The sequence below is a fragment of the Streptomyces sp. CNH287 genome, from assembly GCF_000424825.1.
In genome coordinates, this window is sequence record NZ_AUKQ01000011.1 from 115,344 (window position 1) to 171,477 (window position 56,134).

Genomic DNA, 56,134 nt, shown 5'->3' on the forward strand with positions numbered 1-56,134 from the left:
TGGTCGCGGACCAGGACCAGCTCGCCGGTCCGCTCGTCGAAGACCGCGAACGCGAACATGCCGCGCAGCCGGGGCAGGCAGTCGGTGCCCCAGCGCCGCCAGGCCTCCAGCAGGACCTCGGTGTCGGAGGTGCCGCGGAAGCGCACCCCGGCGCCGGCCAGTTCGGCCCGCAGTTCGGGCGCGTTGTACAGCTCGCCGTTGTAGGTCAGGGCGAGGCCGTCCGAGACCATCGGCTGCGCGCCGGTTGCGGACAGGTCGATGACGGCCAGCCGCCGGTGCCCCAGGTGCACTTCGCCGTCACCGGCGGGGTGGGTGTACCGGCCGGCCCCGTCCGGGCCGCGGTGGGCCAGAACGTCGGTGAGCCGGTCGGTGACGGCCTTCCCGTCCGGCCATCGGTAGGTGCCCGCGATGCCACACATGCTCTACCGCACCTCCTGGTCGCTGTACGGGACCCGTGCGGCCCGCATCGACGGCTGCCCGGCGCGCGGGCGTCCCGTCCCGTTCCGCCGGGCCGGTCCCTCGTGGCGGCCGCGCAGCGCGGTGTGCAGCCCGTCCCACAGCGTGCCGTCGGTCCGGTCACGCGGATCGGGGTCGAGGAGCACCACGCCGATCACCGGGATGCGCTGGTCCGCGAGCTGCCGCGCCACGGTGTGCAGCCACGCCGCGCTGCCGTGCCCGGCACGTACGACCAGCACCGTCTGGCCGCCGAGGTGGCCCAGGTCGGTCCACGCCGTGCCGGGCGCCACCGAGCCGACGCCGAGCCGGCGCGTTCGGTGCGGCACGGACGCCGCCTCCTCGCCCCCGACCACGGCCGGATCGCCAGGCCTCTGGCGGCTGTTCGCGAGCTGCGGGCCGGGCAGTCCGTCGACGACGACCACTGGCTCCCCCTCCGTCGTCAGTGCCCTGGCGAGGTCCAGGGCGATCACGGCCGTGCCGCGCGCACAGCCCAGTTCCAGCAGCGACACCGGTTCCGCGGAGCCCCGTACGGTGCGGGCCAGGGTCGCGGTGAGCCGCTCCCGCGCCGCCCGGCTCCGCCGCGGACGCCACCTTCCGGTGGACCGGCGCGGCGCGCGGCGCAGCTCGGCGATGACCGAGGCGCCCAGGTTCGCCGCGATGTCTCTGCGCAGCACGGGGCGGTCCGCCACCACCGTGGCGACCGCGGCCAGCGCGAGCCCGAGGAAGAGGCCGAGGGCGAGCCCGATCACGGCCTTGGCGGCTGCGGCCCCGGGCAGGGAGTGCGGCACCGCGCGCGGGGCGTCCACGATCTTCGTGCCCGCGACGACCCGGGGAGTGCCGGTGCGCGCCTCCGCGGCGCGCTGGTCGAAGTCGGCGATCCGCGAGTTGAGTTCGGCCCGGCGCGCGAAGAGCGACTCGGTGCTCGCCGAGGCTTCCGGGTCGCTCCCCGGCGACCCGCCCCCGATCGCCTCGTTGACCTCCGCCAGCTCGTCCCGCATGCGGTCACGCTGGTCGAGCAGGGCCTCGGACTCGGCCTTGGCCCTCTCCCGCATCCGCCGCACATGGTCGGCGACGAACGCCTCGGCCAGTGCCCCGGCCCGGGCCACCGCTTGCGCCTCGCTCTCGCCGCTCACCTCGATGCGCAGCAGGTTGTTGGTCAGTCCCGAACCCCGGTAGTCGTGCAGGAAGTTCTCGGGGTCCTCGGGCGACTTCAGTGCCCGCAGGGCCTCGCGGGCGATCCGCGTGGTCCCCAGCAGTTCGACGTCGGTGCGGATGAGCGTGCCGGTGTCGTTGGGCTGGTCCTCCTGATGTGCGACCAGCACCTTGGTCATCGCGGTCGGCGGCGGCGGCAGCAGGACCGCCACCGCCACGCCGGCCAGCAGCCCCAGCAGCGCCGCGGAGCACCACAGGCGGCGGCGCCTGCGCACCGACACCACCAGCGCGCGCAGGTCCAGCAGGGGTACGGAGGCCGGCTGCTCCGACGGCTCCGGCGTCTCGCGCGTCGTCACGCGGAGCCTCCTCTCGCGTCGCCGCCCACCGCGAGAGCGGCCAGGGGTGCGTCGTCCGTTGTACGGCCGGCCGCCCGCCCGGGACGGGAGCGGACCGGGTCGGCGACGACGACGCCGACGACCTCGTGCCCGCCGTCCGCGCACGCCTCGGCGATCGCGGCCAGCTCCTCCACGGTGCAGCTGCCCGGGCTCAGCACCACCAGGGCGCCCGACTCGGTGTCGCGGTCCGGCACCATCGGCCGGATCACCGAAACCTCCACCACCCGCAGCTGCGGGCAGCTCTCGCCCGAGGCGCCTGGATCGCTCCCGGCCTCCGCGGCGAGCCGACCGGCGGCCCGGCGGGCACTCCCGTCGCCGTCCGGTACGACGACCAGCACCCGCCGTGCGGCCGGCAGCTGGTCCCGCAGGCGCGCGCACACCCGCCGGTAGCGGGTCCGCACGCCGTCCTCGCCGCCGGACGCCCGCGGGGCCGGCAGGTCCCACCGGGTGTCGACGCCCAGCAGGCGGCGCATCCGCGCCCGCGCGCCCGGGTCCTGCGGCCCGTCCGCGCTGCGCCCGCCCTGCACCTCGACGCTGCCCAGCGGCTCCGCGCCCAGTGCCTCGGCGATCTCCGCCTCGGTACGCGGCCTGCGGTTCACGCGTGCGGCGGCGAGATGCGCGATGACCGCGCACAGGAGGAAGAGCAGCGCCCCGGCGGCGACCAGCTGCGTCCGCGTCGGCGGCGCCTCGCCGTCCGGCCGGGCCGCCGGTCCCATGACGACCATGCCCGCCTTGCCGGCCGCCGGGTCGGCCTGGTCCAGCTTCTTCATGGCGTCCCGCAGCGCGGTGCGCAGCTTCTCCAGCTCGGTGCGGACCTGCACACTCTCCACGGTCCGCCCCGGATCGGCCGCGGCGGCCAGGTCGGTGATGCGGCGGTCGGTCTGCAGCACCTTCTGCCGCAGCGTCTCGGGGCCGGCCGCCGTGTCGGGGTCGGCTTCGCCGCCCGCGACCCGGGCGGCGAAGTCGACGAACTGCCGGGCCACCTGGTCGGCCAACTGCTGTGCGCGCTCCGGGGTCCGGGCCGTACCCGAGATCTTGAGGATGTTCCCGTCGGCGGCTGCGGCGCTCACCTGCTCGCGCAGTTCGGCGCCGTCGACGCCGGACCAGCGGAGCGTGGCGGCAGCCCGGTCGACCACCACCGAACTGGTCGCGATCTCCGCCTGGGTCACCAGCTCGCGCTCCTCCCACTGCCCCGGCAGCAGTACCGATGCCGACGCGGTGTAGCGCGGCGGAAACAGCAGTGAGGCGCCGTAGCCGACGAGGGCGCCCAGCACGGCGAGGACGGCGAGAAGCCGCCGCCGACGGCGGAGGATGCGCCCGATCGTGACCAGGCGTATCGGATCATCGCTCAACGGTGCTGCCTCTTCCCCGTCCGGTCCTGGCCGCCCGGCGACACCGGAGCGCGGCCCCGGCCGGCGGCGGCGTAGGCGGCGAGCAGCGCGCGCTGGGAGTTCCGCCAGGCGAGCTGCCCGCTGATCCGCTCCTGGCCGATCGCGCCCCTGCGGGCCCGCTCGTCCGGATCGTCCAGCAGGAGCGCGATGAGCCGGGCGTACGCGGCCTCGTCGTTGGCGGGCGCGTAGAGGGCGGCGTCACCGGCGGAGACGCGCGCCTCCCGGAGGTCGAACGAGACGATCGGGCGGCCCATGGCCATGTACTCCAGGACCTTGTTCATGGTCGACACGTCGTTGAGCGGATTGCGCGGGTCGGGGGAGAGGCACACGTCCGCCGTGGAGAGGTAGCGCACCAGATCGGCGTCCGGGACGCGCCCGGTGAACTGCACCTGCTCGGAGAGTCCGAGCCGCCCGGACAGCGCCACCATCGCCTCGAAGGCGTCGCCGGAGCCGACGAACACCGCGTGCCAGTCGGTCCGCCCCAGCTCGTCACGCAGCTTCGCCAGGGCCCGCAGGGCGTAGTCGACGCCGTCCTGGGGGCCCATGACGCCGAGGTAGCACAGCAGATGGGGCTTGCCGCGCTTCAACTCCGGCTCGGGCTGCACCGGTTGGAACCGGTCGGTCTGCGGGGCGCTGCGCACCACGAAGACGTCCGCCGGCCGCAGGCCGCCCCGGCGCACCGCGACGTCGCGGTAGCTCTCGTTCGTGGCGAGCACGACGTCGGCGGCACGGTAGGTCAGCCGCTCCAGCGCGCACACGGCGCGGTAGAGCAGGTCCTCGCCCCGGCCGAACCGCGAGAGGTACAGCTCCGGTACCAGGTCGTGCTGGTCGAAGACGAACCGCGCGCCGCGCCGCTTGAGCCACAGCGCGGGCAGGAACAGCAGGTCGGGCGGGTTGCAGGCGTGGACCACGTCGACCGGGCCGACCCGGCGGGCCAGCCGGGCCGTATGCCACAGCGCCGATCCGTACTCCCTCAGGTAGCCGGCCGGGCCTCCGGTGGCCGCGCGCAGCGGGTAGCGGTGGATGCGCACCCCGTCGATCTCCGCCTCCGGTTCGGTGTCCCGCCTGCCTCCCCGGGGGCAGATGACGTCCACCCTCCAGCCCGCGTCGCGCAGCGTCGTGCACTCCTGCCACACCCGCCGGTCGAAGGGCACCGACAGGTTCTCCACCAGGATCAGCGCGCGCCGCCCCGGCCGGCCACGGCCTTCTGTCTCGTCGAACGACGTGTCACCAGGCAAGGCCCACGTACCCTTGTTCGGTCCGGCGCGCTTCGGCGTCGGGAAGACGGATGAGGTCGATGAGCACCGGGCCGTCGCCGTGGGGGAGCGCCGAGAGCACGGCCGGGTCCCGGGTCCCCACCAGGCACACCTCGGCGTGCTCGAGCACCTCGCCGACGGAGTCCGCGAGCAGTTGCGCGAGATGGGGCAGCCGGGTCTCGATGTACTCGCGGTTCGCGCCGAGTAACCGGGAGAGGCTCACGTTGGCGTCGTAGATCCGCAGGTCGTAGCCCTTGCCGAAGAGCCTCTCGGCCAGCTCGACCAGGGGGCTCTCGCGGAGGTCGTCGGTCCCGGGTTTGAAGGACAGCCCGAACAGGCCCGCCCGGCGTTTGCCGGTGCGCTCCACCAGCTCCACCGCGCGTTCCAGATGTGCGGAGTTGGAGGGCAGCACGTGGGCGAGTATGGGCACCGAGACGTCGGCCTGCCGCGCCGCGTGGACCAGGCTGCGCAGGTCCTTGGGCAGGCAGGAGCCGCCGAAGGCGAAGCCGGGCCGCAGGTAGGCGGGGCTGATGTTCAGCTTGCGGTCGGCCAGGAAGACGTCCATGACCTGGTGCGAGTCCACCCCGAGCGCGTGGCACACCGCGCCCAGCTCGTTCGCGAAGCCGATCTTGAGACCGTGGAACGCGTTGTCCGCGTACTTGATCGCCTCGGCCGTCGGGACGGGCACCCGGAAGACCTCGCCGGGCAGGCCTGTGCACAGGGCCGCCACCGCGTCGCCGCTCGCCGGGTCGATCTCGCCGATGACGGTCTTGGGCGGGTCGAAGAAGTCCCGCACGCTCGTGCCCTCGCGTAGGAACTCCGGGTTGACCGCGACTCCGAAGTCCACCCCGGCGGTGCCGCCGACGTACTTCTCCAGGATCGGCACCAGCAGGTTCAGGCAGGTGCCCGGGAGCATGGTGCTGCGGAAGACGACGGTGTGCCGCCCGCTCTGTCCGGCCTGCCCGCCCTGTCCGGCCAGCTCGGCCCGTTCGGCCAGCACGGCGCCGATCTGCTCGGTGACCCGCTCCAGATACGTGGTGCACAGGCTGCCGTTGGGCGCCGACGGCGTGCCCACGCAGACCAGCGACACCTCGCTGTTCAGGACCGCCTCGCGGACGTCGCAGGTGGCGCGCAGCGCGCCGCTGCGCACGACCCCGGCGACGAGCTCGCCGATCCGCTCCTCGACCAGCGGGGCCTTGCCCTTGTTGACCAGGTCGACCTTCGCCTGGTTCACGTCCACGCCGATGACCTCGTGACCCATGTCGGCCAGGCACGCGGCCGAAACGCAGCCCACGTAGCCGAGCCCGAAAACGCTGACCCTCATGACCCGTTGCTCCCCTCAGGCAGGCGCTCCCGGCCTGCGGTCCGCGCGTCGGCGCGACGGCCCCCGCGCATCAGTAGGCCCCCTGTGCGCGGAGGACCGCACGCAGCGTTTTCCACAAGATCACCGTGTCCAGGGCGAGCGACCAGTCCTCCACGTACCGCAGGTCCAGCCGCACCGCCTCCTCCCACAGCAGGTCGCTGCGTCCGCTGATCTGCCACAGGCCGGTGAGCCCGGGTTTGACCAGCAGCCGCCGCCGGATGTCCGGACCGTAGGCGGCGGACTCCTCCGGCAGCGGAGGGCGCGGGCCCACGAGCGACATCGAGCCGGCGAGCACGTTGAAGAGCTGCGGGAGTTCGTCGATCGAGTAACGGCGCAGCACCGCCCCCAGCCGGGTCACCCGCGGATCGCGGCGGATCTTGAACAGCAGCCCGGCGCCCTCGTCGCGGTCGGCCAGCCCGGCACGTGCCCGGTCGGCTCCGGCGACCATGGTGCGGAACTTGAGGATGGTGAACTCGCGGCCGTCCTTGCCGACCCTGCGCTGGCGGTAGAACGCCCCGCCCGGACTGTCCAGCGGCACGAGCAGCCCGACGAGCACGAGCAGTGGCGCGAACAGGATCAGCAGGATCACCGCCCCCAGCTTGTCGACGACCTCCTTGACCGCACGGCGGCCCCCGGTGAAGGCCGGCATGCTGACCCGCAGCAGCGGGATGCCGAGTACGGCGTCGACGTGCAGGCGCGGGCCTGCCACCTCCATCAGCACCGGGGCCACGACCATCTCGGCGTCGCTGCCCTCCAGGTTCCACGCCAGCCGCCGCAGCCGCTCCGGCGACCAGTGCGGGTCCGGTGTGACCGCGACGACGCGGTAGCCGTCGCGGCGCACGTGGTCGGCGACGTCCGTCAGCCGGCCGACGACCGGCACCCCGTCCAGCAGGCCGCCGTCGAGCCCGGGGCCGTCCGTCGTGCACACCGCGTCCACGCGCCAGCCGAGGTGCGGGGACTTGCGGGTCCGCGATATCAGGTCCCGCACGGTCTCCACGCTTCCGGCGGCGAGCACCGGGCGCAGGCACCGCCCCTCCTTCCGCTGCTTGTGCAGCGAGAGGCGCAGCAGATACCGCGCGGTCATGGTGATGAGCGCGATCGCGGGGATCGCGACGAAGATCCAGAGTTTGATGTTGCGCGAGGTGAGGGCGATTCCGCCGAGCGCCAGTACGACGGTCGCCGCGAACAGCGAGCGCCCCAGGCGGCGGAATTCCTCAGCGCCTTGGCCGAGTACGGCCGGGGCCCACGCCCGGCTCACCGCAAGCGCTCCCAGTACGAGCAGCTCGGTGCCGAATGCGAGAATTCCCCACTTCTCGTGCCAGTTGGCCGCGTCCCGGGTTCCGAAGAAGCTGCCGATCAGCGCCACAATGAAAGCGGTTACCACGGTATCGCTGGCGATCACGGTACGGCGGTAACGCCGTTCCCAGCCGATCGCGGGCTGGTTGACTGCCCCGTTCACCGGGCGCTCGCGCGCCGACGGAAACGGGCCGACTAATCCCCCCTGCTGCACAGAACCCCCTCAGGCCAGCGGTGGTTTTCGGCATGCTTGCTCGACACCGCTCCTCCCCCCGGGAGGACTCAGCCCCCCACGCATGAAATCCCGGCTATTTCAGCGATACTTGAACAACCCACCCTGGTGGCGGCAGACTTGCATTTCCGGCCAGGTTCTCTCAAGGCGTGCCGGAACCCGTCGAAGCCCCTGGGTGCTCCCCACACCCAGAACTCCCTCTCGGGCTCCAAGAATTGATCACGTCCCCACGTCTGGTGTCGGGGAGCGCGACTGATGGCATTCCGCAGTGCCGGACTTGTAGATCGACTGTTGCCCGCCTCGCGTCCGAACTGCCGAAGCAGGGTCAATCTAGAGCATCGGAGCCGGTATGTGGAGGGGATGTGTGTAATGAGTGTGCAAGCTTTGAGATTTTCTCCATCGACCGGTCACGTCTGCGAAGTGAGTTCGTCCGAAAATTTCAGACAGGCGTGCGATACATTGCGCGCCATGGCTGAACTCGACCCCTGCCTGGGCGGTTCTCGGCCGCGTGCCGGGCTGGGGCACGCGTTGCCCGAGGCGTCCGGGCTCCGGCCGGCGCGGTGGTGCTGGTGCCGCGTCAGGCAAGGTTCGCCCCGCTCGCCGTCCTGGCACGGCCATCCGCTGCGTTGCCCGATCGACCGAGTAGCCCACTACGAGGCCGATCCGGCGCCTTGCGCCTGACCGCACCAGCACGCCTCGCTACCGGGCAAACCTTGCCTGACGCGGCACTAGCGGCGGGAAGTCACCCTTCCCGCTGGGCGGCCATCACGTGGTCGCGGGCGCCTTCGACGTGCGCGGTGATCACCTGGCGCAGCGCCGGGGCGTCACGGTCGCGCAACGCGTCGACCATCCGCTGGTGTTCGTCGTCGATGCGCTCCAGGTCGTGGCCCGAGCGCACCCAGCGCCGGCTGTAGGGCTCGACCAGGTGCAGCAGCTGGTCGACGAAGCGCAGGGTGAGCCGCCGTTCGGAGAGGGCGTAGACGCGCCGGTGGAACTCGTAGTTGAGGGGGGCACGGCTCGCGGCGTCGGCGCCTTGGCGGCGCATCTCGTCGGCCAGTTCCTGGAGTTCGTCGATGTCCCGGTCGCGGCAGCCGCGCACGATCTCGTCGGCCAGGTGCGGCTCCAACTGGAGGCGTAGGGCGAAGAGTTCGCCGATCTCGCCCTGGCTCAGCTCGGCGACGAGCATGCCGCGCTGCGGCTGCACTTCGATCAGGCCCTCGGCGGCCAGCGTGTGCAGCGCCTCGCGCAGGGGGATGCGGCTGACCTTCAGCTCGGTCGCGAGCTTCTCCTGCACCAGGCGGGTGCCCGGGAGCAGTCCTCCGTCGCGGATGGAGGCGCGCAGCCGCTCGGCGATGACGCCGGCGCTGTTGCTCGTGCTGCTGGAGTTCCGGGCGGGTCGGGTCACCGCGTCACTGTACCTCTTGTGTATCTGCGCAGCGACTGTATACATTCGCGTCGCCTTCCATTCGCAGCGAATGTATACAGACGCTGCGAGCATCGTGTTCGCGCCACCAGAAAGGGCTGCCGGATGTCACGTGCCATCGACGTCGCCGTCATCGGGGGAGGACTGCTCGGGCTCGCCACCGCCCGGGCCCTGCTGCGTGCCCGGCCGGGTCTGTCCGTCACGGTCCTGGAGAAGGAGTCCGACTGGGGCGCCCACCAGTCCGGGCACAACAGCAACGTCATCCACAGCGGCCTGTACTACGCGCCCGGCTCGCTCAAGGCCCGGCTGGCCCGGGCCGGCGGCGAGGAGATGATCCGGTACTGCCAGGAGCACGAGGTGCCCGTCAAGCGCACCGGAAAGCTCGTGGTGGCCACCTCGGCGGCCCAGCTCCCCGGCCTGGACGCGCTCGCGGAGCGCGGCCGGGCGAACGGCGTCACGGTTGCGCGGCTGAGCCGCGCGGAGTTCGCCGAGCGGGAACCGCATGTCACCGGAGTGGCCGCGCTGTCGGTCGCCGACACCGCGATGACCGATTTCGGCCAGGTGTGCCGCGCCCTGGCGGCCGAACTGACGGGCCTCGGCGCCGACCTGCGCACCTGCTCGCCCGCCCTCTCCTTCACCACCGCCGGGGACCGGACCGTGATCCGCACCCCCGGTGCGGAACTCAGGGCCAAGTCGCTGGTCAACTGCGCGGGCCTGCACAGCGACAAGATCGCGCTGGCGGCCGGTGACCGCCCGACGGTACGGATCATGCCCTTCCGCGGCGAGTACGCCGAGATCAGACCGGACCGCCGGTGGCTGGTCAACAACCCCGTCTACCCGGTGCCCGACCCCGAACTGCCCTTCCTGGGCGTGCACATCACCCCCATGCTCGACGGCTCGGTCCATGTGGGCCCCAACGCCGTGCCCGCGCTGGCCCGCCAGGGGTACCGCTGGCGCGACGTGGACCCCCGCATGGTCGGTGAGCTGCTGCGGGACCCGGCCCTGCGCGGTCTCGCGCGGCGCTTCTGGCGGCACGGGGTCACCGAGATCAGCCGGTCGCTGCTGTGGCCGCTCTTCGTCCGCGACGTTCGCCGCCTGGTTCCGGAGATCGGGAGCAGGGACATGCGGCGGCACGGCAGCGGCGTACGCGCGCAAGCGGTCACGGCGGACGGGCGGCTCGTCGACGACTTCGTCATCAGCCGCACTCCGCGCGCCGTCCACGTACTCAACGCGCCGTCACCCGCGGCCACCTCGAGTCTCCGTATCGGCAGCCGGATCGCCGGCGACGTCCTCGAACAGCTCGGCCACGGGGAGTCCGCCCGGACCGCGCGCGAAGAGTCCCCCGCAGCCTGACGGCTCCCCGCACGACGCGGGCCCCCGCCCGCCTCTCCCCCCTGCCCCCACTCTTTCGAACAGTGATCGAGGACAGTTCATGGCGAACGCCCCGCACACAGACGTGCAGGACCCCGGACCACCACCCGCACTCGCCCGCCGCCGTGTCGCCACCGCCACCATCGTGGGCTCCGCGCTGGAGTGGTACGACTTCTACCTCTACGCCTCCATGGCCGCGCTGGTCTTCGGCAAGATCTTCTTCCCGGACACCGACGACGCGGCCGGCACCATGGCCGCCTTCGCGACCTTCGCGGCCGGGTTCCTGGCCCGCCCGCTGGGCGGCATCATGTTTGGCCACCTCGCCGACCGCATCGGCCGGCGGAACGTACTGATCATCACCTTCGTCCTGATGGGCGTCTCCACCGGGCTGATCGGGCTGCTGCCCAGCTACGACAGCATCGGCGTCGCGGCACCCGTCGCCCTGGTGGTCCTGCGCATCCTGCAGGGGCTGGGTTCGGGTGCCGAGTACAGCAGCGCGGCGGTGGTCGCCTACGAGCACGCCGACGAGAACCGGCGCGGCCGGCAGGGCGCCTGGCCGGCCCTGGGCCTCAACCTCGGACTGCTGCTGTCGTCGCTGACCGTCACGCTGCTCACCAGCCTGGACGAGCAGACGCTCCTCGACTGGGCCTGGCGCGTCCCGTTCGTCGCGAGCTTCGCCCTCGCGGGTGTGGGCCTGTGGGTGCGGCGCCGCGTCCCCGAATCACCGGACTTCCACCGGAACAAGAAGAAGCAGCAGGAGCAGGAAGCGGAGCAGGGCGCCGCCCCGCAGATGCCGTTCGTCACCCTGCTGCGCAAGCAGCGGCGCGGTCTCCTCGTCGTCCTGGCCGTCTCACTGGGCTACAACGCCCTCAGCTACATCTTCAAGACCTTCTCGCTGGCCTACCTCTCGGACTTCCAGGACGTCTCGGCCAGCGTCGGCGCGTTCGGCGTCACCCTGGCCAGCGCCACCGCCATCGTCACCGTGCCGATTTTCGGCTGGGCCAGCGACCGCTTCGGCAGCCGCAGGGTGCTCGCGGGCGGCGGCATCGCCTCGGCGCTCTTCGCCTTTCCGTTCTTCGTCCTGCTCGACACGCAGAACTCCGTCGTGATCTGGCTGTGCCTGATCATCGCGACGGGTGTGCTGGCGCCGTCCATGTTCGCGCCGCAAGGCGCCTTCCTCTCCCGCCAGTTCCCGCCGGACGTGCGGGTCAGCGGAGTCGGCACCGGACGGGAGATCGGAGCCGCCCTCTCGGGCGGACTCGCCCCGCTGGCGGCCCTGGCCATCGTCGGCGCCAGCGCGACCCACGCGACCTGGGGTGTCTCCCTGATTCTCGTCGCCGGAGCCGTCGTGGTCGTCCTCGGCAGCGCTTTCGACCGGGGCGCGCGCCCGGCCGCCGCCGTACCGCCGGACCACGGCAGCGGCCAAGACCCCGCCCTGGCCTCGGACCGGAAGCCGGACCGGGACGGTGTCCGGGTGGGCCAGGCCGACTGACGTCCGGGCCCGGACGACGCAAGCCGCGGCGCGCGCCGGCGCCGGACCGAACGCGGTCCGGGCCGGGGCGCGCCGTACCGCTGTGCGCACGCCCGGCAGGACGACCGGCCACCGTGCCGGGAAGTCGAACGCGGGAACCCGTCGTGCCCCGGAGAGCAGCAGGCAGCACCGAGCACGCCGCCGCCGAACGTCTCGCACAGCTCCGCCTCGCCCTCCGCCGCCGGTACGTACGAGGGGGGTTGGGCGGCGCGCCCGTGCGTCGGCGATCCTGTTCCGGGCGCGGGCGGGTGCCGCGCCGCGTCTGCTGAGACCTCGCTGGGGGAGCCGGAGCATGGACACATCCACCTCACGTGGCCCTGGGGTCCGTGCGGTCTTCGGAGCCGCGCCGGCCGCGGCGCTGCTCGCCACCGCGGGCTGGGGGCTCGTCGGCCTGATGACCGAGAACTTCGGGAGCGACTGCGCCTACCACTTCGGGGAGACCGGGCAGCGGGCCGAGTGGTGTCACCGGGTCAACGACCGGGCGGCGGCCTGGTTTCCCCGGCTGGTGCCCCTCGCCTGGGCCGGCGCGGTGCTCAGCGCCCTCCCGGGGCACCGGATGTCCGCCGTGCGGCGGGTCGGTGCGGGTCTCGCCGCGGTGTGCCTGACCGCCGCCGTGGTGCTCGGGGCCCACGCCGTGGCCGTCGCGACTCCCTGACGGCTCGTCCCGCCGGTCAGCCCTGGGTGATGTCGGCGCGGACGATCACGCCGTCCTCCACCGTGTAGGTCCCCTGGTACACCTGCACCGAGCCGTCGTCCTGCGTCGCGTAGAGGACGGCGCTGACCTGGTCGGAGCCCACGGCGTCCACCGCGCTGAGGTCGATGACCGCCGTGGTGCCGTAACCGGCCACCCACTTCTCGTACGAGGTGCCGGCGATGTTCTTGCCGCCGAGGTCCCAGGCCGCGCTGAAGGCCCCGTCGTTGATGTCCTGGTAGAACGCCTCCACGACGGCCGTCGCGCTTCGGGGCGAGGGCGTCGGCGACGCGTCCGGCGCGCTGGGGGAGGGGGCCTCGCCCGGCTGCTCCGACGGGTCCGCCCCTTCCGGGGGCGGCGCGTCCGACGGGGCGGCGTCGGCCCTGTCCTGGGGCGGCGAGGGCGCGGCGGACGCGTCGGCGGTGGAGGGGGAGGGCGAGTCGGAGGAGGACGTCAGCAGCGCGTAGGAGGTCACGCCGCCCGCGACGATCAGCAGTACCAGCACCCACACCAGCAACTGCGTACGCGCGCTGGAGCCCGTACGGTCGCGGGTGTCCGGCGGCGGCGCGGCGAACTGGTGGAGGAAGGAAGGCTCCGGGGGCGGGCCGGGCGGCGGCGGAGGCCCCGCGTCCGGCTCCGTGGCGGGCAGGGCCGCACCGCAGCCGATGCAGAACAGCGCGCCCGGGACGGTGCCCTCCGCACAGCCGGGGCACGTAGTCGAATCCCTCATCGCTCCCCCCGAGCACGAGACGGCGCCGCGTCCGGCAGGCGCGCGAACACGGATGGACACAGGCTCCGCCGGAGCCACCGGGCCGGGACGAGGCGGGGCCCGACGGGCGACCGCCCGCGCTCCGGCGGGGTCAGGGTAGCCGCTCCGCGCGGTGCGGCGGCCCGACTTCCGCGAACGGCCGCGTTCCGCGCGGTCAGTAGTACTGGACGAGGCAGAACTCGTGCTCCTCGGGATCGGTCATGACCACGACCACCCCCTCCTCGTAGTCGTGCCGTTCGCCGGAGGACCGGCCGCCCAGGGCGAGGACCTGGGCGATGCCCTGGTCGATGTCGTCCACCTCCACGTCGAGATGGAGCCGCACCTTGCCCCGCTTCGGTTCGGGCACGGGCTGGAAGACCAGACGGGGCTGCGGGTCATCGGGGTGGCCGAGGTAGACCCAGCCGGGTTCCGACTGCCCCGGGGGGCGGTCGAGCAGCCGGCTCCAGAAGGCCGCCACCAGTTCCACGTCGACGCAGTCGACGGTCACTCCGCTCCAGCGGTTCGGCATGCTGTCAGCAACTCCTGTGTGCTCGCTGAGGTCGGGGCGGACGTGACGCGACGCGTCGCGGGGGCGCGCGTGCAGACCCTACAGGGAGGCGATTCCCGCGGTCCCCGCGTCTTCCGGTCCGGCATGTGTGCCACAACGAGGCGCAGCGGTGGCCCCAGCGGTGGCCGCGGGGGCGGGGCGCCACCGCGCCCCGCCCCCGCGGGAAGTGGGTCAGCCCTTGCCGAGCAGCTTGTTCATCTGGGTGATCTCGCTGTTCTGTGCGCGGATCACCTCGTCGGCGAGCGTCTTGGCGGGGCCGTACCTCCCCTCCTTCTTCTCGGTCTCCGCCATCTCGACGGCGCCCTTGTGGTGTTCGATCATCATGGTCAGGAACTGGGTGTCGAACTGCCTGCCCGAGGACTTCCGCAGCTCGTCCATCTGCTTCTCGTCCATCATCCCGGGCATCTCGGAGCCGTCGCCGCCGTGGCCCGTGCTGCCGTGGCCCATCTCCGAGTGGTCCATGTCTGAGGTGCCCTCCGGGACCTTCTCGCCCCAGGACTTCAGCCATCCGGACATCGTCTCGATCTCCGGGCCCTGTGCCTGGTCGATCTTCTCGGCGAGGTCCTTGACCTCGCCGGACGAGGCGCGGCTCGCGGCCAGGTCCGCCATCTCCACCGCCTGGCGGTGGTGGGGGATCATGCCCTTGGCGAAGGCCACGTCCGCCTTGTTGTGATTCTCCGCCTTCTCACCCTTCTTCGGCGAGGCCGACGGGGACGAGGCGCTGTGGGACCCGCCGTGGGCGCCGGAGGACTTGTCGTCCTCGCTGCCGCAGGCGGTCGCGGTCAGCGCGGCGGTCGCCAGGACGGCGGTCATGGCCGTGCGGCGGACGAGAGAACGCATCGTGGTCATCGCGTGGTGCTCCTGTGTGGTGCGGATCAGAACATGCCGGTGCGTGCGCGGGCCACCTCCCGGTGAGGAAGGGCCCGTGTGCGGGGGCGGCGTCTATATCCGCAGGAGCTGGAGTTCGGCGAGGGAAGGCGGGGCGCGCCCGCCGGCCGGCTCGTAGCGGGCCGGAGTCTGCGGCCGAGGAGGCAGGTCCGTCGGCGGCAGTGGGGAGAGTGCCGGGGCCGGCACCGTCGGGGCGGCGGGCGTTCCGGCGGCCGTGCACATCTCGTCCGCGTGCGCGCTGTGACGCGCCGGGGCGCCGCCGTGGCAGGCCCGTTCCGGCGTCGGGTCGCTGACGGCCCGGGTGCCGGTGGCCGCCTCGTGCGAGGCCGCGGACGCGGTCCGGTGATGCGCACCGCCACCGCCGGGCGGGCCGGCGGCACCCAGTCCGTGCATGCCGAGCAGCCCTGCCAGCAGCAGCACGACGAGCGCGGCTTGGCCCAGCAGTACCCGCTGCTGGGCCAAGCCGCGCTCGTCGTGGTTCACGGTGCCCATCGTAGGCGCCGCCGGAAGCCGCGAGCGTCAGGGGCGGGGTGGCCGGGGTGGCCGGCGGTCGGCCCGCTGCCCCGCCTCGTCCGGACGCGTGTCCGCAGGCGCGGGCGCGCCTTCGGTGGAACATTGGGTGTGCAGGTGGCCGGCCAGGGCACACGGAAGGCCCACCGACCCGAGTCCGAGTGGGGAGAACTGGCCATGACGATTCCGCACGGGCTTCCTGGGAAGAACGAGTCGTTCTGGATGGAGAGCACCACCGCCCCCCGGTACGCACCGCTCGACGAGGACGTCGAGGCCGACGTCGTGGTCGTGGGCGGCGGCATCGCCGGGCTGAGTACCGCGTGGGAGCTGGCGCGGGCGGGCCGCGGCGTCGTCGTACTGGAGGCCGACCGCATCGCCTCCGGTGTCTCCGGCTACACCACCGCCAAGGTGTCCGCCCTGCACTCCCTGGTGTACGACCGCCTGCTGCGGGCCCGAGGAGCGGAGGCGGCCCGCCTGTACGCGAGGTCCCAGCAGGGCGCGGTGGAGCGGGTGGCGAAGATCGTCGAGGAGTTGCGGATCTCCTGCGACTTCGAGCGTGCGAGCGCCTACTCCTACGCGGCCGGTCCCGCGTCGGGCGCGGCCGTGGCGGCCGAGGCGCGCGCCGCCGCAGAAGCGGGCCTGGCGGTCGTCCACGTCGCCGAGACGGACCTGCCCTTCGCGACCGGGAGCGCGGTCCGCCTGGACGGCCAGGCGCAGTTCCACCCGCGCAAGTACCTCCTGGCGCTGGCCGAGGACCTGCTGCTCCACGGCGGCCGCGTCTTCGAGCGCAGCCGCGTCACCGGCCTCTTTGAAGGCGCGCCGTGCCGGGTGACCACCGAGTCGGGTCGGGTGGTGACGGCGCGGGACGTCGTCATCGCCACGCACTACCCCGTCTTCGACCGCGCGCTGCTCTTCCCCCGCCTGACACCCCGCCGGGAACTGGTGGTGGCCGCGCCCCTCCCCGCGCACCAGGCACCTGCGGGCATGTACATCACCGAGGACGAGGGAAAGCGCTCGGTGCGCACGGCGCCGCTCGGCGACGGCCGGCGCCTCCTGATCGTCACGGGAGAGAGCTTCACGCCGGGCACCGGTGACCCGCGTGCGGCGTTTCTCCGGCTGGACACCTGGATGCACGAGCGGTTTCCCGTCGGCCCCGCGGCCTATCGGTGGGCGGCCCAGGAAAACGACCCCATCGACGTCGTCCCCTTCGTCGGCCCGCTCCACGCCGGCGCTCGCCATACGTACGTGGCCACCGGCTTCGGCGGCTGGGGCATGACCGGCGGCGTACTGGCAGGCGGGCTGCTGGCCTCCCTCGTCACCGGCGCCGGGGACCCGCCGCCGTGGGCCGGCCTCTACGATCCGCGGCGGCTGGCGGGCACCCTGCGTGAGGCGCCCGCCCTGTTGCGCACGCAGGCGGAGGTGGCCAGGCACTTCGTCGGCGACCGGCTGCGCACCACTCACCTCGACAGCGTCGAGCAGGTCCCCCCGGGCGGGGGCGCGGTGGTGCGCGTCGGCGGCCGACGCGCCGCCGTCCACCGCGAGCAGGACGGCACCGTCCACATGGTGTCCGCCCGCTGCACGCATCTGGGCTGTCTGGTGGCCTTCAACGAGGGGGAGACCGCGTGGGAGTGCCCCTGCCACGGGTCCCGCTTCGGCGTTGACGGCGAGGTGCTCCAGGGCCCGGCGGTACGCCCGCTGGAGCGGCTGGACCCGCCCGAAGGCTGAGCGCGGGCGGGCACCCGGTGCGTCAGGTCCGGATGGCGCATCGCGGGTGTCCGGCGACACGGTGCGGGGTAGCCGTGGTCACGGGTGCGGCCCTTGCCCGCACCGACTGTCTTGCCCCGTCCGCCCAGGGCCTGTCCCGCGTCTTCGCTCTCTCTCGCACCGGGAGGCCGCACCCGTGGACCACTCGAAAGCACCCGTCCTCGACGCTCTGACGGCGTACCAGGCTCAGCGCCAGCTGCCGTTCACACCGCCCGGCCACAAGCAGGGACGCGGCGCCGACCCGCGGGTCCGCGCAGTGCTGGGCGACGCGCTCTTCGGCGCGGACGTGCTCGCGGTGTCCGGGCTGGACGACCGGACGATGTCGCAGGGGGTGCTGGCACGGGCCGAGGAGCTGATGGCCGACGCCGTGGGCGCCGAGCACACCTTCTTCTCCACCTGCGGCAGCTCCCTCTCGGTGAAGGCGGCCATGCTGTCGGTCGCCGGGCCGCACGAGAAGCTACTGGTCGGACGGGACGTGCACAAGGCAGTGGTCTCCGGCCTCATCCTCGCGGGCATCCGCCCCGTCTGGGTCGACCCCCGGTGGGACCCCGACCTGCACCTCGCCCACCCGCCCGGCCCCGAGGCCTACCGGGCCGCGCTCGACGCCCACCCCGACGCGTGCGGCGCGCTGGTCACGAGTCCTACCCCCTACGGCACCTGCGCCGATCTCGGCGCCCTCGCACGGCTGTGCCACGACCGGGGGCTGCCCCTGATCGTGGACGAGGCCTGGGGTGCGCACCTGCCCTTCCATCCCGGCCTCCCCACCTGGGCGATGGACGCCGGGGCGGACGTGTGTGTGACCTCGGTCCACAAGATGGGTTCCGGCCTCGAACAGGGATCGGTCTTCCACCTGCGGGGTGACCTGGTGACCGCGCGGACACTGGCCTCCCGCGCCGACCTGCTGGGCACCACCAGCCCCTCGGTGCTCGTCTACGCGGCCCTGGACGGATGGCGCCGCCAGATGGTGGAACACGGCGCCGGGCTGATGACGGCGGCCCTCGCGACGGCCCACCGGGTGCGGAAGTCCATCGGGGACCTCGACGGCCTGCGCGTCCACGGCCGCGACGACTTCTGCGGACCGGGCCGCGCCTTCGAACTGGACCCCCTCCAGATCTTCGTGGACGTGAGTGCGCTCGGGCTGAGCGGTTACGACGCCGCCGACTGGATGCGCCGGCACCACCGCGTCAACCTGCACACCGCCGACCACCGCCGCGTCAACGCGCAGCTCACCCACGCCGACGACGAGGAGACCACGGAGCGGCTGCTGGACGGCCTGCGCGACCTGGTGGCCCACGCCGACCGGCTGCCGCGCGCCCCGCACGTCCGCGTCCCCGATCCGAACGGCCTCCGCCTCGAGCAGGTCACGCTGCCGCGGGACGCCTTCTTCGGCGAGGTCGAGCAGGTCCCCGCCGACCGCGCGGTCGGCAGGATCTGCGCCGAGACGCTCACGCCCTACCCGCCGGGAATCCCCGCCGCCCTGCCCGGCGAACGGCTCGACCAGGCGGTGGTGGACTACCTGCGTACGGGGGCCCGCGCGGGAATGCTCATCCCCGACGCCGCGGACCAGGACGTCGAGACCGTCCGCGTCTCGGTGCACGGCGCGGGCGCCGACTGAACCGGGCGCGGGGCCTGGGGCCTCTCGCTGGGATCATGCTGGGCTCGCGGCGTACGGCACAGGGTGCGGAGCGACGACGTCGAGGTCACCCTGCGTCCGCCCGCCGTCGCCGCGCTGGGGCCGTACCGGTGTGCGGACTTCCTCAACAGATGACGAGGGCAGGCTTGCCGCGCCGCACCGCCACGCGGCCGTGCGGGGCGGCGCTCAGGAGGGGACGGGCTCCAGGGCAGCGCCCTCGAAGGGGGGATAGCTCTCGCCGCCCGTACGCTCCGCCGCGTCGATGTAGCGCACGAGCGTGTCACGGGACTGCGCGATCCTGCTCATCTGGTCGTCCAGGCGCCGCAGCCGTGAGCGCATCGCGGTCAGCAGCTCGGGGCACCCGAGCAGCTCGGGCTCCTCGCCGACCGCGCAGGGCAGCAGGTACGCGATGTCCTCGGAGGAGAGGCCGGCGCCCAGCAGGTGCCGGATCTGCTTGACCCGCAGCACGGCGCTCTCGTCGTACTCGCGGTAGCCGTTGGTGGCGCGGTGCGCCTCCAGCAGGCCGTGGGACTCGTAGTAGCGCAGCTGGTGGGCATTGACGCCCGTCCGGCGACCCAGTTCTCCGATCCGCATCGAAACCTCGCTTGACCTTCATACCGGCATCAACGTTGACGATCCTGCCATGGATGACAACAACGAAACACCTGTGACAGTCCTCGGACTCGGCCTGATGGGCCAGGCGCTCGCCGGCGCCTTCCTCGAGGCAGGGCACCCCACGACCGTGTGGAACCGTACGGCCGCAAAGGCCGAGCAGCTGGTGGCCTCGGGCGCGGCACTGGCGCCGACGGCCGGCGACGCGCTCAGGGCGGGCTCCCTGGCGGTGATCTGCCTCACGGACTACCAGGCCGTACACGAACTCCTCGGCGCGAGCGAGGCCGAGCTGGACGGCGTGACGCTGGTCAACCTGACCTCCGGAGACTCGGCCCAGGCCCGGGAGTCGGCTCGCTGGGCCGAGCAGCGCGGCGCCCGCTACCTGGACGGCGCCCTCATGGCCATCCCCTCGGGGATCGGGACCGCGGAGGCGGTGATCCTGCTCAGCGGGCCGCAGGAGGATTTCGCGGCGCACGAGCCGGCGCTCGGCGCGCTCGGCACCGTCACCTACCTGGGGGCGGACCACGGGCTGGCGTCGCTCTACGACGTGGGCGGCCTGGCCATGATGTGGAGCGTCCTGAACGCCTGGCTCCAGGGCACCGCCCTGCTGCGGACCGCAGGCGTCGACGCCGCCGCGTACGCGCCGTTCGCGCGGCAGATCGCCGCCGAGGTGGCCAACTGGCTGCCCGGGTACGCCGAGCAGATCGACAGCGGCTCCTTCCCCGCCGAGGTGTCGGCCCTGGAGACCGACGTACGGGCGATGGGGCACCTGATCGAGGAGAGCGAGGCGGTGGGGGTCAACGCCGAACTGCCCAGGCTGATCAAGGCGATGGCCGACCGCGCGGTCGCCGCCGGCCACGGGAAGGAGCAGTACCCGGTGCTGATCGAGGAGTTCGGCAAGCCTGGTCCCGGCTGACCGGCCGGCCGTCACCGGGCCCGCGGAGGTGCCGGGCGGCTGGAACACGGTCCTGCCGTGTCCAGCCGCCCGGCGGGGACGCCGGACTCAGCCGCTGGCGACGGCCGGCTCGTCGTCGGAGACGGCGCCCGGGGTCTTCCGTCCCGTGCCGAGCCGCAGGAGCAGCGACGCCCCCGTGAGGGCCACGCCGAACCAGACGACGCTGGTGACCCCCGCGTGGTCGGCGAACAGGCCGCCGAAGAGGGCGCCGAGGGCGATGGAGGTGTTGTAGGCCATGGTGTTGAGCGACATCGCGGCCTCGAAGGTCTCGGGTGCGGCGGCCAGCGTCATGTTGACCTGGCACAGCTGCACGGCACCGAAGGAGAGTCCCCAGAGCACCAGCGCGACGGTGGAACCGGCCCGCCCGTCGCCGATCGACAGCAGCAGCAGGAGGGACGCCACGAGCCCCGCGCAGCCGACGACGAAGCTGCCCCGCAGACTCTTGCCCACCGTGTATCCGGCGATGAAGTTGCCGATCGCCCCGCCGACACCGAACACGATCAGCACCACGGTGATGAAGAGGGAGGTGGCGGAGGTGTTCTCCTCCAGGAAGGGACGTACGAAGGTGTACGCCCCGAAGTGCCCGAGCACGAAGAACACGACGATGAACAGCACCAGGCGCAACTGCACGTTCCTGAGCGGGAGTCCGAAGACCTCGCGGACCGGGACCGCGTTAGCCGAGGGCAGCGAGGGGACGGTCAGCGTGACCGCGAGGAACACCAGGACGCTGAGCCCGGCCCACAGGAGAAACGTGGTGCGCCAGTCGGTGAGGCTCTCCAGGACGGTGCCCAGCGGTATGCCCACGACCGTGGCGATGGATATGCCGGACATCACGACCGCCGCCGCCCGGCTCGCGTGGCGCTCCGGCACCAGGCGCATCGCCATGCTCACGCCGATGGCCCAGAACACGCCGCTGGCGAAGCCCATGACGAGCCGGGTGGTCAGGATCACCGCGTAGTTCGGCGAGACCGCGGTGACCAGGTTTCCCAGGGCCAGCACCGCCAGCAGCGCGGACAGCAGCACGCGCCGGTTGACCCGCCTGGTCCAGGCCACGATGAACGGTACGCCGAGCCCGGCCGAGACACCCTGCACGGTCACCATCAGCCCGGCGACACCCACGGATATGCCCAGGCTCGTGCTCAGCGGAGTCAGCAGGCCGATGGGCATCAGCTCCGTGGTGAGAAAGACGAACAGGCTGGCTGTGATGGCGGCGACGCCCAGCCATGCCCTCGTGGTGGAGGGCGCGTTTTCCTTCAGTGTGGTCACTTCTTCTCTCCGGTTGTTTCTCAGGACACTCGGGAAACTCAGGACACTCGGGACGGCCCGGAGGCGGTCGGTTCCCGGGCGGGCCGCGGTTCGGCCGCGGCGCGCGGCTGCGCGAGCAGCGCGGCGGCGATGATCACCACGACTCCGGCGAGCTGTGCGGGGGAGAGCCGCTCGTGCAGGAACAGGAAGCCGAGCAGGGTCGCGACGATCGGGCTGCCCAGGGCGAGGAAGGAGACCGCCGGCGCGGGCAGCATCGCTATCCCGCGGAACCAGATCGCGTAACTGAGGACGGCACCCAGCGAGGTGAGATAGCCGAAGCCGAGGAGATGGGTTCCCGTGAGCGTGGCCGGCAGCCCCTCCAGCGCCAGCGTGAAGGGCAGCAGCACGAGCCCGCCCGCCAGAAGCTGCCAGCCGGTGAAGGCCAGCAGGCCCACGCCCGCCGGGCGGCCCCAGCGCTTCGTCAGCGTGATGCCGCCGGCCATGCAGCCCGCCGCGCCCAGCGCCGCCGCCACACCGGTGGAGTCCAGCGCCAACGGCCCCCGGAGCACGAGCAGGGCCACGCCGCCTGCGCCGAGGCCGCAGGCCAGCAGCTGCGTGAGCCGGACGCGGTCGCCGAGGAAGACCGCCGCCAGCACCAGCACGAACATCGGCTGCACCGAGGAGATCATCGCCGCCACCCCGCCCGGCAGCCGGTAGGCCGCGACGAAGAGCAGGAAGAGGAACGCGCCGATGTTGAGCGTTCCCAGGGCCAGTGAGCGCCACAGCCAGACCCCCCTGGGCAGCGTGCGCGCGAAGGCCAGCAGGACCAGGCCCGCGGGCAGCGCCCGTACGGTGGCGGCCAGCAGCGGGCGGTCCGGTGGCAGCCACTCGGTCGTCACCAGGTAGGTGCTGCCCCAGATCGCCGGGGCCAGCGCGGTCACCGCCGTGGTGCGCAGGGGCCGGCCGCCGCCCGTGCCGCTCACGCCGCCCCTCCCCAGGCGCCCCGGCGCGCGGGGCCGGATGCCCCGGCGCCCGGCAGCAGCCGCCCCGTCACGTTCCGCCGCCTGGTGCCGTGGCCGCCCCGCGCGTCAGCCGAAGACGGGTGCACGGTCGCGGCTGCGCTTGAGTTCGAAGAAGCCGTCGGTGCCGGCCGCGGCGAGTACGGCGTCCCAGAGGCGGCCTGCGGCCTCACCGCGCGGGGCCGGCGAGATCACCGGCCCGAAGAACGCGAGGAGTTCGCCGTCGGGGCCGGGCACGTGGAGGACGGGCGTGCCGGTGTCGCCGCCGACGGCGTCCGTGCCCGCGTGGTGACTGGCGCGCAGCGCCTGGTCGTGGGCGGTCGTCTCCGCCGCTTCGGCCAGGTCCGCGGGCAGTCCGGCGTCGGCGAGGGCGGCACAGACCATGTCCCGTCCCAGGCCGGCCCCGTGGTGGTGGATGCGGGTGCCCATGGCGGTGTAGAGCGCACGGAGGACCCGGGGGCCGTACCGCTGCTCGGCCGCGACGCAGACGCGCACCGGGCCCCAGCCCTCGGCCATGGCCTGCCGGTACTCCTTGGGCACCTCCCGCCCCTCGTTGAGCACCGAGAGGCTCATCACGGGGAAGCGCGCTTCCACGGCGCGCACCCCTTCCACCTCCAGCAGCCAGCGGGAGGTGATCCACGCCCACGGGCAGCGCGGATCGAACCACAGTGTGGCGACGGCGGGGGCCTGCGGCGGCCCCGGTGACCTGGCATTCATGACGTGCTCGCCTTCCGGCAGGGGATCGGTTCACCGCCGGAGGTGTGCGCGGCGAACCGGCGCGCGAGGCGCCCTTCGCGCCTCCGGGCTCGGCGTACTCCCGAGTCTCACCTGGTCGCGATCAATGAGTCCAACACATGCTTGTCACCTCATCCATCGTGATTCACGATGGATGCATGGAACTCCAGCAGATGCGCTACGTCCTCGCCGTCGCTGAGACGAACAGCTTCACGCGGGCCGCCGAGCGCTGCCTGGTGGTCCAGTCGGCCCTGAGCCACCAAGTGGCCCGGCTGGAGCGGGAGCTGGGCGCGAAGCTCTTCGAGCGCACCAGCCGCCGGGTGCGGCTGACACCGGCCGGTGCGGCGTTCCTCCCGGCGGCCCGGCAGTGCCTGGACGCGGCGGAGCGTGCCGCCGCCGAGGTCGCCGCGGCCGTCGGCGAGGTACGCGGGCGGCTCGCCGTGGGCCTGATTCCCACCGTCGCCGCCGTCGACATCCCCGGTGCCCTGCGCGAATTCCGCGCCAGGTACCCGCACGTGCGCGTCAGCCTGCGCGTGGGCGCGAGCGACGAACTGGCCGAACAGGTCCGCGAGGGTGCCGTCGAGGTGGCCTTCCTCGGGCTGCCGACCACCTCGCGACCGCACGGGGTCAGCGCCCGCGCGCTCGCCCGCGACCGGCTCGTCGCCGTGGTGGCCCCCGGCCATCCGCTGGCCGGGCAGTCGGCCGTCGGCCTGCGCAGGCTCTCCCGCGAGGTGTTCGTGGACCTCCCGGCCCACACGGCCGGACGCGCCCAGTCCGACCAGGCGTTCGCGGCCGCCGGGCTCACCCGCGACGTCGCCTTCGAGGTGACCACCGCGGACTTCACGGCCCGGCTCGTCGAGCAGGGCCTGGGCGTCGCCCTGCTCCCCGCCGCCTACGTGCCGCAGCTCACCGGCGTCACCACCCTGGAGGTCACCGACGCGCCCGCCCGCGTCGAGTACGTCATCTGGAGCGGCGCCGGGCCCACGCCCGCGGCCGCCGCCTTCCTCGCCATACTCGGCATCCCCGCCGCCCCCGACCCGGACGGGCACGGGCGCGGCACGTGAGGAACCGCCCGCGCCCGGTGGGCACTTGCGGCCGTCCCGGCACAGGATCTGGTCCGCCGCCCCCGTCCTCGCCGTCCGGCGGACCGAGGCGCGTCCCTTCCCGGTCCGCCTCCGGCGGTCGCCGGGGCACTTCGCGTCCGGTGGGCCGGGTGCTCAGCCGCCCTCGCGCGGCGGCACGCCGGCCCGGCAGCAGCGCACGAAGTCCCGTACGACGGAGCGGGTGTCGTCGGCGGGTGCCCAGGCGACGCCCATCCGGCTGGGGTCCACGCCGCTGACGGGACGGTAGACGACGCCGGGGCGGGCGTGGAAGCGGGCGCTGGAGGCCGGGGCGAGGGCGACGCCGTAGCCGTTCGCGATCGCGCTGAGCCACTCGTCCGGCTGGTCGGTCACGGCGCCGATGCGGACCGGAGTGCCCTCGCGCGCGTCGGCGGCCAGCCAGTAGTCCCGCCAGGGGCCGGTCTCGGCCGGTGCGGCCACGAAGGGCTCGTCCCACAGCTCGCGGAAGGGAATCACCTCGCGGGCGGCGAGCGGGTGCCCGGCGGGCAGCGCCACCCAGCGGGGTTCGGTGAAGAGGACCTCCACCCGCAGGGCGTCCTGGCCGGGGAAGGGCAGGCGCAGCAGGGCGCAGTCCACGTCGCCGTCGGCGAGCCCGGCGGTCGGGTCCGACCAGGCGGCCTGCCTCATCTCGACCCGCCAGCCGGGCCGCCGCCGGGTGAAGGCGGCGATGATCTGCTGGGTGGCCTCGTTCGCGGCGCTGGCCAGGAAGCCGACTCGCAGCACCCGGGCGGCCTGGCTGGCCGAGGTCCGCGTCTCCCGCAGCACGCGGTCCCAGTCGGCCAGCAGCCCCGGCGCCCGCTCGGCCAGTGCCCGGCCCGGTTCGGTCAGGGCCATCCCGGCCCGGGAGCGGGTGAACAGCCGCACCCCCAGCTGTGCCTCCAACTGCTTGACCTGCTTGGTCAGCGCGGGCTGTGAGACGAACAGCCGCTCCGCCGCGCGGCTGAGCGTCCCTTCCTGGGCCACGGCGACGAAGTACCGCAGCAGCCGGGTGTCCACATCCATGCCCTCAGGTTATAGACGCAGGTATTGGACGCCACCGGGGCGGCCCGGTGAGGCTGGAGGGAGCGGGCGGCAGCGCCCGGTACCGACCGCCTGACGGGCCGAACAGAAGGTGTCACGTGTTCCTCGCATACCTGGTCGTCACCCTCGTCGTGATCGCGGCGAGCGCCGTGGAGGCCGTCGCCAACTTCGCGCGGGCGAAGTTCGTCCTCGCCAACTCCGCCGAGGTGGGCGTCCCGCACTCCTGGCTCCCGATGCTCGGAGCCCTCAAGGGCGCGGGAGCGGTCGGGCTGCTGCTGGGGCTGCTGGGCGCGCCACTCCTCGGCATCGCTGCCGCGACCGGCCTGGTCCTCTTCCTCATCGGCGCCGTCCTGGTCCACGTCCGGGCCCGCGTCTTCTACAACATCGGCTACCCGGTTGGCTATCTGGCGCTCTCGGCCGCGGCGCTCGTGCTCGCCGTCGCGAACTGATCAATCCTCGCCCGCGCCTGGCTCTGCGGCGACCGGTGTGTACGCGGCCAGGACCGTCCGGGAGAGGAAGTGCGGGGCGTCCGCCGCACCCAGGCGGCCCTGGGCCACGTCGGCCGCCGCGCCCTTCAGCACATGGTGCAGCACACCGGCCAGCCAGTGTGCAGGGAGGTCCGTACGGAAGACACCTTCCGCCTGGCCGCGGCCGATCAGTTCTGCGACGCGCTGCGCGGGGTGCGCGTGGAGTTCCTGGACCCGGCCGGGCGGCAGGGTGGCCTGGGCCGCTTCGAGTACGGCGCCCGACTGGGCGATCAGCAGCCAGCTCGACTCGATCAGCGCGCGCAGCGCCTCCCGCGGGTCGCCCGAGAGGTCCAGCCGTTCGAGCACCTCGTCGCCCTGGTGGAGAAGGCGGGTCAGGGCGGCCTCGACCAGGGCGTCCCGCGACGGGAAGTGTCCGTAGAGGGTCACCCGGCCCACCTCCGCCGCCCGGGCGATCTCGATCACGCTTGCGTCGGCGTTCCGGCTGAGACATGCGACCGCCGCGTCAAGGATTTTTTCCACGTTGTGCCGGGCGTCGGCCCTGCGGGCCGGTTCGGCCGCTGGACGGGACATGCGACTCCTCAAGTAAGACAGTCATGTTCGAGTTATAGTATCGTCTCCATAACTCGAACACCTATGTATGACTTGATACGGGGAGTGGAAAACATGGCTGAACCCATGACCTCGACCAGTCCGGTCCACAGTCCGGACCCACGGCGCTGGCGGATTCTCGGACTCGTCGGCGTCGCCCAGCTGATGCTGATCCTGGACGTCACCGTGGTGGCGATCGCACTGCCCCACATGGGCGCGGATCTGGGGCTGGGGCGCGAGACACTCACCTGGGTGGTCAGCGGCTACACGCTGGCCTTCGGCGGCCTGCTCCTTCTCGGGGGCCGCGCCGCCGATCTGTTCGGCGCCCGCCGCCTCCTGTTCGCGGGGCTGCTGCTGTTCGCCGCCGCCTCACTGGTCGCGGGCCTGGCGTCCTCGGGGCCCTTGCTCGTCGGCGGCCGGATCGCACAGGGGTGCGCGGCGGCCATCCTCTCGCCTGCCGCGCTCTCCTTGGTGGTGACCCTGTTCGAGGGCGAGGAACGCAACAAGGCGCTCGGGATCTGGTCGGCGCTGGGCGGCAGCGGCGCCGCCCTCGGGGTGCTGCTCGGCGGGCTGCTCACGGCCGGTCCGGGGTGGCCCTGGGTCTTCTACGTCAACGTCCCGGTGGGGCTCGCGCTGTTGCTCACCCTCCGCACCCAACTCCCGCCGCAGCCTGGCCCCGTCCGGCGCGGCCGGCTCGACCTGGCGGGCGCGGCGTTGGTGACCGCGGCCACCGCAACCCTGACCTACGCCCTCATCAGGGCCGGAGAGCACGGCTGGGCCAGTGCGTCGACCGCGGGGCTCGTCGCGCTTGCGGTGGCCCTCTATGCGGCCTTCGCCGTCCGCCAGCGCCTCGCCGCGCGCCCGTTGATGGACCTGCGGCTGCTGATCCGCCGTCCGGTGGCGACCGGAGCACTGCTGATCCTCGTGGCCACGGCCCTGATGATCATGGTCTTCTTCCTGGGCACGTTCTACCTCCAGGACTACCGCGGCTACGGCGCGCTGACCACCGGCCTCCTCTTCCTTCCCGTGGCACTCGCGACCATGATCGGTGCGAACGCCGCCGGGCGCGTCATCGGCCGGCTGGGTCCTCGGTTGCTCGGAGTGCTCGGACTCCTGCTCTCCGCCGTCGGCATGGCGGTCCCCGCACTCTGGGGCGGGACCGCGGCCCTGGTCATCGGCGTCGGACTCGCCGCCTCCGGCACCGGAGCGGTGTTCGTCGTCGCCTCCGCCACGGCGCTGGGGCAGATCGCACCGCAGGAAGCGGGTCTGGCCTCCGGGATCGTCAGCACCTTCCACGAGTTCGGCGCCTCTCTCGGGGCGGCCGTGGTGTCCAGCATGGCCGCCGCGAGCATCGCCGGAACCGACGCCGCGGGCTTCTCCCGCGGTTTCGCCACGGGCGCGGCCGTCGCCGCGGCAGCCGCCGTGCTGGCGTTCTTCGCCACGCCGAACCCGCGCTCGCAGCCCGGGGAGTGATGGATCGCGGTCGCCGCCGAACCGAGCCGCGCGGCGGGCAGTTCGCCGCGCCGGACGACTGCGACGTCCCCGGCAGCACCGGGGCGGGGGCAGGTGAGGGCCGTGGGAGGCGGGAGGGCGCGGTCCGGGCCCGGCCGGTCGTGCACGCCCGCGCCGGGAACGGCCCCGCGCCGCACGCGAGTCGGCAGGACGCTGCCGCCGGCGCTGTCCCGCCGTCCTGCCGTCCTGCCGTCCCGTGTCAGGGCCAGGTGTAGAACCCGCGCCCCGACTTGCGGCCCAGCTCGCCCCGGGCGACCTTCTCGCGCAGCAGCCGCGGCGGGGCGAAGCGCTCCCCGAGCGTCGCCTGCAGGTGCTCGGCGATGGCCAGGCGTACGTCGAGGCCGACCAGGTCGGTCAGCCGCAGCGGCCCGGTGGGGTGCCGGTATCCCAGGCACATGGCGTCGTCGATGGCCTCCGGTTCGGCGACTCCCTCCTCGACCATCCGGATCGCCTCCAGGCCCAGGGCGACCCCGAGCCGGCTGCTGGCGAAGCCCGGGGAGTCGCGGACGACCACGTCCTTCTTGCCGAGCGCGGACGCCCACTCCCGGGCCGCCGCCACCGTCCCCGGCGCCGTCTGCGGTGCCACGACGATCTCGACCAGCGCGGAGACCGGCACGGGGTTGAAGAAGTGCATGCCCACGAAGCGTTCCGGGCGGGCGAGCGCGGCTGCGAGTTCGGTGACGGAGAGGGAGCTGGTGTTGGTGGCCAGCACCGCGCCCTCGCCCACCGCCGCCTCGGCCGCCGCCAGCACGCGCGCCTTGAGAGCGGCGTCCTCGGGAACGGCCTCCACGACCAGACCGGCGTGGCCGGGCAGTTGGTCCACCGAGCCGGCCACCGTGACCCGCGCGAGCACCCGCTCGGCGGGCTCGGCGAGCCTGCCGCGTCCGGCGGCCCGGTCCAGCCCGGTGGCGACGCGGTCCAGGGCGGCGGCCCCGGCGGCCTCGCCGCGCTCCACGAGCGTCACCGAAGCGCCGGCGGCGGCGAAGCTCTGCGCGATCCCGGCGCCCATCCGGCCACCGCCGATCACTCCGACGACTGCGGGCACCCCGATGACGGCGGGCACTGGGGCGGCGGCGGGCTCCCGCGGGGCGCTCACACCCGCTCCAGCAGCATCGCGGCGCCCTGCCCCACGCCCACGCACAGCGTGGCCAGGCCGCGCCGGGCCTGCTCGCGCTCCAGCCGCCCCAGCAGCGTCAGCACGATGCGGGCGCCGGAGCAGCCCAGCGGATGACCGAGGGCGAGGGCGCCACCGTCGGTGTTGACCCGGCGCTCGTCCAGCCCCAGGCGGCGGATCACCGCCAACGCCTGTGCGGCGAACGCCTCGTTCAGCTCGACGGCGTCCAGGTCGCCGACCTGCCAGCCCGCGCGGGCCAGCACCTTCTGCGTGGCCGGGACCGGGCCGAGCCCCATCAGGTGCGGCTGTACGCCCGCGGCGGCGGAGGTGACGACGCGGGCGCGCGGCGTGAGCCCGTACCGCTCGACCGCCGCCTCGCTCGCCACCACCAGGGCGGCGGCGCCGTCGGAGAGCGGCGAGGCGGAGCCCGCGGTGACGACGCCGCCGTCGCGGAAGAGCGTGCGCAGCCCGGCGAGCCGCTCCAGGGTGGTGGAGGGGCGCGGGCCCTCGTCCCGGTCCACCAGCCCGTCCCCGACGGGTACGGGCGCGATCTCCCGGTCGAAGTGCCCGGCCTGCTGAGCGGCGACGGCCCGCTGGTGGCTGCGCAGGGCGAACGCGTCGGAGTGGGCGCGGGTGATGCCGTCGAGCGCTGCCACCTCCTCCGCGGTCTCGCCCATCGAGAGCGTCACCTTCACCGCCTCCGGTCCCGCCCCGGCGGGCACCGCCCGGTCGGCGGCGGCGAAGCGCGGATTGGTGAACCGCCAGCCCAGCGCGGTGTCCCGCACCTCGCCCGGTCTGGCCCAGGGGGTGCCGGGCTTCTCCATGACCCACGGGGCCCGGGTCATGGACTCCACGCCGCCGGCCACCACCACGTCGGCCTCGCCCGACCGGATCGCCTGCGCGGCCGAGGCGAGGGCGGTCAGGCCCGAGGCGCACAGCCGGTTGACCGTGTAGCCGGGCACGGTGTGCGGAAGACCGGCGAGCAGTACGGCCATCCGGGCCACGTCGCGGTTGTCCTCGCCGGCCTGGTTGGCGGCGCCGAGGATCACCTCGTCCACGGCCTCGCCCGGGATTCCGGCACGGCGGACGGCCTCGCCGGTCACCAGCGCGGCCAGGTCGTCGGGCCGGACGGTGGCCAGCGCGCCGCCGTACCGGCCCTGCGGGGTGCGGGCGCCCTCGATCAGATAGACGGTGTCGGGCATGGGTGCCCTCCTGTTCCACGGGACCGTCCGGAACGCTAACCGAATGTTCGGTTGGTACACAAGGCGGCGGAAAGCCCGCACTTCAGCGACCCGGCGGCGGAACTTGACGCTGGTCAAATCTTTAACTTAGGGTCCCCTTAGTAAGCGCTTCGGCGCCGCGCCAACCCCTGTGTCGACTCCGTGCCGCGGCACGTCGAGTCGGGGCGGGCGACCCCAGTACCGGACAAGAGGTTCTTTCATGCTGCCCATTTCCACCCGACCGGGCCGCCGTGCCCTCACGGCGTCCGCACTCACCGCGGCGCTGTGCCTCGTACTCGGCGCGTGCGGCAAGGACGACGAGAAGTCCTCCGACTCCGGCCCGGCCAAGGGCGGCGGCGCGTTCCCCGTCAGCATCAAGAGCGCGCTGGGCACCGCCGAGATCACCGAGCAGCCCGAGCGGGTCGTCACCCTGGGCCAGGGCTCGGCGGAGACCGCCATCGCCCTCGGCCACACGCCCGTGGGCGTGGAGGAGTACGAGTGGGGCAGCGACAAGACCGGCTATCTGCCCTGGGTCCACGAGGCGGTCAAGAAGAAGGGCGACGAACTGCCCGAGCAGTTCACCGGTGGTGAGGAACTCGACATCGAGGCCATCACCGCACTCGAACCGGACGTCATCCTCGCGCCGTGGTCCGGCATCACCCAGAAGCAGTACGACATCCTCAAGGACATCGCGCCCACGGTCGCCTACCCCGACAAGGCGTGGAGCACCAACTGGGACCAGCAGATCGACATCATCGCCAAGGCCCTCGGCAAGCCCGAGGACGGCACGAAGCTGACCGCGAAGATCAAGAAGCAGCTCGCCGCCGCGGCCAAGTCCCGGCCCCAGTACGCGAAGCACTCCTTCTCCTACATCTACAACACCGGCCCCGGCACACTCGGCGTCTTCCGCTCCGAGGAGCAGCGGGTCGAGATGGTCTCCTCGCTCGGCCTGAAGGTCGACCCCGTCGTGGACACCTTCAAGGAGACCGAGGGCACCGACTCCTCGCTGATCGGCCTGGAGAACGGCAACAAGCTGAACAAGAGCGACCTGATCTTCACCTTCTACAGCGACAAGAAGTCCCGCAAGCAGATCGAGGGGCAGAAGCTGTACAAGGCGATACCGGCCATCGAGAAGGGGGCCGTGGTCGCCTCCCGCGACAACCCGTTCGTCACGGCCTCCTCGATGCTCAACCCGCTGACCGTGCCCTGGAGCATCGAGCGCTACCTGCCGATGATCGACGACGCCCTCGCCAAGGCCGAGAAGCAGGACGCTGACCAGACCGGATGACCACTTCCGTACGCCGCCGCCCGGTTGGCGCCGCCGCCTCGCGCACCGGCGCCGCCCGGGCGGCGCTCTGCCTTGCCGGGGCCCTCGTGCTGCTGGTCCTGGCGGCCTTCGCGAGCGTCATGTTCGGCAACCTGAACACCTCGTTCGGCGACGTCCTGGACGTCCTCGCCGGTGACGGCGACGCCTACGTGACCACCGTCGTCGAGAGCCGCTACCCGCGCACGGTGCTCGGCATCCTCGCCGGTGTCTGCCTCGCGGTGGCGGGCACGCTCATGCAGGGCGTCACCCGCAACCCGCTGGCCGACCCCGGGCTCCTGGGCATCAACGCCGGGGCCTCCGCGAGCATCGTCGCCGGGACCGCCTTCTTCGGCGCCTCCGGACAGTCCGACACCATCTGGTGGGCGCTGCCCGGCGCGCTGCTGGCCGGGCTGCTCGTCCACGTCGTCGGTGCGGCGGGCGCCAGTACCTCCCTGGTACGGCTCGTGCTGGCGGGGGCCGTGCTGACGGCCGTGCTGACCGCCTTCATCCAGGCCGTCACCCTCAGCCGTCCGCAGGTGTTCGACAGCTACCGCTACTGGGTGGTCGGCGCCCTCGGCGGCCGGGGGTACGACGTCCTGTGGCCCGTGCTGCCCTTCGCCGCCGTCGGACTCGTCGTCGCGCTGCTGCTGGGCCCCGCGCTCAACACGCTGGCGCTCGGCGACGAGGCGTCCGCCTCGCTGGGCACCAGCCCCGCGCTCGTACGGGGCGGCGGCTTCCTGACGGCGACGGTGCTCAGCGCCGCCGCCACCGCGGCGGTCGGCCCCATCGCGTTCGTCGGGCTGGCGGTCCCGCACATCGTGCGGGCGCTGGCCGGGGTGGACTTCCGTACGCAGATCCTGCTCTCGGCCATGACCGGTCCGGCGCTGCTGCTCTTCGCCGACGTGCTGGGCCGGGTGGTGATGCGCCCGCAGGAACTGATGGTCGGCGTCGTGACGGCGTTCGTGGGCGCGCCCGCGCTGCTGTACGCCGTGCGCCGGATGAAGGGGACCGCATGACCGTCAGCCACCCCGCGGAGCAGACCGGCCGCACCTCTCCCGCCCCTTCCGCCGGTTCCTCTGGCCCGCCCGGCCCGCCGAAAGGGCATCTGCGGCTGGGGCGGTGGCTCGTGCTGCCCGTCGAGCGCAGCGCCGTCGTCGCGTCGCTGTGCGCCTTCGCCGCCCTCCTGCTGGCCGCCGTCGCCACCCTGACGCTCGGCCGCCTCGGCCTGCGCCTCGCCGACCTGCCCACCGCGCTGCTGGGCGGCGCGGAGGGCAAGGACGCCTTCGTCCTGGACCGGCTGCGCGGCCCGCGCCTGGTCACGGGCATCGCCACCGGTGCCGCCTTCGGCCTCTCCGGCGCCCTCTTCCAGTCCGTCACCCGCAACCCGCTCGCCAGCCCCGACGTGATCGGGCTGAGCGGCGGCGCGGGCGCGGGCGCGGCGGCCACCGCGCTGCTGCTGCCCGCCCTCCCGGTGTGGACGGGGGCGCTGCTCGGCGCGATCCTGGCGATGTGCCTGGTCTACGTCTCCACCGGCACCGGGTTCCGCAACCCGGGCCGCCTGGTCGTCGCGGGCATCGGGGTCGCGGCCCTGGCCACCGCGCTCACCCAGTACGTCGTCTACGTCGTCGAGCGCGACAAGGCCAACGTGCTGACCGCCTACCTCAACGGCAGCCTCGCCGCCCGCTCCTGGTCCGACGCGACCACCATCTGGTGCGTGCTGCTGGTCGCGGGCCCGCTGGCCGGGCTGCTCGCCCGCCGCCTCACCCTCACCGAGATGGGCGACGAGATCTCGGCGGCGCTCGGCAGCGACCCGGGACGCACCCGCAGCGTGGCCGTCGTCCTGTCGGTCGTGCTGGCGGCGGGCGCGGTGAGCGTGGCGGGGCCCATCGCGTTCATCGCGCTGACCGCGCCGCAGATCGCCCGCCGGATCACCCGCGGGGCCGGGCCACGGCTGCTGCTCTCCGCCCTGATGGGGGCCCTGCTGCTGGTCCTGGCGGACCTCGCCTCGCAGCAGCTGACCCTCTTCGAGGACTTGCCCGCGGGCATCTACACCATGGCCTTCGGCGGCGTCTACCTGGGCTATCTGCTGACACGCGAATGGAGAAGGGGAAGCCTGTGACAACCGAAGCGGCTACGCACACCCGAGGTGGGCCGCCCGCGGCGGCGGGGCTCGGCGCGCGGAAGGTCACGCTCTCCTACGGCGGCGCTCCGGTGGTCTCGGACGTCAGCCTGGAGATCCCGCACGGCGGGCTGACCGTCATCGTCGGCCCCAACGGCTGCGGGAAGTCCACCCTGCTCAAGTCCTTCGCCCGGGTGCTGAAGCCCCGCAGCGGGCACGTCACGCTGCACGGCACCGACGTGCGCACCCTGCGCGGCAGGGAGTTCGCCCGGCAGGTCGCGCTGCTGCCGCAGAGCCCGCTCGCCCCCGAGGGGATCTCCGTGCGCGGGCTGGTGGCGCGGGGCCGCCACCCGCACCACACCCTGCTGCGCCAGTGGTCCCCGGACGACGACCGCGCCATCTCCCTCGCGCTGGAGCGCGCCGGCCTGACCGAACTGGCCGAGGCCCAGGCCGGAGCGCTCTCCGGCGGGCAGCGGCAGCGCGCCTGGATCGCGATGGTGCTGGCCCAGGACACCGGCCTGATCCTCCTCGACGAGCCCACCACGTTCCTGGACATCGCCCACCAGTACGACCTGCTGGAGCTGTGCGCCGAGCTGAACCGGGAGGGCCGTACCATCGTCGCCGTCCTGCACGACCTCAACCAGGCGGCGCGCTTCGCCACCCACCTCGTCGTCATGGACGCGGGCCGGATCGTCGCCGAGGGGCCGCCGGAGCAGGTGCTGACGGCCGAACTGGTCGCGGAGGTCTTCCAGCTGGCCTCCGACATCGTGCCCGACCCCCGGACCGGTACGCCCATGGTCATCCCGCACGAGCGCCGCCCGGCGGACGGCTGAACCGGGGCGACGGCTGAGCGGGGCCGGGCGGGCCGCCGGTTCAGCCCAGGCTCAGGTGCACCGGCCCCCCGCCGGGGGAGACCCGGCGCAGGACGGAGGCCGGCACCCGGAAGACGCGCCCGGGCGCCGCGGGCCATGCCAGCGTGCGCCGGGCCAGCACCGCGCCGTCCTGACGTACCGTCACCCGCGGGAAGCGGGCGAACTCGTCGGTCCACAGCAGCAGCCGCCCGCGTGGCGGCGCGGGGTCGCCGGGGCGCACGAGCTGGGGGGAGACCCAGCGGAAGGGGGCGTCCGCCACGAGGGGCACGCCCTTCGGCGGCCGGGAGGGGGCGTCCAGCCAGGCGAGCACCCGGTCGGCCACATGGCGGCCGTCCAGCGCGGCGACGTCCGCCGTGTCGACGGGGTGCAGCAGGTTGCCGACGGCGAAGACACCGGGGCGGCTGGTGCGCAGAGCCGTGTCGGTCGAGGGTCCCAGGGTGCCCTCGTCCAGGTCGAGGCCGCCGCTGCGGACGAGTTCGTGGTCGGGAATCCAGTCGCCGGTGAAGACGAGGGTGTCGCAGGCGACCGTGCTCCGCACGCCGGTGTCCAGGTTCTCGATCTCCACCGCCTGGAGCCGCCCCTTGCCGATCACACGGCTCACCCGGGTGCGGTGGGCGACCGGGACGCGCAGCAGCGTCCGGCCGACCGCGTTGAAGGCGGCGTACGACTCGGTGCGCGGGTACCGGCTGACCATCAGCGCCGTGGCGCAGCCCGCCTCGCGCAGCGTGACCACCGCGGACCAGCTGACGAGTTCGCCGCCCACGACGACCGCACGCCTGCCGGTCTCACCGCCGTGCAGGTGCACGAGGTTCTGCAACTGGCCGGTGGTGTAGACGCCGTGCGGCCGGTCGCCCGGAACGCGCCGCGCCGCGCGCGGCCTCTCCCGCGCACCGGTGGCCAGCACGATCGCCCGGCTCTCGACGCGCAGCCGCCCCTGCGGGCTGGTGACGTCCACGGCGTGGTCACCGGCCCAGCCGGTCACCATGGCCCGGGTGCGCACGGTCGCGCCGGCGGCGGTGGCCTGCCGCACCAGGCGCCGGGCGTACGCCGGTCCGGTCAGCACGCGCGCCTGGTCGCGCAGGCCGTACCCGGTGTGGTCGCTGTGCCGGGGGATGCCCCCGGCCTCCTCCTCCCGGTCGAGTACGAGGACCTCGCCGGGGACGCGCGGCGCCAGTTCGGCCGCCGCGGTGAGTCCGGCCGGGCCGCCTCCGATGATCAGGACGTCGGGCTTGAGGACGGTGGGCGCGGTGGTCATGCGGGTCATCGGGTCTCTTCCTCGGGCCGCGGCGCGGTGCCGGGGCGGTGCGGGGTGCGGGTGTCGGGCGCCGTGCCGGGTGCGGCGCTGTCCGGCGCGCCGTGCGGGGCGCGGTGCGTGGCCATCAGGCGCTCGACGGCGGCACCGCAGAAGAAGCCCTGGCAGCGGCCGTTCTGCGCGCGGGTGCGCCGGCGCAGCCCTTCGAGGTTGCGGGCGGGCAGCGTCGCCCGGCAGGCGTCGCGGATCTCCCCGGCGGTGACGCGTTCGCAGAAGCAGACGATCGTGCCGTACTCGGGGTCGTCCGCGATGCGCCCGGCGTCCTGGTACGGGCGCGGCCCCGCCTCGCCGAGGTCGGGCATCCGGGGCGGCGCGGGCAGGCCCGTACGCGGGGGGAGTTCCAGACCGGACTCCGCCAGCAGTTCGCCGACGTACTCGGCGATGGCGATGCCCGCGGTCAGCCCGGTCGAGCGGATGCCGCCCGCGACCACGTAGCGCTGTTCGGGGGTGGCCTCGATGAGGTAGTCGGTGCGGTCGATCGCGGCGCGCAGCCCGGCGTAGGAGGCGGTGACCTCCTCGCGCAGCAGGCGGGGCATGAGCCGTTCGCCCTTGGACAGCAGGAAGTCGAAGCCCTCCTCGGACGTCCCCGTCGCCGTGCGGTCGCCCAGATCCTCGGAGGTGGGGCCCAGCATGACGTTGCCGTAGATGGTGGGCGAGACGAGCACGCCCTTGCCGCGTGAGCTGGGCACCGGCAGTACGATCCGGTCCACCAGCGGACGGGCGAGCTTGTCGAAGACGAACAGCTCGCCGCGGCGCGGGGTGACGGTGAACCGGCTGTGACCGAACATGCCGTCGATGAGGTCCGCGCCCAGGCCGGCGGCGTTGACGGTCCAGCGGGTGCGCACCGGGCCGCCCGAGGTGGTCAGGGTGGTCACCTCCCGCTCCACCCGCACGGCGGTGACCGCGTGCTGGAGCAGGACCTGGGTACCGCGCCGCTTCGCGTCGGTGGCCAGGGCGAGGTTGGTGGTCCAGGTGCAGATGATGGACTCGTCGGGGACGGTGAGCCCGCCGAGCGCGCCGTCACCGAGGTCGGGGACCTGCCGGTAGACCTCGTCGGCGCTGACGAGGCGGCAGTGCGGGTAGCCGTTGCGCTCGGCCTTCTCCTTGAGCCCGGGCAGGGCCTCGAACTCCTCGTCGGTCCAGGCGACCAGCACGGCGCCGGTGCGCTCGACGGGGATGCCGGTGGCCTCGGCGTAGCGCGACAGCAGTTCGTAGCCGCGGCGGACCAGCCGGGACTCCAGGGTGCCGGGCGTGGCGTCGAAACCGGTGTGCAGGATGGCGGTGTTGGCCTTGCTGGTGCCGTCGCCGACGTCGTCGCGGGCTTCGATTAGGGCGACCGACAGGTCGTGGCCGGACAGCTCGCGGGCGATCGCTGCCCCGACGATGCCGCCGCCGAGGACGGCGACGTCGTAGACGTGCGCCGCCGGGCCGGGCGGTGCCTGCTGGGGCTGTTCCTGTGCACGGGGTGTCTGGTCGGACACGTCAGTTCTCCTTGGTGGTGGAGGTCATGGCGGCGGTCCAGCGGGCGCGGAACTCCGCGGCCCGGTCCGCCGGCCAGCGCGGCTCGTACACCGTGGCCGGCCGCCAGCGGCCGACGGCGTCCGCCAGGCTCAGCGAGGGGTCCAGCGCCCGGCGGGCCAGCGCGGCGGCACCGAGCGGGGTGGCGTGCGCGGACGGATAGACGTCCACCGGGATCTGGGCCACGTCCGCCTGGGTCTGCATCAGGGCGGCCGACCGGGTGAGTCCGCCGTCGACGCGCAGCCGCTCCAGCGGTCCGCCCAGGTCGCTCGCGACGCTCTCGCACAGCTGGGCGACCTGGGCGGCGATGCCCTGGAGCACCGCGAGTACGAGGTGTTCGCGGCGCGTGGAGAGGGTCAGACCGGTGAACGCCGCCGTCGCCTCGGGCCGCCACCACGGAGCCGCCAGCCCCGCGAACGCCGGTACGCACAGCACCCCGGCGGCGTGGGCCGCGGGGGTGGAGCCGCCGGGGGCGCCTGCCACCAGGGCGTCGAGGTCGGCCGCCGAACGGATCAGCCCCATCTCCTGGAGCCAGCGGACGGCCGAGGCGACGGTGTAGACCTGCCCGTCCACGCAGTACGCCGTCTCGCCGCCGGCCCGCCAGGCCACCGAGGAGCTGAGCCCGGCGGGCGAACGCACCGCCCGCGTACCGGTGTTGGCCAGCAGGAACGCGCCCGTGCCGTAGGTGCACTTCGCGGTGCCCGCGGTCAGGCAGCCCTCGGCGAGCAGCGCGGCCTGCTGGTCGACCACCAGGCCCCCCACGGGCACCTCACCGCCGAAGGCGCGGGTGGTGCCCACGATCTCGTCGCAGGCCGCGACGCGCGGCAGCCTCTCCGCGCCCAGGCCGAAGAGGCCGAGCAGCTCCGGGTCCCACTCCACGGTGTCCAGGTCGAGCAGCAGGGAACGGCTGGCGGTGGCCGCGTCGGTGACGAACTCGCCGGTCAGCCGGTGCACGAGCCAGGTGTCGGTGGTGGTCACCACCCCCCGCCCGGTGACGTGGCGGCGCAGCCAGGCCATCTTGGGCGCGGAGAAGTAGGGGTCGAGCACGAGGCCGGTCCGCTCGGCGACCCACGGCCCGTGTCCGGAGAGTCCGGCGCAGATCTCCTCGGCCCGGCGGTCCTGCCACACGACGGCGCGCGACAGCGGCGCGCCGGTGGCCGGGTCCCAGGCCAGGACGGTCTCGCCCTGGTTGGCCAGCGCGACGCAGTCGACGGGACGGCCGGCGGCGGCGACGGCGCGGCGGCCGGTGCTGAGCACCGAGTCGAGCAGCTCCTGCGGGTCCTGCTCCACCCCGCCGCCGTCGAGATAGGCCGGCCGCAGCGGTTCCTCGACGATCGCGACCGTGCCCTCGTCCGCGTCGACCACGATCGCCTTGGTGCCCGAGGTGCCCTGGTCGATCGCCAGCACCGCCGTCATCGCGCACCGTCCTCGGCCGCGTCGTCCGCTCCGCCGGAGCGCTCCGCATCGTCCGCGTCGAGGGCGCGGTCGATGTCGGCCATCTCGGGCATGGACAGGCCGGAGACGCCGCGGCGCAGCAGCAGGCCGGTGAAGTAGACCGCGCCGATGCCGAAGAGGACGAGCACGTAGAGCCAGGGCGCGCGGAAGGACTCGTCGCGGAAGATGAGCAGCTCGTACGCGAGCCAGACGGAGGCGACGACCAGGACCGGCACCTCCCAGCGCCCCAGCGAGAACCCCTGGGTCGGCGGCAGCGAACGGCGCTTGGCGATGTACATGATCACCGTGCCCGCGTAGATGACCGCCGGCAGCAGCGTGGCGGCCGAGAACAGCTCGAAGAGCGCGTCGGTCGAGCCGGAGAAGCTGGCCAGTACCAGCTGGGCGACGACCAGCATGAACAGCGAGGCGTTCAGCGGCGTGCCGCGCCCGCGGTGGATGCGGCGCAGCACCTGCCAGCCGGGGAACCGCTCGTCCCGCGACATGGCCCAGACCAGCCGGGTGCCGCTGAGGGTGATGACCAGTCCGCAGGAGAAGATCGAGATCACGACCAGCACGAGCAGTATCTTGCCCAGCACCGAGCCGAGTACGGCGGTGATGATGGCGGCCACCGGGGTCGCCGACCCCGCCAGCTTCTCCGGGTCGTCGGCGAGCGCGGTGATCGCGACCAGGAAGAGGAAGCCGAGGACGCCCAGCGAGATCACCGCCTGGACCATCGCCTTGGGGATCACCCGCGCGGGCTCCCGGGTCTCCTCGGCGAGGTTGGCGGCGGACTCGAAGCCGACGATGGTGAAGGCGCCCAGCAGGAAGGCGAGCGCGAACGGCCCGGCGTGTGTGGCGCTGCCCAGCGCGTAGTAGCCGTCGGAGGAGGCGGGGGCCGCGCTGAAGAGGGTCGCGAAGTCGAGCTTGCCGGTGACCGCGCCGACGACGAAGAGCAGCACCGTCAGCGAGATCATGCCGATGAGCTGGACGGTGACGGCGACGGTGTTGATCCGGTGCGTCGCGCGGGTGGAGACCGCCACCAGTATCGACTGGAGCAGGACGACCAGGGCGGTGATGAACCAGGCGTTCTGGTTGGTCCCCTGGTAGCGGAACAGTTCGGGGAGGATGGTCGAGGCGATGGTGTAGTCGACCGCGACGACCACGACGCCCAGGAACGCGAACGAGATCCACCCCATGATCCAGCCCCAGACGGGGCCGACGATGCGCGAGACCCACTGGTAGGCGTACCCGCTGATGGGGATGCGGGCCGCGAGCGCGCCGAAGACGAGCGCGACGGACAGCTGGCCGATCACGGTCAGGGGCCAGGCCCAGATGCCGCGCGGGCCGGAGGTGCTGAGCACGGCGCCGTACGCCGTGAAGATGCCGGTGGCGATGGACACGAAACCGAAGGCGATGGAGAAGGACGCGTACCAGCCCAGGTTGCGGGTCATCTTCTGCTGCTCTGAGCCACCGGGGGACGACGAGCCACCAAGGGAGGACGCGGCCGGGACGGGGGCGCCGGGCTCTGCTCGGGTCATGGACATACTTCCTTGATCGGACTGGCGGCCGGTCGCCGGGACGGGGCCAGTGGAAGGAAACAGCTGCGGAGGCTGAAGGGGGCAGAGAGGCGGCGCGTGCCGCCCCGCAGGCTCCCGGTGACTGTATGGGTGGGAGCTTGACCGTCTCTAACCGGAAGTGTGGACTCATGACCGATTGGCGTCAAGGGTTGCTCGCGAGTTCCCTCTCCGGTGGCCTGGTGGGCTTGAATGATCAGGAGCATGACAAATCTCGGAGGGCGGTAAACCCCCGCGGCCCGGCAGGGGTGCCTCGGTGCGGGCGGGCGGGGCCGGGGGCTCAGGCCCGGATGACGCTGCCCCCGGCCCGCTCCAGGGCCGCGACCAGTTCCCTGTCGGGCGTCCCGTCGGTGAGCAGCCCGTCGAAACCCTCCAGGCCGCACACCCGGTGCGCGGCGGCCCGGCCGTGCTTGCTGGCGTCGGCCAGTACGTAGCGGCGGGCGGAGTTCGCGAGGATCGTGCGCTTGGTGGCGACCTCGTCCAGGTAGTAGTCGGTGAGGCCGGAGCGGCTGTCGACGCCCCCCGAGCCGACGAACGCCACGTCGGCCCGCAGGTCGGTGAAGAACGCCACGGTCTGGGCGTTGGAGCAGACGAGGTCGCCGGCGCGCAGCCGCCCGCCGCTCACCAGCACCTCCACGCCGGGGCGCGCGCTCAGCTCGGCGGCCACCAGCAGGGACGGGGTGGCCACCAGGCCCGTGTACTCGTGCGGCAGGGCGCGGGCGACCTCCAGGGCCGTCGTCCCGACGTCGATGACCACGGTCTGGCGCGGCTCCACGAGCGCCGCCGCCGCCCGCCCGATGGCCGTCTTCGCCGCGGCGTGCGTCCTGGACCGCTCGACGAACGGGGCCTCCTCGCCCACCGAGGCGTGCGCGGCCGTCGCACCCCCGTGCACCCGGTCCAGCGCGCCCCTGCCCTCCAGCAGCGCCAGGTCGCGGCGTACGGTCTCCGCCGACACGCCCAGCAGTGCGACCAGGTCCTCGGTGGTGACCGAGCGCACGCGGGCGAGTTCGGAGACGATCCTGCGGTGGCGTTCCGTGGCGAGCATGTGGCTGGACTCCAAACCCGGTGCTTCCGTGGAGGGTGGACGATCGTCCGGGCGGCGGGCAGTGGAGCTGACTGCGCCTGTGGGGAAGTGCCTGTGAGTGACCGAAATTGTGACCCTGTTCGAAATCACTGTCAAGCGCGGGCCGGTCGCCCCGCGGCGGCCGTCACCCCTTCATGGCGCCCTGGAGGAGACCGGCGACGAAGCTGCGTTGGAAGAGCAGGTAGACGAGCATGATCGGCAGCATGACGATGATGGTGCCCGCCGCGAGCGTGGGCACGTCGGTGTTGTTCTGGCCGACGAAGAAGCCCAGGCCGGCCGGCGCCGTCCGCAAGCTCGCGTCCTGGATCAGGACGAGGACCAGCAGGAACTGGTTCCAGGACCACATGAAGACCAGCACCCCCAGCGTCATCAGCGAGGGGCGGGCCAGCGGCAGCAGGACGCGGAGGAAGATCGTGCCGGAGGAGGCGCCGTCCACGCGGGCCGCCTCCACCAGCGAGGGCGGCGTGCCGCGGAAGTGGGTGCGCATCCAGAAGACGCTGAACGGCATGAACAACGCGATCTCCACCAGGATGACGCCCGCGTAGGAGTTGGTCAGGCCCAGTTCGTGGAGGTCGAAGTAGAGCGGTACCACGATCAGTTCCACCGGGATGGTGAGTCCGGCGACGAAGAACGCGGCCACGGCGTTCCCGCCCGGCAGCGGCATCGTGCCCAGCGCGTAGCCGGCGAGGCCGGCCAGGAGCAGCGTCACCGGCACCACGGCCACCGCGATGACCAGGCTGGAGCGGATCAGGTCGGAGAACCCCGCCACCGACCACGCCTGCCGGTAGTTCTCCAGGCTCCACCGCTCGGGCCAGGCCAGCCCCGCCACCGGCTCGCCCGCGGGCTGCATCGAGGCGAGGAAGACACTCAGGAACGGGATGACGACGGCGACGGCCAGCACGCTCAGCAGCGCGTATCCCGACCAGCGCTCCGCCTTGGACGCTCTGTTCATTCGCCGGACCTCGACAGACGGTTGATGAAGTAGACCAGGACGAGAATCAGGCAGCTGAGCACCACGCCCAGCGCCGAGGCGAGGCCCACCCGGCCGTCTGAGAAAGCCAGCCGGTAGACCAGCAGACCGGGTACGGTCGTCTCCTCCCCGGGGCCGCCGTTGGTGGTGACGTAGACGATGTCGAAGCTGGCCAGCGCCGCGACCATCGTCACCGTCATGGCGATCGCGATCTCCCCGCGCAGCTGCGGCAGCGTCACCGAGACGAACTCCCTCACGGGGCCCGCGCCGTCCAGCCGGGCCGCCTCGTAGAGGTGGGTGTCGACCTTCTGCGTGCCGCTGAGGAAGAGCATCATGCACAGCCCGCTGAGCACCCAGCTGCCCACCAGCCCGACGGCGATCAGCGCCGCGTCGAAGTCGCCGAGCCAGGCGCGCGCGACCCCGCCCAGGCCGACGGCGCGCAGCGCCTCGTTGACCAGCCCGTCCTCCCCGTACAGCCAGCGCCAGGTCACACCGACGGCGACCAGCGGCACCACCTGGGGCAGCATGAACAAGAAGCGGTAGACGCCCATGCCGGGCCGCCGGTAGCGGGAGAGCAGGCCCGTCATGGCCAGCCCGGCCAGGATCGGGACGAAGGAGAAGAAGACCACCAGGACCAGGGCGTTGAGCACCGAGCCGCGCAGCACCGGGTCCTGGAAGACCTCGCGGTAGTTGTCCAGGCCCACCCAGCTGCCCAGCGTGACGCCGTCCCAGTCGAAGAGGGAGAGGTAGGCGGTGTGCAGGGCGGGGAGCACCGCGAAGGCGAGATAGACGGCGAGGGCGGGCAGCACGTAGAGGTATCCCCGCCACGGCCGGCGGCGTCTGCTGTTCGTCGTACGCAACATGGCTTGACCTACTTCGCGTGGTGTTCGTCCCAGACGTCCTGGAGAGAGTCGAGGTATTCCGGCGGTTCGACGCGGTCGGCGATGAGCTTCTGCACTCCGGAGCGGAGCGGGTCGAGCATGGAGGGGGCGGTGAAGTCGGGGAAGTGGTTGATCCCGTCGTCGGCGACCACGCGCCGGTGGCTGCGGGCCACTTCGCCCAGCAGGCCCTTCGGCGCGGGCACCTCGTCGGCGTCCGGCGGGAGGAACCCGTTGCCGCTGACGATCCGGGCCGCCTCGGGCGAGGAGAGGAAGTCGAGGAACGCGCCCGCCGCCTCCGGATGCTTCGTACGGGAGGAGACGGCGTAGGCGACGCTGAAGCCGGAGGCCACCGCCCGCGAGGACTTCTTCGCGCCGGGCATCAGGAAGAACCCGCTCCGGTCGCCCATGGCCGCCGCCAGCTGGCCCGCGGCCCAGTTGCCGTTGACCAGGAAGACGCTCTTGCCGCGGGTGAACCGCGCGGTCGAGTCCACCTGGCCGGTGCCGTTGGCGGAGTCGTCGAAGTACCCCTTGCGGCCCCACTCGGCCAGCAGTTCGGTGGCGGCCCGCGCGGCCCTGGTCTCGATGGTCGCCCCGTCGGCTCCGGCGACCCAGGCGCGGTAGTCCTCGGCGTCCATCATGTTGTTCACCAGCGCGGCCCACAGGTGCAGGCCGCCGGAGTCGAGGGCGCCGACGCCCAGTGGGGTCATGCCCGCCTTCTTGGCGGCGGCCAGCTGCCGTTCGAACTCCGCCAGCGTGGCGGGCGGGCCCTCGATCCCGGCCTTCGCGGCCAGCTCCTTGTTGTAGTAGATGCCCGTCATGGACAGTCCGGCGGGCACGCCGTACAGCGGCCTTCCGCCGTCCCGGGCACCTCGCGCGCGCTGCCCGCCGGAGAGCTGCTCCAGGCTGGCCGCCGGGAACTCCTCGCCCCAGCCGTAGGCGTCCCGGTAGGGGGCGAGGTCCAGGATGTCGCCGCGCTCGGCGAGCCCGTCCATGCCCACGGCGAACTGGGCGACGTCCGGGGCGGTCTCCGAGGCCATGGTCAGCTTCAGGCTCTTCACGTAGTCCGAGAACTGCGTGTACTGCGGCTCGACGGTGACTCGGGGATGCTTCTTCTCGAAGGCGGCGATGAGCGCGTCGACCATCACGGGGGCATCCGCGAACTGGAGCCGCAGGGTGATGTCCTCGTCGGGCACCGCGGTCGCGGAGGGCACGGCGGCGGGGCGGTCCGGGTCCGCGCCGCTGCCCGGTGTGAGCGCTCCGCAGCCGGTGAGCAGCAGGGAGAGGGCGAGGCCGCACGCGGTCGCCGAAGCGGTGCCGCGGCGACGCCGGCGGCGCATCGATCCCGTCATGGTCACTCCTTGGGTGGGCGCGGTGGGGTGCGGCGGGGCGGGGCTCGGGGTGCCCGGGCGGGACGGGGCTCAGCCGCGGGGGCAGCGGTCCCTGACTTTCTCCAGGAGCGCGTGGTTGTGGGCGTCTCCGTCCGTCAGGTTCTGACTGACGATCAGGGGCGGTGCGTGGTGGTGCTCGTCCGCCAGCAGTTCGGCCGTACGGCAGGTGAGGGCGTTGACCAGGGCCGCCCCCAGCACCGTGGAGAGGGCGCCGACGGCGGACGCGCCCAGCGGCACGACCGTGTCACCGGGACTGCCGTGCGTGTCGATGACGATGTCGGCGAGGTCGAGCAGGCGTTTGCCGCTCGCGTGCCGGGGCTCGGCGGCCAGCGAATGGGCGCGGCTGGTGAGGGCGACGACCGTCGCGCCCCGTTCGCGGACGCCGAGCGCGAACTCGACGGGCACCGCGTTGATCCCCGAGTTGGACACCACGACCACCACCTCGCCGGGGCGGATGTCCGCCGTCGCCAGGATCGCCGCCGCGTAGCCGCTCACGCGCTCGGCGGCGCCGGCGTGCCGGGGCGCCGACGGGGCGAGCGCCGGATCGGCGATCACGTTCACCGGGGCGAGGCCGCCCGCGCGCTGGAGCGGTTCGACCGCCACCAGCTGGGAGTGGCCGCTGCCGAAGTAGTGGACGACGCCGCCCGCCGCGATGCTCCGCGCCATGGCGGCGGCGGCCGCCTCCAGGTGGGGGCGCTCGGCGGCGGCCAGCGTGTCGAGGCGCGCCCGCAGCGTGGAGAAGTAGCTCTGGTCAGCGGTCATGGTCGGACTCACCTGGCGGTCGGTTCGGGTGCGCGGGCGCGGGCGCGGGGGTTCGGGTTCGGGTTCGGGTTCGGGTTCGGGTTCGGGGGGAGAGAGGTGCGGGGGACAGGTGTGCAGCAGGGCGCGCAGCGGGCCCGGCGCGCGGGCGAGCGCCAGCCCGCCGTCGAGCGCGTCGCCCCGGCCGGGCGTCGGCACCGCGTGCGGGAGCAGGAGGGACAGGTGGCGGACGAGCGGGCCGGTCAGCACCTCGCCCGCGCGGGTGAGCCCGCCCGTCCAGGCGACCGGCACGGCGGTGGCCGCCCCGGCCGCCGGTCCGCAGCCTGTGCCGCCTCCGTCTCCGCCGTCGTCCCCGGCACCGTCCGGTGCGCGGCTGCGCCGTACGGCCGCCGCCGCCGCGTACGCCAGTTCGCGGCCCGCCGCCGCCAGCAGCGCGCCCGCCTCGGCGTCGCCGCTACGGGCCGCCGCCGCGACGTCCTCGGCGAACCCGGCCACCAGCCGTGCCGGGCGGTCGGCCCCGTGGAGCCGGACCGGCAGTGTGCGAAGGTCCCCGAACCGGCGGGCGGCCAGCGCGCGCAGGGCCGCCGAGCCGCCCCGGCCGTCCGCCGCGCGCAGTGCCAGATCCAGCGCGCGCCGGCCGACGTCGAAGGCGCTGCCCGCGTCGCCCAGCAGGTGTCCCCAGCCGTCGACGACGGCGGTGCGTCCGCCTGGCCCCGCGCCGAGCACGACGGTGCCGGTCCCGGCCGAGACGACCACCCCCGGCACCGGCCCCAGCGCCCCCGCATAGGTGGTCACCACGTCGCCGCAGACCAGCACGGTCCTGGGGGGTGCCTGCGAAGTCCCGCACGCCAGCAGCAGCCGCTCGGGCAACCCGGCCGCGCTCGCGGGCTGTTCGGTGATCCCGGTCAGTCCCGCCACCAGGGTTCCGGGGCGATGGGCGGGCGCCGGGAGCCGGGCGGCCAGCGCGCGGACCCGCTCGGCGATCAGCCGCGCCGCGCCGCTCTCGGCCGGGTGCGGCAGACCGGGCCCGCGCACCGCGGCCACCCGCCGTCCGTCGACGAAGAGCGCGGCACGGCAGCCCGTCTTGCCGCCGTCCACCGCCAGCACGACGCCGGGCGGTCCTGCGGAGGGCTCTCCTGCGGCAGGCGCCGCCGAGGCGGTGCCGCCGTGCGCCGTCGTCGCCACGCGTGCCCCTTCCCGTGCCGAGCCCTGTGAGGTGCGGTGGACCGTACCAGAGCATTTCGCGGGTCCACCAGACCCTGAAAGGAGTGCAGAAAACTCCCGTTCAGCGCTTGACGGGAGCGGGATGCGGCACCGATCCTGCCTTTCTGTGGTACGTACCACAGCTGCCGACCATGCCCCTGTCCCCACCGCTTGGGAGCTGATCCCCCGGATGACACCGAACGACACCGAAGCCGCCGCGCGAGCGCTGCTGGGGCGGGTGCTGGGGGAGCGCGCGCCGGAGTTCCGCGTCGAGGTGCCCGCGTCGCGGGAGCCGCGCGGGCCGGCCTGGTTCGAGGTCGACGGCGGACGCGGCGGCGTCGTGCTGCGCGGCTCCGACGGCGTGGCCGTCGCGTCGGCGCTGCGCTGGTACCTGCGGACCGCCTGCCGCACCCAGATCACCTGGGACGCCCCCGCCCCCCGGCTCCCCGGTGTCCTGCCGCGCGCCTCCACCGGCGGCCGGATCACCTCGCCCTACGCGCACCGCTACCACTTCAACGTCTGCACCTTCGGCTACACGACGGCCTTCTGGGACTGGGAGCGCTGGGAGCGCCACATCGACTGGATGGCCCTGCACGGCGTGAGCACGCCGCTGGCGATGACCGGCCTGGAGGCCGTCTGGCAGCGGGCGCTGGCCCGGGCGGGGGTGGCCGACGAGGAGGCCCGCCGCTTCCTCGGCGGCCCCGCCCACCTGCCCTGGAACTGGCTCGCGTCGGCGCCCGGCTGGGGCGGCCCGCTGCCGCAGAGCTGGATCGACGACCACGCCGTGCTCGCGCGGCGCATCGTGGACCGGGAGCGCTCCTTGGGCATGCGGCCGATCCTCCAGGGCTTCGCCGGCCATGTGCCCGCGGGGCTGAGCGAGCGGGCCGCGCAGCTGTCCTGGTGGGACTTCGAGGTTTCCGTACTCGACCCGCGCGACCCGCTGTTCGCGGAGTTCGGCGCCGCGCTGCTGGAGGAGCAGACCCGCCTGCTGGGCACCGACCACCTCTACGCCGCCGACCCGTTCGTGGAGACCACGCCGCCCGCCGAGGACCCGGCACAGCTGGCCCGGATCGCCCGCGCCGTCCACTCCGCCATGACGGACACGGACCCGCACGCCACCTGGGTGCTCCAGGGCTGGCCCTTCGCCTACCGCTCGGACTACTGGACGCCGGAGCGTACCGCCGCCTTCCTGGACGCGGTCCCCGACGACGGCATGCTGGTCCTGGACCTGTGGGCCGAGCACCGGCCGGTCTGGCCGAGCACCGGCGGCTACCGGGGCAAGCCCTGGGTGTGGTGCACCCTGCACAGCCTGGGCGGACGCCCCGGCCTGTACGGGAAGCTGGCCGAGGTCGCGGCCGGCCCGGCGCGGGCGCGCGCCGACGAGCACGGCGGCTCACTGGCCGGGGTGGGCGCGAGCATGGAGGCCTTCGGCCAGGACCCGGTCCTCTACGAACTGCTCGCCGACGTCGCGTGGCACGGCGAGGTCGCGGATCTGGAGCAGTGGCTGAGCGGCTGGGCGGAGGCCCGGTACGGCCGCCGCAGCCCGGAGCTGGCGCGCGCCTGGCAGCTGCTGCGCCACGCGGTCTACGGCTCGGGGGAGCCGGGCCCGCCGGGCTCGGTGGTCGTCTGCCGCCCCACCCTGGGCGGCGACCTGCGTCCCGAGCCCACACTGACCCTCGCCGCCCCCGCCTCACCCGACCTCCCCGCGGGCCTGGCCGAGGCGTGGACCCTGCTCAGCGGCCAGATCACCGACGCCGACAGCGCGGGTCCGCTGGGCCGCGACCTGTGCGACGTCACCGCGCAGGTGCTGACCCACCTGGCCTGCCGCTTCCAGTGGCGTGCGGCGGACGCGGCGCTCGCCCGCGACCCGGACGCCTTCGAGAGCGCCGCCACCGCCCTGCTCACCGTCGTCGAGGACCTCGACACCCTGCTGGCCACCCGGCCCGAGTACCAGCTGGCCGACTGGCTCGCGGACGCCCGCCGCTGCTCCGCCGACCCGGCCGAGTCGGCGCTCTACGAGGCGGGCGCCCGGCGGCTGCTCACCGCGTGGGGCCACCCCGGCAGCGCGCTGCACGACTACTCCGGCCGCCACTGGGCCGGACTGGTGCGCACCTTCCACCTCCCGCGCTGGCGCCGCTGGTACGAGCGGCTCGCCGAGGCGCTGCGCACGGGCGCGCCGTACGCCGCCGCGGAGTTCGAAGCCTCGATGATCGAGTGGGAGGAGCACTGGATCGCCGCCGGGCCCGATCCGGCGCAGGGCCGCCCGGGCCCGGCCACGACCAGGCAGGTCGTGCACGCGCTGCGGGAGCGCTACCGCGACAATCTGGGGTGGTAGAAGACACTTTCGAGCCGCGGAGCGCATGTGACAGCCGAGGACGAGCGGACAGACGGCAGCGTGACGAAGGAGAGCTACAAGCACGAGTCCCTGCAACGGCGCCTGGAGGCCGACATCGCCCGGATGCGGCCGGACGAGGCGCTCCCCACCGAGCGCCGGCTGGCCGAGGACTACGGCGTGAGCAGGTCGACGGCCCGCCGCGCCCTCCAGGCGCTGCGCGAGGCGGGCCTGGTCCGCAGTGTCCGGGGCGTGGGCACCTTCGTCTCGCACCCGCACGTCACCAAGACCTCCACGCTCACCTCCTTCTCCGAGGACCTGCGCGCACGCGGCTACCGGCCCAGCTCCCAACTGCTGGGCGACGAGCGGGTCGAGGCCGGGCTCGACCTGTCCGTCGCCCTGGGCGTGGACGCGGGCACCACCGCGCACCGCATCGAGCGGCTGTGCCTGGGCGACGGCTTCCCCGTCTGCCTGGAGACGGTCTACCTCTCGGCGGAGCGCTTCCCCCGGATCGACCCGGAGCTGCTCCAGGGCTCCCTGTCCGAGGCGCTGCTCAGCGGGTACGGCGTCCGCGTGGTGCGCGCCGACCTCCAGATCCGCGCCGTCAACGTGGCGGGCCGCCAGGCGAGGCTGCTGGCCGTCCGCGACGGCTCGGCCGCGCTGCTGGTCAGACGCACGGCGCGGGACGAGAGGGGCCACATCGTCGAGTACGGCGAATCGCTGTGCCGCGGCGACCTCTACGACTTCTCCCTCGTGGTGGCGAAGTAGCCCACCGGGCGGGGCGCGGTGGCGGCGGTACATGCCGGTGCCGCCGGGCGCGTTCTGCGGCAGCTCGGCGCGCGGCCGGAGGACCGGCCCCGTCCGGCGGTAGTGGAGCGCAGGGAGCACACGATGCGACTCTCCTGCTTCACCGAACCCTGAACCTTGGCATCCTCGCCGACCTCGACGCCGGTAGGACCAGCCTCACCGAGCGGCTGCTCTTCGACAACGGCGCCGTCGCCGAACTCGGCAGCGCCATCCGCTCCGCGGTCGCCTCCTTCGCCGCCAGTGACCTCCAGGTCGACCTCGTCGACACACCCGGCCACCCCGACGTCATCGCGGCGGTGGATCGGCCCTGACCGGTGAGGGCACCGGTGCCCTCACCGCCGCGATCCGCACCCTGCTGCCCCCCGCCCGCCGCCGACCGGCAACTGCCGCCCGCCGGCACCGTCTTCGCCGTCACCGGGCCCGACGTCGTCGGCGGGCAGCATCGCCAGGGTCCGCGGCCTGCCGGGCATCCGGGGCGGCGACCGGCTGGGCGGGACGGCCCGGCCGGGCGGCGCTACGCCGGCGACCGAGCCGAGCGGCGGCTGCGTGCGTAGTGACGGCGGACGCGGTCGCGGTTGCCGCAGCCGCGCGAACTGCACCAGCGCCGGGTGCCGCTGCGGCTGTGGTCGAGGAAGAACGCCCCGCAGCCCGGCCCGTCGCAGACCCGGACCCGGGGCAGGTCCGGGCCGCTGAGCAGCTCCTCGGCCCGCAGTGCGAGCGCGTGCCCGAGGTCGGCGACGCAGGCGGTGCCCGGCTGCCAGCGCAGCGGCAGTTCGGGCGGCAGTTCGGCGTGCTCGCGGGCGCGCAGGACGGCCCGGCGCAGCGCCGCCCACGCGTCGGGCGGCGGGGGCTCGGCGTCGGCATGCGCGTCCAGCACCTCGCAGAGCACGGCGCGCAGGCTCAGCAGACCGGCCACCTGGCGCCGTGCCCGGTCCGCGTCACCCCCGCTCGTGTCCGTCGCGGTGAGGAGCGCCGCGGACTGCTCAGGGCTCCACAGGCCGATGGCGGCTGCCCAGCGCACCCACTGCCCGGCCCCGGTCACCCGCTCGTACCGGCGGGCGTCGTCCGCGCGCCAGCCGACGGAGTTGACGAAGTCCAGCACCAAGTGACCGCTGAACCGTGCCACTTCCCCCTCGGGAACCTGGGCCTGCTGTCCGTTCCGCTGCTCGGTCACACCGGCATCCTATCTGTCTAACGGGCAAAGCTGCGTAAGGGTGTTAGCCTCTCGGAATGTCAACCTCACCACCGGTGGGCGCCGACCCCACACCGCGCGACCGCTTCCGCTACGGCGTCAACATCGGGCTGGGGCTGGCGGCCTCCAGCTTCCTGCTGGCCGTCAGCTTCGGCGCACTCACCCAGACACAGGGCTGGGGGCCCCTCGCGCCCGTCCTGTGCTCGGTGGTCGTCTTCTCCGGCTCTGCGCAGTTCGCCCTGGTGGCGGCTCTGGGGAGCGGCGGCGGAATATCCTCGGCGGTCACCGCCGCCGCCCTGATCAACAGCCGCTTCATCCCCATGGGCATCGCCATAGCCGGTGACCTGCGCGGCGGTCGGCTGCGCCGGGCGCTGGAGGGGCAGGCGGTGATCGACGCCTCGTGGGCCGCCGCGCACCTGGGCGGCGGCCGGTTCGACCGGCACCTGCTCTTCGGCGCGAGCGCGGTCCAGTGGCCCGCGTGGGTGGCGGGCACGGTGCTGGGTGTCGTACTGGCCCCCGACCCGGATCTCCTGGAAACCCTCGGGCTGGACGTCCTCGCCCCGGCCCTGTTCCTGAGCCTCCTGCTGGACGAGGTGCGCGGCACCCCCGGCAACCGGCTCCCGGCCCTGCTGGGCGCCGCCCTCGCCGCCGGAGCGATCTGCTTCCTCCCCACCGGACCGGCGTTGGTCGGCGCGGCCCTGGCCGCCCTGGTCGCGCTCACCCGTCCCGCACCGGACCCCGCCGGGAAGGCCGCGACATGACTCCCTGGTTCGCCATCTGCGCGATCGCACTGCTCAGCTTCGCCTTCAAGGCCGTCGGCCCCGCCCTCCTGGGCGGTCGCGAACTGCCCGTGCGCATCCGGGCCGTCATCGCACTCATGGCCCCCGCCCTGCTCGCCGGATTCGTCGTGGTGGACGTGGCCGGGCCCGGCTGGGGCGGCCTGGACCTGACGGTGCTCGCCGGGTTGGCGGCTGTGGTCGTCCTGCGGCTGTGCCGGGCCCCGCTTCCCGTGGCGCTCATAGGCGCCGTCGTGGTCACCGCGCTGCTCCGCCTGGTGACGGGCTGACCGGGAACGCGAGAGCCCCGCCGCGGTCACCGCACGGCAGGGCTCGGGGGCGGGACGCGTCAGGCCGCCATGACGACCGCTCCCCGGTCCAGGCCCGGCGCACGCGTGGCGGCCCGCTCGGCGTAGACGACGGCGCGCAGGACCGCGAAGCGGCCGAGGCCCGCCAGCGCGGACGCCGAGAGGTAGACGGCCTGCTCGGTCAGCGCGGAGGGCGCGGAGTGCACCGCGTACAGGCCCAGCAGGGCGCCGGTGGTGAACGCGTAGCTCACCGCCACCGTCATCGCCGACTGGAGGTGGACGCCCCAGCCCCGGCGGGTGCTGCGGAAGGAGATCCGGCCGTGCAGCTCGGTCGCGATCACCGTGGAGACCACGGTGATCAGCGCGTTGGCCACCATCATCGGCATCGTGCCGTCGAGCAGCACGAGTGCCCCGCTGGACGCCAGCCCGACCCCGCCGCCGCAGACGACGAAGCGGACGAAGGCCGCGACGGCCGGGCTGATCCGGTGTGTCCGCCGGTGCTGTCGCGTGGTCACGAGGTTCCTCCGAGGTGGGTGTGGAGCGCTGCGGTGCCGTTGATGAAGAACCTACGGACCGGGGGCCGCCCGGACGATCAGGGTGGTCCCCCTCTCGTGGTGGGGTTACCACCCATACGTCTCAGGGTGCTGACCCCTACCAGAGGTTGACCCCCGTCGGCCGGCCGCCGTGCCGCGCTCCTGTGCGGTCGGGAGGACAGACCCCCGCCGCGCCGGAAACTCATCGGCCCGGGGGCGGGACGCGGCAGCGGGTTTCCCGCCGTGCGGGTCGCCCGATCGGGGGACGCCGGGAGTGCGGGAACGGTTCCGCAGCGGGCGGGGTGCGTACGGTTCCCGAGCATGGACCCCACCCCCACAGCGCCCCCCACGGCCGTCGTCACCGAGCTGCGGCTCTCCGCCTTCCGCTCGCACCGGGGCAGGACGCTGGCGCTGGCCCCGCTCACCTTGCTGACCGGGGCCAGCGGCAGCGGCAAGTCGAGCCTGCTGGAGGGCTACGAGGCGCTGGCCCGGCTCGGGGACGGCGCGGATCTCGGGCAGGTGTTCGGGGAGGCGCGGGGCGGCCCCTCGGCGTACGTGCCGCAGGCGGCGTCCGCCGACCCGCAGGGCAGGCGGGGGTTCCGGCTGGGCTGCACGGTGGACGGGCGGGCCGGGCCGGTACGGTTCGACCTCGCCGTCCAGGCGGAGCCGGAACTGCGCATCGCCGGGGAGCGGTTGACCGCCTCCGACGGCCGCACGCTGCTCTCCACGGCGCTGCGCGATCCGGGCAGGCGCGCGGTGCAGGCCGAGTGGCACACCGCCGGCGCCACCCGGGTCACCCGCGCCCCGCTTCCGGACGACCGGCTCGCCACCGCCATGCTGCCGCTGCGCGTCGCCGGCACCACGCCGGGCCAGCGCCGCGTCCTGGCCGCCGCCGAGCAGGTGGTGTACGCGCTGCGCGCGGCGTTCCCGTGCGATCCGCGGCCGGAGCGGATGCGCGGCGCGGTGGCCTCCACGGACGCGCTGCTGCGCGGCGGCTGCGACAACTTCGCCGCGGTGCTGCACCGCATCCGGGCGGAGAGCGGCACCCGGCACGCGGCGCTCGTGGACGCCGTACGGGCGGGCTGCGCGGGCCCGGTGGGCGGGCTGGCGGCGCGCGGCGACCGCGAGGGCGCGGCGCTGGTGCGGGCGGTGGTCGAGCGCGGCGAGGCGCGGCGGCACACCCCGGCCGAGTGGCTGGGGGACGGCGAACTGCGCTACATGGCGCTCGCGTTGGTGCTGCTGGCCGGGCCGGACGCGCTCCGGGTGGCGGGGTGTGCGGAGGAACTGCCCGGCGGGCAGGTGCTCACGGTGCTCGCCGACGGCCTGGACCGGGGCCTGGACCGGCGGCAGACCAGGGAACTGCTCACGCTGGCCGCCCGGATGTGCGCGCGGGGGCACGTACGGCTGATCGGCACCCTCCAGGGTGGCGGCGCGCTGCGGACCACGGCGGAGGTGCCCGAGGCGGCCCTGGTAGACCTGGGGGGTGACCGAACAGACTGAGCCCGACCTCGCGCAGTTGCAGCGCCGCCTCGCCGACTTCGCGGCCGCCCGCGACTGGGGCAGGTACCACACACCGAAGAACCTGGCCGCCGCGCTGAGCGTCGAGGCCGGGGAACTGGTGGAAATCTTTCAGTGGCTCACACCGGACGAATCGGTCGCGGTGATGGCGGCCGGGGAGTCGGCCGCGCGGGTCGAGGACGAGGTCGCGGACGTGCTGGCCTATCTCCTGCAGTTCTGCGGGGTGTTGGGCATCGACCCCCTCACGGCACTGGCCGCGAAGATCGACAGGAACGAGAAGCGTTTCCCGGTGGGTGGAAACGGTCACTCTATGGAGTGAGAGTTTTCTTCAGAGGTGTCGGATTATCCACAGATTTCCCAAACTCCCTGGCGGAAGCGGCCATTGGCAGTCACGCTGGGTAGCGACCAGTGGAGGGGGATGAGAGATGGAAGCGTCAAGACTCATCGAGGTTTCACGGCAGGCGCTCGCCCAGAGCAAGGCGCTGACCGACGTCGTCGCGGAGGCGTGGCAGGCGCAGGCGCTCGTGGCGGCGGTCGGCTCCCAGCTGGCGGCGTGCGGGCCGCCGGTGGTCCGTGCGGAGGCCGTCGGGCTGAGCGAGGCGGGCAGCAGAGGGTGCGGTTCGCTGCGCCGGCCCGCCTGGGAGGAGGAAGAGATACGGGCCACGCGGCTCTCCGCCGTGTCGGACCCGCGCCGTGTGCTCCTCGATCTCGCCGGGCTGCTCGGGGAGTCCGGCGTCGCGCTGGTCGGAGTGGCCGTGGCGGCGGACGAGGAGGGGTTGTACTGGCAGTGCCTCGACGCGATAGACGCGGCCGACGAGTCGGGTGACCGGGTCGCCGGGATGCTCCGCAGCCTGGCGCTGCCGGAGCGCGGCGGCGCGCGCGTGCTCTGAGCACCCGCCCGTCCGGCGCCCGCGCCGCGCTGGGCAACTCCGCCGCCCGCCGCGCCGCTTGGCCGCGAGGCGCCCCACGCCAGGCCCGCGCCCGCCGAAGGCCCGGGTGGACGGGTGTCGGTGGCGAGCCGCGGGCCCCGCGAGCGGCGTTCCGTGCGCGCCGGGGGCAGGATGGGGACATGGATCTGCGCATTTTCACCGAACCGCAGCAGGGCGCCGACTACGACACCCTGCTCACCGTCGCAAAGGCTGCCGAGGACCTGGGCTTCGACGCGTTCTTCCGCTCCGACCACTATCTGGCCATGGGTGACACGGACGGCCTGCCCGGGCCGACCGACGCCTGGATCACGCTGGCCGGGCTCGCCCGGGAGACCAGCCGCATCCGGCTGGGCACCCTGATGACGGCGGGCACCTTCCGGCTGCCGGGGCCGCTGGCGATCCAGGTCGCGCAGGTGGACGCCATGTCGGGCGGGCGGATCGAGTTCGGTCTCGGCTCCGGCTGGTACGAGGAGGAGCACAAGGCGTACGGCATCCCCTTCCCCGGTGCCAAGTTCGGCAGGCTGGAGGAGCAGCTCGCGATTGTCACCGGGCTGTGGGGTACTCCCGTCGGGGAGACCTTCAGTTTCGCGGGGGAGTACTACCAGCTGACCGACTCGCCCGCGCTGCCCAAGCCCGTGCAGTCCAGGGTGCCGGTGCTGGTCGGCGGCCTGGGCGCGGTCCGCACGCCCCGGCTCGCGGCGAAGTACGCCGACGAGTTCAACGTCCCCTTCGCCTCCGCCGCCGACTCCGCGCGCCAGTTCGAGCGGGTGCGGGCCGCCGCCGTCGAGCACGGCCGGGCGCCGGACGACCTCGTCTACTCCAACGCGCTGGTCGCCTGCGTGGGGAGGGACGACGCGGAGGTCGCGCGCCGGGCGGGCGCCATCGGCCGGAAGGTGCCGGAGCTGAAGGAGAACGGCCTGGCGGGCTCCCCGGCCGAGGTCGTCGACCGCATCGGCCGCTACCAGGAGGCGGGTGCCTCGCGCATCTATCTCCAGATCCTCGACCTGGCCGACCTCGACCAC

General features: G+C 73.7%; 51 protein-coding genes and 1 pseudogene (2 of these 52 only partly in view). 22 read left to right on the plus strand and 30 right to left on the minus strand.

Going from position 1 to position 56,134, the window contains the following annotated elements; translation table 11 throughout:
* The 7 genes from asnB to H299_RS0111915 form a co-directional block, all read right to left on the minus strand.
* Nucleotides 1-419, minus strand: the beginning of a protein-coding gene (gene asnB, locus H299_RS0111885; RefSeq protein ID WP_027748581.1) for an asparagine synthase (glutamine-hydrolyzing). 1,510 nt of this gene lie to the left of the window's left edge; only the first 419 of its 1,929 coding nucleotides appear in the window; its start codon is at nucleotides 417-419; its stop codon lies beyond the left edge, outside the window.
* 3 nt (nucleotides 420-422) lie between these two features.
* Entirely contained in the window at nucleotides 423-1,964 is a 1,542-nt protein-coding gene (locus H299_RS0111890) for a Wzz/FepE/Etk N-terminal domain-containing protein (protein WP_027748582.1), read from the minus strand.
* The gene (locus tag H299_RS0111895; RefSeq protein WP_027748583.1) at nucleotides 1,961-3,355 is read right to left on the minus strand and encodes a Wzz/FepE/Etk N-terminal domain-containing protein; all 1,395 of its coding nucleotides are present in this window, start codon (nucleotides 3,353-3,355) and stop codon (nucleotides 1,961-1,963) included. Before H299_RS0111895 ends, H299_RS0111890 begins: the two co-directional genes overlap by 4 nt.
* Complete coding sequence (locus tag H299_RS0111900; RefSeq protein ID WP_027748584.1) at nucleotides 3,352-4,632, minus strand: glycosyltransferase family 4 protein; 1,281 nt, start codon at nucleotides 4,630-4,632, stop codon at nucleotides 3,352-3,354. The genes H299_RS0111895 and H299_RS0111900 overlap by 4 nt, the downstream gene beginning before the upstream one ends.
* Entirely contained in the window at nucleotides 4,622-5,974 is a 1,353-nt protein-coding gene (locus H299_RS0111905) for a nucleotide sugar dehydrogenase (protein WP_027748585.1), read from the minus strand. Before H299_RS0111905 ends, H299_RS0111900 begins: the two co-directional genes overlap by 11 nt.
* Nucleotides 5,975-6,044: 70 nt before the next feature.
* On the minus strand, nucleotides 6,045-7,523 hold the full coding sequence (locus tag H299_RS0111910; protein ID WP_027748586.1) for a sugar transferase: 1,479 nt from the start codon (nucleotides 7,521-7,523) through the stop codon (nucleotides 6,045-6,047).
* 760 nt (nucleotides 7,524-8,283) lie between these two features.
* The gene (locus H299_RS0111915; RefSeq protein ID WP_027748587.1) at nucleotides 8,284-8,946 is read right to left on the minus strand and encodes a GntR family transcriptional regulator; all 663 of its coding nucleotides are present in this window, start codon (nucleotides 8,944-8,946) and stop codon (nucleotides 8,284-8,286) included.
* A gap of 123 nt (nucleotides 8,947-9,069) precedes the next feature.
* Between H299_RS0111915 and lhgO the strand changes: the two genes are divergently transcribed.
* The 3 genes from lhgO (at nucleotide 9,070) to H299_RS0111930 (ending at nucleotide 12,521) form a co-directional block, all read left to right on the plus strand.
* The gene (lhgO, locus tag H299_RS0111920; protein WP_027748588.1) at nucleotides 9,070-10,317 is read left to right on the plus strand and encodes an L-2-hydroxyglutarate oxidase; all 1,248 of its coding nucleotides are present in this window, start codon (nucleotides 9,070-9,072) and stop codon (nucleotides 10,315-10,317) included.
* A gap of 79 nt (nucleotides 10,318-10,396) precedes the next feature.
* Complete coding sequence (locus tag H299_RS0111925) at nucleotides 10,397-11,827, plus strand: MFS transporter (protein WP_027748589.1); 1,431 nt, start codon at nucleotides 10,397-10,399, stop codon at nucleotides 11,825-11,827.
* 331 nt (nucleotides 11,828-12,158) lie between these two features.
* Complete coding sequence (locus H299_RS0111930) at nucleotides 12,159-12,521, plus strand: hypothetical protein (RefSeq protein ID WP_027748590.1); 363 nt, start codon at nucleotides 12,159-12,161, stop codon at nucleotides 12,519-12,521.
* Nucleotides 12,522-12,537: 16 nt separating this feature from the next.
* Here H299_RS0111930 and H299_RS37560 read toward each other — a convergent pair whose 3' ends face one another.
* The 4 genes from H299_RS37560 to H299_RS0111950 all read right to left on the minus strand — a co-directional run bounded on the left by H299_RS37560 (nucleotide 12,538) and on the right by H299_RS0111950 (nucleotide 15,244).
* Nucleotides 12,538-13,287: a hypothetical protein gene (locus H299_RS37560; RefSeq protein WP_051262371.1), complete on the minus strand. Its 750-nt coding sequence runs from the start codon at nucleotides 13,285-13,287 to the stop codon at nucleotides 12,538-12,540.
* 193 nt (nucleotides 13,288-13,480) lie between these two features.
* Complete coding sequence (locus H299_RS0111940; protein WP_027748591.1) at nucleotides 13,481-13,834, minus strand: VOC family protein; 354 nt, start codon at nucleotides 13,832-13,834, stop codon at nucleotides 13,481-13,483.
* Nucleotides 13,835-14,044: 210 nt separating this feature from the next.
* Entirely contained in the window at nucleotides 14,045-14,722 is a 678-nt protein-coding gene (locus H299_RS0111945; RefSeq protein ID WP_027748592.1) for a DUF305 domain-containing protein, read from the minus strand.
* 93 nt (nucleotides 14,723-14,815) lie between these two features.
* Nucleotides 14,816-15,244 carry a DUF6153 family protein gene (locus H299_RS0111950; RefSeq protein ID WP_486587246.1) on the minus strand — a complete coding sequence of 143 codons (429 nt, stop codon included), beginning with the start codon at nucleotides 15,242-15,244 and terminating at the stop codon, nucleotides 14,816-14,818.
* A gap of 204 nt (nucleotides 15,245-15,448) precedes the next feature.
* On the opposite strand from H299_RS0111950, the gene H299_RS0111955 reads away from it, so the two are divergent.
* Nucleotides 15,449-16,996 (plus strand): FAD-dependent oxidoreductase, encoded by a 1,548-nt coding sequence (locus H299_RS0111955; RefSeq protein WP_027748594.1) that lies wholly within the window; start codon nucleotides 15,449-15,451, stop codon nucleotides 16,994-16,996.
* 175 nt (nucleotides 16,997-17,171) lie between these two features.
* The gene (locus H299_RS0111960) at nucleotides 17,172-18,650 is read left to right on the plus strand and encodes an Orn/Lys/Arg family decarboxylase (protein WP_027748595.1); all 1,479 of its coding nucleotides are present in this window, start codon (nucleotides 17,172-17,174) and stop codon (nucleotides 18,648-18,650) included.
* A gap of 204 nt (nucleotides 18,651-18,854) precedes the next feature.
* Here the strand turns inward: H299_RS0111960 and H299_RS0111965 are convergent, their stop codons facing one another.
* Entirely contained in the window at nucleotides 18,855-19,262 is a 408-nt protein-coding gene (locus H299_RS0111965; protein ID WP_027748596.1) for a MerR family transcriptional regulator, read from the minus strand.
* A gap of 49 nt (nucleotides 19,263-19,311) precedes the next feature.
* Between H299_RS0111965 and H299_RS0111970 the strand changes: the two genes are divergently transcribed.
* A complete protein-coding gene (locus H299_RS0111970) occupies nucleotides 19,312-20,196 on the plus strand; it encodes an imine reductase family protein (RefSeq protein ID WP_027748597.1) in 885 nt (294 codons plus the stop codon).
* 87 nt (nucleotides 20,197-20,283) lie between these two features.
* On the opposite strand, the gene H299_RS0111975 is transcribed toward H299_RS0111970, so the two are convergent.
* The 3 genes from H299_RS0111975 to H299_RS0111985 form a co-directional block, all read right to left on the minus strand.
* Nucleotides 20,284-21,501: an MFS transporter gene (locus H299_RS0111975; RefSeq protein WP_027748598.1), complete on the minus strand. Its 1,218-nt coding sequence runs from the start codon at nucleotides 21,499-21,501 to the stop codon at nucleotides 20,284-20,286.
* A gap of 38 nt (nucleotides 21,502-21,539) precedes the next feature.
* Nucleotides 21,540-22,463 (minus strand): EamA family transporter, encoded by a 924-nt coding sequence (locus tag H299_RS33700; RefSeq protein WP_037758739.1) that lies wholly within the window; start codon nucleotides 22,461-22,463, stop codon nucleotides 21,540-21,542.
* A gap of 105 nt (nucleotides 22,464-22,568) precedes the next feature.
* Nucleotides 22,569-23,216, minus strand: coding sequence for a mycothiol-dependent nitroreductase Rv2466c family protein (locus tag H299_RS0111985; RefSeq protein ID WP_051262373.1), 648 nt, complete (start codon nucleotides 23,214-23,216; stop codon nucleotides 22,569-22,571).
* A 176-nt stretch (nucleotides 23,217-23,392) separates the two neighbouring features.
* Between H299_RS0111985 and H299_RS0111990 the strand changes: the two genes are divergently transcribed.
* Nucleotides 23,393-24,298, plus strand: a complete 906-nt coding sequence (locus H299_RS0111990; protein ID WP_037758742.1) for a LysR family transcriptional regulator — start codon at nucleotides 23,393-23,395, stop codon at nucleotides 24,296-24,298.
* A gap of 153 nt (nucleotides 24,299-24,451) precedes the next feature.
* Here H299_RS0111990 and H299_RS0111995 read toward each other — a convergent pair whose 3' ends face one another.
* Entirely contained in the window at nucleotides 24,452-25,357 is a 906-nt protein-coding gene (locus H299_RS0111995) for a LysR family transcriptional regulator (protein ID WP_027748601.1), read from the minus strand.
* Between the two features lie 116 nt (nucleotides 25,358-25,473).
* Here H299_RS0111995 and H299_RS0112000 point away from each other — a divergent pair, with 116 nt between their 5' ends.
* Complete coding sequence (locus tag H299_RS0112000; protein ID WP_027748602.1) at nucleotides 25,474-25,824, plus strand: DoxX family protein; 351 nt, start codon at nucleotides 25,474-25,476, stop codon at nucleotides 25,822-25,824.
* Here H299_RS0112000 and H299_RS0112005 read toward each other — a convergent pair whose 3' ends face one another.
* Nucleotides 25,825-26,433: a TetR/AcrR family transcriptional regulator gene (locus H299_RS0112005; RefSeq protein WP_027748603.1), complete on the minus strand. Its 609-nt coding sequence runs from the start codon at nucleotides 26,431-26,433 to the stop codon at nucleotides 25,825-25,827.
* Nucleotides 26,434-26,526: 93 nt separating this feature from the next.
* Here H299_RS0112005 and H299_RS0112010 point away from each other — a divergent pair, with 93 nt between their 5' ends.
* Complete coding sequence (locus H299_RS0112010; RefSeq protein ID WP_106965780.1) at nucleotides 26,527-27,924, plus strand: MFS transporter; 1,398 nt, start codon at nucleotides 26,527-26,529, stop codon at nucleotides 27,922-27,924.
* Between the two features lie 238 nt (nucleotides 27,925-28,162).
* On the opposite strand, the gene H299_RS0112015 is transcribed toward H299_RS0112010, so the two are convergent.
* The gene (locus H299_RS0112015; RefSeq protein WP_051262374.1) at nucleotides 28,163-29,059 is read right to left on the minus strand and encodes a 3-hydroxyacyl-CoA dehydrogenase family protein; all 897 of its coding nucleotides are present in this window, start codon (nucleotides 29,057-29,059) and stop codon (nucleotides 28,163-28,165) included.
* On the minus strand, nucleotides 29,056-30,279 hold the full coding sequence (locus H299_RS0112020) for a thiolase family protein (protein ID WP_027748606.1): 1,224 nt from the start codon (nucleotides 30,277-30,279) through the stop codon (nucleotides 29,056-29,058). The genes H299_RS0112015 and H299_RS0112020 overlap by 4 nt, the downstream gene beginning before the upstream one ends.
* A 238-nt stretch (nucleotides 30,280-30,517) precedes the next feature.
* Here H299_RS0112020 and H299_RS0112025 point away from each other — a divergent pair, with 238 nt between their 5' ends.
* From H299_RS0112025 to H299_RS0112040, 4 genes are read left to right on the plus strand one after another with little or no spacing between them, the layout of a single operon-like run.
* A complete protein-coding gene (locus H299_RS0112025) occupies nucleotides 30,518-31,585 on the plus strand; it encodes an iron-siderophore ABC transporter substrate-binding protein (protein ID WP_027748607.1) in 1,068 nt (355 codons plus the stop codon).
* Nucleotides 31,582-32,619: an iron ABC transporter permease gene (locus H299_RS0112030; protein ID WP_027748608.1), complete on the plus strand. Its 1,038-nt coding sequence runs from the start codon at nucleotides 31,582-31,584 to the stop codon at nucleotides 32,617-32,619. The genes H299_RS0112025 and H299_RS0112030 overlap by 4 nt, the downstream gene beginning before the upstream one ends.
* Nucleotides 32,616-33,722 (plus strand): iron chelate uptake ABC transporter family permease subunit, encoded by a 1,107-nt coding sequence (locus tag H299_RS0112035; RefSeq protein ID WP_027748609.1) that lies wholly within the window; start codon nucleotides 32,616-32,618, stop codon nucleotides 33,720-33,722. The genes H299_RS0112030 and H299_RS0112035 overlap by 4 nt, the downstream gene beginning before the upstream one ends.
* Entirely contained in the window at nucleotides 33,701-34,555 is an 855-nt protein-coding gene (locus tag H299_RS0112040; RefSeq protein ID WP_078512663.1) for an ABC transporter ATP-binding protein, read from the plus strand. The genes H299_RS0112035 and H299_RS0112040 overlap by 22 nt, the downstream gene beginning before the upstream one ends.
* A gap of 40 nt (nucleotides 34,556-34,595) precedes the next feature.
* Here the strand turns inward: H299_RS0112040 and H299_RS0112045 are convergent, their stop codons facing one another.
* The 9 genes from H299_RS0112045 to H299_RS39585 all read right to left on the minus strand — a co-directional run bounded on the left by H299_RS0112045 (nucleotide 34,596) and on the right by H299_RS39585 (nucleotide 46,699).
* Entirely contained in the window at nucleotides 34,596-35,849 is a 1,254-nt protein-coding gene (locus tag H299_RS0112045) for an NAD(P)/FAD-dependent oxidoreductase (RefSeq protein ID WP_027748611.1), read from the minus strand.
* A 5-nt stretch (nucleotides 35,850-35,854) separates the two neighbouring features.
* The gene (locus tag H299_RS33705) at nucleotides 35,855-37,291 is read right to left on the minus strand and encodes an NAD(P)/FAD-dependent oxidoreductase (protein ID WP_486587253.1); all 1,437 of its coding nucleotides are present in this window, start codon (nucleotides 37,289-37,291) and stop codon (nucleotides 35,855-35,857) included.
* Between the two features lie 97 nt (nucleotides 37,292-37,388).
* A complete protein-coding gene (locus H299_RS33710) occupies nucleotides 37,389-38,840 on the minus strand; it encodes an FGGY family carbohydrate kinase (RefSeq protein ID WP_037758812.1) in 1,452 nt (483 codons plus the stop codon).
* Nucleotides 38,837-40,396: an APC family permease gene (locus H299_RS0112070; RefSeq protein WP_027748614.1), complete on the minus strand. Its 1,560-nt coding sequence runs from the start codon at nucleotides 40,394-40,396 to the stop codon at nucleotides 38,837-38,839. Before H299_RS0112070 ends, H299_RS33710 begins: the two co-directional genes overlap by 4 nt.
* 316 nt (nucleotides 40,397-40,712) lie before the next feature.
* Nucleotides 40,713-41,477, minus strand: coding sequence for a DeoR/GlpR family DNA-binding transcription regulator (locus tag H299_RS0112080; RefSeq protein ID WP_027748615.1), 765 nt, complete (start codon nucleotides 41,475-41,477; stop codon nucleotides 40,713-40,715).
* 163 nt (nucleotides 41,478-41,640) lie between these two features.
* Nucleotides 41,641-42,468 carry a carbohydrate ABC transporter permease gene (locus tag H299_RS0112085; RefSeq protein WP_027748616.1) on the minus strand — a complete coding sequence of 276 codons (828 nt, stop codon included), beginning with the start codon at nucleotides 42,466-42,468 and terminating at the stop codon, nucleotides 41,641-41,643.
* Nucleotides 42,465-43,349, minus strand: a complete 885-nt coding sequence (locus H299_RS33715) for a carbohydrate ABC transporter permease (protein WP_051262375.1) — start codon at nucleotides 43,347-43,349, stop codon at nucleotides 42,465-42,467. The genes H299_RS0112085 and H299_RS33715 overlap by 4 nt, the downstream gene beginning before the upstream one ends.
* A gap of 8 nt (nucleotides 43,350-43,357) precedes the next feature.
* Nucleotides 43,358-44,716, minus strand: coding sequence for an extracellular solute-binding protein (locus tag H299_RS33720; RefSeq protein ID WP_051262376.1), 1,359 nt, complete (start codon nucleotides 44,714-44,716; stop codon nucleotides 43,358-43,360).
* Between the two features lie 69 nt (nucleotides 44,717-44,785).
* The gene (locus H299_RS39585; RefSeq protein ID WP_158692318.1) at nucleotides 44,786-46,699 is read right to left on the minus strand and encodes a sugar isomerase domain-containing protein; all 1,914 of its coding nucleotides are present in this window, start codon (nucleotides 46,697-46,699) and stop codon (nucleotides 44,786-44,788) included.
* A 208-nt stretch (nucleotides 46,700-46,907) separates the two neighbouring features.
* Between H299_RS39585 and H299_RS33730 the strand changes: the two genes are divergently transcribed.
* The 3 genes and pseudogenes from H299_RS33730 to H299_RS40395 form a co-directional block, all read left to right on the plus strand.
* The gene (locus tag H299_RS33730; protein ID WP_051262378.1) at nucleotides 46,908-49,052 is read left to right on the plus strand and encodes an alpha-N-acetylglucosaminidase; all 2,145 of its coding nucleotides are present in this window, start codon (nucleotides 46,908-46,910) and stop codon (nucleotides 49,050-49,052) included.
* Between the two features lie 27 nt (nucleotides 49,053-49,079).
* Nucleotides 49,080-49,817 (plus strand): GntR family transcriptional regulator, encoded by a 738-nt coding sequence (locus H299_RS0112110; protein WP_051262379.1) that lies wholly within the window; start codon nucleotides 49,080-49,082, stop codon nucleotides 49,815-49,817.
* A 134-nt stretch (nucleotides 49,818-49,951) separates the two neighbouring features.
* Nucleotides 49,952-50,161 (plus strand): annotated as a pseudogene (locus H299_RS40395) (GTP-binding protein); the annotation flags it as partial.
* Between the two features lie 209 nt (nucleotides 50,162-50,370).
* Here the strand turns inward: H299_RS40395 and H299_RS0112120 are convergent.
* Nucleotides 50,371-51,030 carry a CGNR zinc finger domain-containing protein gene (locus H299_RS0112120; protein ID WP_051262380.1) on the minus strand — a complete coding sequence of 220 codons (660 nt, stop codon included), beginning with the start codon at nucleotides 51,028-51,030 and terminating at the stop codon, nucleotides 50,371-50,373.
* Between the two features lie 56 nt (nucleotides 51,031-51,086).
* Between H299_RS0112120 and H299_RS0112125 the strand changes: the two genes are divergently transcribed.
* Both H299_RS0112125 and H299_RS0112130 read left to right on the plus strand, forming a co-directional pair.
* Nucleotides 51,087-51,809 carry an AzlC family ABC transporter permease gene (locus H299_RS0112125; protein ID WP_037758745.1) on the plus strand — a complete coding sequence of 241 codons (723 nt, stop codon included), beginning with the start codon at nucleotides 51,087-51,089 and terminating at the stop codon, nucleotides 51,807-51,809.
* Nucleotides 51,806-52,114: an AzlD domain-containing protein gene (locus H299_RS0112130; RefSeq protein ID WP_027748621.1), complete on the plus strand. Its 309-nt coding sequence runs from the start codon at nucleotides 51,806-51,808 to the stop codon at nucleotides 52,112-52,114. Before H299_RS0112125 ends, H299_RS0112130 begins: the two co-directional genes overlap by 4 nt.
* A gap of 59 nt (nucleotides 52,115-52,173) precedes the next feature.
* Here H299_RS0112130 and H299_RS0112135 read toward each other — a convergent pair whose 3' ends face one another.
* Nucleotides 52,174-52,647, minus strand: coding sequence for a hypothetical protein (locus H299_RS0112135; RefSeq protein WP_051262381.1), 474 nt, complete (start codon nucleotides 52,645-52,647; stop codon nucleotides 52,174-52,176).
* Between the two features lie 339 nt (nucleotides 52,648-52,986).
* Between H299_RS0112135 and H299_RS33735 the strand changes: the two genes are divergently transcribed.
* The 4 genes from H299_RS33735 to H299_RS0112155 all read left to right on the plus strand — a co-directional run.
* Complete coding sequence (locus H299_RS33735; protein WP_037758747.1) at nucleotides 52,987-54,165, plus strand: biotin transporter BioY; 1,179 nt, start codon at nucleotides 52,987-52,989, stop codon at nucleotides 54,163-54,165.
* Nucleotides 54,149-54,502: a nucleotide pyrophosphohydrolase gene (locus H299_RS0112145; protein ID WP_027748623.1), complete on the plus strand. Its 354-nt coding sequence runs from the start codon at nucleotides 54,149-54,151 to the stop codon at nucleotides 54,500-54,502. Before H299_RS33735 ends, H299_RS0112145 begins: the two co-directional genes overlap by 17 nt.
* 106 nt (nucleotides 54,503-54,608) lie before the next feature.
* Complete coding sequence (locus tag H299_RS0112150) at nucleotides 54,609-55,073, plus strand: DUF6099 family protein (RefSeq protein ID WP_027748624.1); 465 nt, start codon at nucleotides 54,609-54,611, stop codon at nucleotides 55,071-55,073.
* 179 nt (nucleotides 55,074-55,252) lie between these two features.
* On the plus strand, nucleotides 55,253-56,134 hold the 5' portion of the coding sequence (locus tag H299_RS0112155) for an LLM class F420-dependent oxidoreductase (RefSeq protein WP_027748625.1). 42 nt of this gene lie beyond the right edge of the window; only the first 882 of its 924 coding nucleotides appear in the window; it begins with the start codon at nucleotides 55,253-55,255; the stop codon falls past the right edge of the window.

Coding starts and splice junctions, on each gene's coding strand:
- H299_RS0111905 (WP_027748585.1), bottom strand. CDS start 5,974: ATGAGGGTCAGCGTTTTCGGGCTCGGCTACGTGGGCTGCGTTTCGGCC.
- lhgO (WP_027748588.1), top strand. CDS start 9,070: ATGTCACGTGCCATCGACGTCGCCGTCATCGGGGGAGGACTGCTCGGG.
- H299_RS0111925 (WP_027748589.1), top strand. CDS start 10,397: ATGGCGAACGCCCCGCACACAGACGTGCAGGACCCCGGACCACCACCC.
- H299_RS0111930 (WP_027748590.1), top strand. CDS start 12,159: ATGGACACATCCACCTCACGTGGCCCTGGGGTCCGTGCGGTCTTCGGA.
- H299_RS37560 (WP_051262371.1), bottom strand. CDS start 13,287: ATGAGGGATTCGACTACGTGCCCCGGCTGTGCGGAGGGCACCGTCCCG.
- H299_RS0111940 (WP_027748591.1), bottom strand. CDS start 13,834: ATGCCGAACCGCTGGAGCGGAGTGACCGTCGACTGCGTCGACGTGGAA.
- H299_RS0111945 (WP_027748592.1), bottom strand. CDS start 14,722: ATGACCACGATGCGTTCTCTCGTCCGCCGCACGGCCATGACCGCCGTC.
- H299_RS0111955 (WP_027748594.1), top strand. CDS start 15,449: ATGACGATTCCGCACGGGCTTCCTGGGAAGAACGAGTCGTTCTGGATG.
- H299_RS0111965 (WP_027748596.1), bottom strand. CDS start 19,262: ATGCGGATCGGAGAACTGGGTCGCCGGACGGGCGTCAATGCCCACCAG.
- H299_RS0111970 (WP_027748597.1), top strand. CDS start 19,312: ATGGATGACAACAACGAAACACCTGTGACAGTCCTCGGACTCGGCCTG.
- H299_RS0111985 (WP_051262373.1), bottom strand. CDS start 23,216: ATGAATGCCAGGTCACCGGGGCCGCCGCAGGCCCCCGCCGTCGCCACA.
- H299_RS0111990 (WP_037758742.1), top strand. CDS start 23,393: ATGGAACTCCAGCAGATGCGCTACGTCCTCGCCGTCGCTGAGACGAAC.
- H299_RS0111995 (WP_027748601.1), bottom strand. CDS start 25,357: ATGGATGTGGACACCCGGCTGCTGCGGTACTTCGTCGCCGTGGCCCAG.
- H299_RS0112005 (WP_027748603.1), bottom strand. CDS start 26,433: ATGTCCCGTCCAGCGGCCGAACCGGCCCGCAGGGCCGACGCCCGGCAC.
- H299_RS0112010 (WP_106965780.1), top strand. CDS start 26,527: ATGGCTGAACCCATGACCTCGACCAGTCCGGTCCACAGTCCGGACCCA.
- H299_RS0112020 (WP_027748606.1), bottom strand. CDS start 30,279: ATGCCCGACACCGTCTATCTGATCGAGGGCGCCCGCACCCCGCAGGGC.
- H299_RS0112025 (WP_027748607.1), top strand. CDS start 30,518: ATGCTGCCCATTTCCACCCGACCGGGCCGCCGTGCCCTCACGGCGTCC.
- H299_RS0112030 (WP_027748608.1), top strand. CDS start 31,582: ATGACCACTTCCGTACGCCGCCGCCCGGTTGGCGCCGCCGCCTCGCGC.
- H299_RS0112035 (WP_027748609.1), top strand. CDS start 32,616: ATGACCGTCAGCCACCCCGCGGAGCAGACCGGCCGCACCTCTCCCGCC.
- H299_RS0112040 (WP_078512663.1), top strand. CDS start 33,701: ATGGAGAAGGGGAAGCCTGTGACAACCGAAGCGGCTACGCACACCCGA.
- H299_RS0112045 (WP_027748611.1), bottom strand. CDS start 35,849: ATGACCACCGCGCCCACCGTCCTCAAGCCCGACGTCCTGATCATCGGA.
- H299_RS33710 (WP_037758812.1), bottom strand. CDS start 38,840: ATGACGGCGGTGCTGGCGATCGACCAGGGCACCTCGGGCACCAAGGCG.
- H299_RS0112070 (WP_027748614.1), bottom strand. CDS start 40,396: ATGACCCGAGCAGAGCCCGGCGCCCCCGTCCCGGCCGCGTCCTCCCTT.
- H299_RS0112080 (WP_027748615.1), bottom strand. CDS start 41,477: ATGCTCGCCACGGAACGCCACCGCAGGATCGTCTCCGAACTCGCCCGC.
- H299_RS0112085 (WP_027748616.1), bottom strand. CDS start 42,468: ATGAACAGAGCGTCCAAGGCGGAGCGCTGGTCGGGATACGCGCTGCTG.
- H299_RS33715 (WP_051262375.1), bottom strand. CDS start 43,349: ATGTTGCGTACGACGAACAGCAGACGCCGCCGGCCGTGGCGGGGATAC.
- H299_RS33720 (WP_051262376.1), bottom strand. CDS start 44,716: ATGACGGGATCGATGCGCCGCCGGCGTCGCCGCGGCACCGCTTCGGCG.
- H299_RS33730 (WP_051262378.1), top strand. CDS start 46,908: ATGACACCGAACGACACCGAAGCCGCCGCGCGAGCGCTGCTGGGGCGG.
- H299_RS0112125 (WP_037758745.1), top strand. CDS start 51,087: ATGTCAACCTCACCACCGGTGGGCGCCGACCCCACACCGCGCGACCGC.
- H299_RS0112130 (WP_027748621.1), top strand. CDS start 51,806: ATGACTCCCTGGTTCGCCATCTGCGCGATCGCACTGCTCAGCTTCGCC.
- H299_RS33735 (WP_037758747.1), top strand. CDS start 52,987: ATGGACCCCACCCCCACAGCGCCCCCCACGGCCGTCGTCACCGAGCTG.
- H299_RS0112150 (WP_027748624.1), top strand. CDS start 54,609: ATGGAAGCGTCAAGACTCATCGAGGTTTCACGGCAGGCGCTCGCCCAG.